Origin of the sequence: Mesorhizobium sp. STM 4661 (assembly GCF_000359125.1) — a bacterium.
Classification (GTDB): Bacteria; Pseudomonadota; Alphaproteobacteria; order Rhizobiales; family Rhizobiaceae; genus Mesorhizobium.
Genome location: NZ_CAAF010000082.1, coordinates 55,390 through 111,599 on the forward strand (window position 1 = coordinate 55,390; position 56,210 = coordinate 111,599).

The window sequence follows — 56,210 nt, forward strand, 5'->3', positions numbered from 1 at the left end:
TCTGCGCTTCCGAATAGCCAAGATCTTCCAGCGTGCGGAACGCCACCAAATTCATCGAATGGCAGGCCGCGCAGACTTCCTTGTAGACCTTCAGCCCACGCTGCAGCTGGGCCTTGTCGTAGGTGCCGAACGGCCCGGCGAAGCTCCAGTCCATCTCCTTCGGGTCCTTGATCGGGAGATGCGTCGGTGCTGCCGCACTGTTTTCTTCCTCGGCGACGGCCGCGGTGCCCGCGACCAACAGGCCGAGCAACGCCAGCGAGGTGAGAATCTTCTTCATGCCAAATCCCCTTAGATTCTCAGCCGCTCAGCCCTTGGTTTCCGGCGCGGCCGTAGCCCCCGCAGGATGGTGACCGGCACCCTTGTTCTTCTCGAGCACCGCCTCGGTAATCGAATTCGGCAAGCGCCGCGGCGTCTCGATCAGGCCGAGCACGGGGAGCGCAATCAGGAAGAAGGCGAAGTAGAACAGGGTTGCCATCTGCGCCATCAGCACGAAGCTGCCTTCCGCCGGCTGCGAACCCAGCCAGCCCAGGAAGATGGCATTTGCGGCGAACAGCCAGAAGAACAGCTTGTACCAGGGCCGGTAGACCGCCGAGCGTACCTTCGAGGTGTCGAGCCACGGCACCAGGAACAGCATGACGATGGCGCCGAACATGCAAAGCACGCCGCCGAGCTTGGCGTCGATCGGCCCGACATTGAAGGTGATGGCGCGCAGGATCGCGTAGAACGGCAGGAAATACCATTCCGGCACGATGTGGGCGGGCGTCTTCAGCGGGTTGGCGACAACGTAGTTGTCGGGGTGTCCGAGATAATTCGGCATGTAGAAGACGAAATAGGCGAAGAAGAACAGGAACACGATCATGCCAAACGCGTCCTTGATGGTCGCGTAAGGAGTGAAGGCGACGGTGTCGGTCTTCGACTTGACCTCGATGCCGGTCGGGTTCGACTGGCCGACCACATGCAGCGCCCAGACATGCAGCACGACGACACCGGCGATCATGAACGGCAGAAGGTAGTGCAGCGCAAAGAAACGGTTCAGCGTCGGGTTGTCGACGGCGAAGCCGCCGAGCAAAAGCTGCTGGATCCAGTCTCCGACCAGCGGAATGGCGGTGAAGAAGTTGGTGATGACGGTGGCGCCCCAGAAGCTCATCTGGCCCCAGGGCAGCACATAGCCCATGAAGCCCGTCGCCATCATCAACAGGTAGATGATGCAGCCGAGAATCCACAGCAACTCGCGCGGCGCCTTGTAGGAGCCGTAATAGAGACCGCGGAAGATGTGGATGTAGACGGCGACGAAGAAGAACGACGCGCCGTTCGAATGCAGGTAGCGCAACAGCCAGCCCGAATTCACGTCGCGCATGATCTTCTCGACCGAACCGAAAGCGAGAGTGCTGTCCGCCGTGTAGTGCATGGCCAGCACGATGCCGGTCAGGATCTGCGCCACCAGCATGATCGACAGGATGCCGCCGAAGGTCCAGGCATAATTGAGGTTGCGCGGCACCGGATAGGCGATGAAGCTGTCATAGACCAGCCGCGGCAGCGGCATGCGGGCGTCGAACCAGCGTTCGATACCGGTCTTGGGCGTATAGGTCGAGTGTCCCTCGCTCATCGAAATGTCCCCTAGCCCTCAGCCGATACGGATCTTGGTGTCGGAAATGAACTGGAATACCGGCACCGCCATGTTCTCCGGCGCCGGCCCCTTCCGGATACGGCCGGCGGTGTCGTATACCGAACCGTGGCAGGGGCAGAACCAGCCGCCGAACTCGCCTTCCTGGCCGAGCGGAATGCAGCCGAGATGGGTGCAGACCTGGACCATCACCATCCAGGCTTCCTTGCCCGGCGTGGTGCGGTTGGCGTCGGTTGCCGGCGCGTCTGACGGCAGGTTGGCGTTGCGGGCGATCGGATCCTTGAGGTCGGCCAGATTGACCGCCTCGCCGTCCTTCATCTCCTGTTCGGTGCGGTTGCGCACGACGACCGGCTTGCCGCGCCATTTGACGACGAGCGACATTCCCGGGGTCAGCGAGGCGACGTCGACCTCGACAGAGGCCAGCGCCAGCGTCGAGGCGTCCGGGCGCATCTGGTCGATGAACGGCCATGCGACGGCGCCCGCGCCGACCACCGCGGCCATGCCGGTGGCAACGTAGAGAAAATCGCGACGATTGGGATCGTGGATGTCGGTTGCGCTCACGGGTGCCTGATCCTTTCGCCTCTTCCGTGCCGGTGGCCGAGCCTTGCTCCCCGCTCGTTTGCGCCAACCCGACAGCGCATGGCGAACAGGCTAGCGAATTCCTCCGGCATTTGGAGTTCGGTTTATGCGTGAAGCCCGTTTTTGTCCAGACGGGTGAAGGCACAAGGGCAGATTGTCGCGGGCGTCCCGCGCAGACATGAATTTGACCCACGAACACGAATGTAGCAATATGTCTACATCTTCTCGACAAAGCTGGCGAATGAACATCAGGGCGAAGACGATCACCACCATATCGAGCCGTGAATTCAATCAGGATACGGCTCGCGCCAAGCGCGCCGCCAGGAATGGCCCGGTCTTCATCACCGATCGCGGCAAACCTTCCCATGTGCTGATGTCGATGGAGGAATATGAGAAATTGAAAAGCCATCGAGGCAGGCCGGAAAAATTCAGAAGCCTTGCGGACCTTCTGGCGGACGATCGGCCTGAAGCGGATTTTGATTTCGACATCCCGGAATTCAAGAGCGTGTCCCTGCGGCCTCCCGAGTTCGACTGATGTATTTACTCGACACGAATGTCATCTCCGAACTCAGGCGAAGAGACCGGTGCGACCCGAAGGTTCGCGTCTGGGCAGAGAGTCGAAATCCTGCTGAGTTTCATGTTTCGGCCATCAGCATTCTCGAGGCTCAGATCGGCGCGCTGAGAGCAGAACGAAAAGACATAAGGAAAGCAGCCGTCCTGCGCGCTTGGATCGACGGAATGGTTGCCGAGATCGCAGAGCGCATACTCCCCGTGGATCTTGCTGCTGCGCTGCGCGCCTCTCCACGTTCCGGATCCCCGGCCTGACCGCGACGCCTATATCGCTGCCACCGCGCTCGTCAACAACATGACGATCGTGACCCGCAATACGAAGGATTTCGAAGGCACAGGAGTAAAACTGTTCAATCCCTGGATACCTGTGACAGGTTAGATGACCATGGCGCATATCATCGAACGCGACATATGGGCCAAAGCGCCCGACCACTGGCAAGGCGAGCTGGAGTGTGGTGCCTACGGCTCCAACAGCTGCCTGATCTTCAACTATCTGCCCGGCATCGGCGGCGGCCCGCGCCTGCACCAGCATCCCTACAGCGAGATCTTCATCATCCGCGCCGGCACCGGCCTGTTCACCGTCGGCGATCAGGAAATCGAGACCACCGCCGGCCAGATCCTGATCGTACCGCCCAACACGCCGCGCAAATTCACCAATCTGGGACCTGGCCCGCTGGAAACCGCCGACATCCACGAGAACGGCAGTTTCGTCACCGAATGGCTTGAGTAGACCATGATCCCGAAAAGTGGAAACCGGTTTTCGGAAAAGATCATGGACAAACAAAAAGATAAGTCTATTTCGCGCCGAGTCTGACCAGGACCGCCCTGGGAATATCGTATTCGCGGATCACCGCGTCGTGCCTGAGCAGGCCGCACAGTTCGCGCTGGATGAAATAGCCGTGGACGGCCTCGGCCGCTTCCTTGAGCAGCCGGGGCCGATGCTCGTCGCCACCGTTTTCGCGCAATCTCGCCAGCGTTTCCTCGACGCGCTGGCCGGCGCGGCCGAGTGCTGCCGCCTTCTCGGCGAGGATTTCATGGCCGAGCGCGTCAAAGGCCGCCTCCGCGAACGACGTGCCGGCAAGATGAGATGGTGGTCGCAGCGACATCTCAGCCTCCTGTTCCAAATGCCACACGATGGGTGACGAATTCTTCGCCCTCCATCCGCTTGAAGCCAAGCCCTTCGTAGAAGCCAAAGGCCTCTTTCGGGGCGCGGGTGTTCAGCACGGCGAAATAGTCACGCGCCCTGTCGATAACGGTCTCGACCAGCATTCTGCCAACGCCCTTGCGGCGATGAGGCGCGCTGACGAACAGATGCCGGACCCGCCCCTGGCCCCTGTCGTCGAAATAGGGATCGATGTTCAGCCCACAGACTCCGACAAGCTCATCGCCGTGCCAGGCTCCGAACAAGACCTCGCCCCGCTTGCGGAAAATGTTGCGACCACTCGCCCAGCCGTCCGCCAGCCGCACCAGCATCCAATAACCTTCCTGCCGGCTCTCTTCCTTCAGCCTATCGAAGCCCTGTGCGGTCGGCCGAAGCCGCTTGAGCACATAGCCGGTCGCCGCCGATCCGCCCATGCCCTACTCCGCTGGTCTCGTCTCTTCCAGCGCGCTCTCCTCGTTGAACAGGAATCCGCCGGACTGCCGCTTCCACAGCCGCGCATAGAGCCCGTCGAGCGCCACCAGCTCGTCATGCGTGCCTTGTTCTATGATGCGGCCGCCATCGAGCACCACAAGCCGATCCAGCGCGGCGATGGTCGACAGCCGGTGCGCGATGGCAATGACAGTCTTGTTTTCCATCAGCCTTGCCAGATTCTCCTGGATGGCCGCCTCGATGTCGGAATCGAGCGCCGACGTCGCCTCATCGAGGATCAGGATCGGCGCGTCCTTGAGGAAGACGCGGGCAATCGCCACGCGCTGGCGCTGGCCGCCCGACAGCTTGACGCCGCGCTCGCCGACGAAGGCCTCGTAGCCCTGGCGATCGCGATTGTCGCGCAAGCCGAGGATGAACTCATGCGCCTCGGCCTTCTTCGCCGCGGCGATCACTTGCGTATTGGTCGCGTCAGGCATGCCGAGCTTGATGTTGTCGCGCAGCGAGCGGTGGAACAGTGCTGTATCCTGGCTGACGACGCCAATGTTGGCGCGCAGCGAGTTCTGCGTGACCTTGGCAACGTCCTGACCGTCTATGGTGATCTTCCCGCCTTCGAGGTCGTAGAGCCGCAGGATCAAATTGGCGAGCGTCGTCTTGCCGGCGCCGGACGGCCCGACCAGCCCGACCTTTTCGCCCGGCCGCACGATGAGATCGATGCCGTTGAGCACGCCGAACCCCTTGCCGTAGTGGAATTCGACGTTTTTCACGTCGATCCGTCCGCCGGCCACGACAAGCTCTTTCGCGTCCGGCGCATCGGTCAGGCCGAGCGGCTGCGAGATCAGCGCCTTGGAGTTCTCCAGCACGCCGAGGTTTCGCAATATGCCATTGAGCTGCATCATCAGCCGTCCGAGCAGCATGTTGAGCCGCAAGACCAGCGACAGCGTGAAGGCAACGGCGCCGACGGTGATCGAGCCTTCGACCCAGAGGTAGACGGCAAAACAGCCGATCGCCGTGATCATGATGCCCGACAGCGTGGTGAGCGCCATGCGCACGCCGGTCAGCCGGCGGGTGAACGGGCGAAGCGCGTCGAGATAGATGTCGAAGCCGTTCCTGATATAGCGGTCGTCGCCATCGGCGGAGAACAGTTTCAGGGTCTGCACGTTCGAATAGGAATCGACGATGCGGCCGTTGATCATCGAGCCGGCTTCGGCGGTCTCCTCGGCATGCTTGCGGATCGCCGGCACATAGAGTTTGGCCAGGAAGCCAAAGGCCATGATCCAGATCACCACCAGGGCCGCCAGCCTCAGATCGAGGCCGGCGACCAGCGCCAGCGTCGTCACCGTATAGACGATCATGAACCAGACGACCTCGATGAAGCTTTCCATCAGGTCGCCGGTCGCCTGCCCCGCCTGCCAGACTTTGGTCGCGATGCGGCCGGCGAAATCGTTCTGGAAGAAGGCGTATGACTGACGCGAGATATGGCGGTGCGCCTGCCAGCGCACCAGATTGTAGAAGCCCGGCGTGATCGTCTGCTCGTCCACCAGCGCCGACAGGCCGACGACGATGGTGCGGATGACCAGAACCACGACGGCCATGAAGACAAGTTCGGGGCCGGCGGCAGTCCACAGAGCGTGCCAGTTGCGCTCGGGGAGCTGGTCGAGGATGTCGACCAGCCGCCCGACGAAGTAGAACAGTCCGGCCTCGACCAGCGGTGCGATGCCGCCGATGACCAGCATGGCGAAGAAGGCGAATTTCGCCTGCCCGACATAGTGCCAGAGGAAGCCGCCGACGCTGAGGGGTGGCCGAAGATTCGCGGGCTCCCGGAACGGATAGACCCAGTTCTCGAACCAGCGATAGACGGCTGTCATCATTCGGCGGCCATCATTCTGCGGCTTGACCCTTGGCAAGTGCGTCATTGGCGGCGTCGGCTGGGCCGTCTTCGAGCAGGAAGCCGCCCGACTGGCGCTGCCAGAGCTGCGCATAGAGCCCGCCGCTGGCGACGAGCTCCTCGTGCGAACCTTCCTCGATGACCCTGCCCTTGTCCATCACCACCAACCTGTCCATCGCCGCGATGGTCGACAGCCGGTGGGCAATGGCGATGACAGTCTTGCCCTGCATAAGCTTGTAGAGATTCTCCTGGATGGCCGCCTCGGCCTCTGAATCGAGTGCCGACGTCGCTTCGTCAAGGATAAGAATCGGCGCGTCCTTCAACATAACGCGAGCAATGGCGATGCGTTGCCGCTGGCCGCCGGACAATTTGACGCCGCGGTCGCCGACATGGGCGTCGAAACCCTTGCGGTCTTCCGCATCCAGGAGCCCGGCGATGAACTCCAGCGCCTCGGCGCGGCGTGCCGCCTCGATCAGCATCTCCTCGCTGGCATCGGGCCGTCCGTAGAGGATGTTCTCGCGCACCGAACGATGCAGCAGCGAGGTGTCCTGCGTGACCATGCCGATCTGGGCACGCAGCGAATCCTGCGTCACCGAGGCGATTTCCTGGCCGTCGATCAGGATCTTTCCGCTTTCCAGGTCGTAGAAGCGCAGGAGAAGATTGACCAGCGTCGACTTGCCGGCGCCCGAACGGCCGACGATGCCGACCTTTTCGCCCGGCTTAACCGTCAGCGACAGGCTCTCGATCACGCCCTTCTGCTTGCCATAGTGGAAGCGGATGTCCTCGAAACGGATCTCGCCCTTGGTGACCGCAATGTCCTTGGCATCAGGCTTGTCTTCGACGAGGCGCGGCAGCGAGATCGAACCGATGCCGTCCTGGACCGTGCCGATGTTCTCGAACAGGCCGGACATCTCCCACATGATCCATTGCGACATGCCCCACAGCCTGAGCACCAGGCCGATGACCACGGCGACGGCGCCGATCGTCACCGCCTGGCCGAGCCACAGCCACAGCGAGATCGCGGTGACCGAGAACAGGAGCAGCGAGTTGAGGATGTAGAGCAGGCCGTAGAGTACCGTCACCAGCCGCATCGACCGGTAGACCGTATCTAGAAAACCGGCCATGCCTTCCCTGGCGAAGGTGGCTTCGCGGCGCGCATGCGAGAACAGCTTGACTGTCTGGATGTTGGAGTAGCTGTCGACGACGCGACCGGTCATGGTCGAACGCGCATTGGCCTGCTCCTCGCCGACTTTGCCCAACCTCGGTATGAAGAAGCGCAGCAGCCCGATATAGCCGATGAGCCAGACGACCAGCGGCGCCGCGAGCCGCCAGTCGGCCGAACCGACGATGAACAGAATGCCGAGGAAATAGACGATGATGTAGTTGAGTACGTCGATCAGCTTGATGACGCATTCGCGCACGGCGAGCGCCGTCTGCATCAGCTTGGTCGCGATGCGCCCGGCAAACTCGTCCTGATAGAAGGCCATTGACTGCTTGAGCAAATAGCGATGGACCTGCCAGCGAATGCGCATCGGGTAGTTGCCCATCAGCGTCTGCTGGTTGATGAGCGAATGGAACCAGACCGTCGCCGGCAGGGCGAAGACCACGATGAAGGCCATGCCGGCGAGCTTCCAGCCCTCAGTCTGCAGAAAGGTTTCGCGGTTCTGCCCCGACAGCCAGTCGACGATCCGGCCGAGGAAGCCGAACATCCACACCTCGGCAAGGGCGATGGCCGTCACCAGCACCGCATCGAGAGCGATGTAGGGCCAGGCGCCACGCGTATAGTGCACGCAAAAGGCGATCAGCGTCTTCGGCGGCTCTACCGGTTCGGCGGCAGGGAACGGATCGAGCCTTTTTTCAAACCAGCTAAACATGGCGATGCTCACAAATCTTTCTTCCGCTCACGCGGCACGGGAACGGGTGAAGTCCCCGGAGCGCGTAGCGTCCCCGGAGCGCGTAGCGTCTCCAGACCGCATGGCGTTAAGGACCGACGGCTCGGAATCACCCGGGCCGTCGGTCCTGCTTCGCGCAATATAGGGTGTCGCGGACTTTTCGCCGACAGGCTCGTTTGACGATCCTGACGGCGCGGTGTCAACGACCCGGATCTTCGCGCCTGGCCGGATCAGCCTGATGATCCGGCGCACCAGCGAAGGACGGCTGCGGTCGGGCACGGCGCGCGAGAAGTCGACATCGGGCAGCATGCCGCGATGCGGACGCCGGCGCGTCTCGGCGTGGACCGCCGACGAATAGGTTTCGCCGATCAGCAGCGCCCAGGTCGCCATCTTGCGCTCGTGCAGGCTTCTTGAACCGGGTATTCTATAGGGATCGAACATTGGTCCGTCCTCCATGTGAAGATGCGATAAAAAGGGTGAAGCAAGCTCGACCGGCGGCATTCGGCCAAAGGCACGGATGGCGTCGGCGCGCATTGCGTCGGTCAGGACACGACGGTCAGCGTCGGTCCGGACACGTTCAGGTGGGGCGTCGAGCCCGTTTTGCAGTTTGAAAAACATCGCAGGATTCCTTCGAAAGCCGAAAACTGGGTTCGGCGGGAATCGGTGCGATCAAATCTTAAAGTGTCAGGAAAATCGTCGTACCGAAACCGCCGTGGGGCGTACAAGGCCCCGAGAGGGGTGCTGGATGTGCATATTCATCATGAATTCCCCCCTCCATCGGTTCAGGTTGACAATGAGCGGCGTATACCTGACTTCGCAGAAAATGGCCACCCGGAGGTCCAGGAATTTCCAAAACGGCGAACCCGCTGTGGCCGATCTGCCACTTATTAGCGCGCCGCGCGTCCAGTGGACGCGCAAAGGACGCTCTGACACTTTAGATTGGTGCATGGTCCTTTCCGAAAACCGAAACCGATTTTCGGGGCCATGCACCAGAAAGACGCGGAAATGAACGACCGTCTCCGCATCGCCCTCTACCAGCCTGACATCGCCGGCAATACCGGAACAATCCTGCGCTTCGCCGCTTGCCTCGGGCTTGGCGTCGATATCATCGAACCGGCGGGCTTCCCACTCTCCGACCGCTCGCTGAAACGGGCCGGCATGGACTATCTCGAAATGGCGCGGCTTTCCCGGCATGTCGACTGGCACGCCTTCGAAGACTGGCGCCGAAGCGAAGCGCGGCGGCTGGTGCTGCTGTCGACCAAAGCCGCGCCCGCCTACACCGATTTCGCCTTCGCCGCCGGCGACATACTGCTGTTCGGCCGCGAATCCGCAGGCGTGCCGGATCCTGTCCACGAGGCGGCTGACGCGCGATTGACGATCCCGATGCAGCCCGGCGCGCGCAGTATCAATGTCGCGCTTTCCGTCGCCATGGTGGCCGGCGAAGCGATCCGGCAGCTCCGATAGGATGCGCACGCCGTCGGCGATGACGGCATCCTTCTCGCTGAGAACTGCGCCCTCTCTTGTCATTTTCACCCAGGCGCACATCGCCTTCTCCCGCGGTTTGCATAGCCAGGGTTTCTTGGTTACAAGCTCAACTTAACTTGAGGTCAAGCGGAAAAATTCGAATGGCTCCGGTGACGGAATTGACGGTCGGTCAGGTGGCGGCGCGCAGCGGGGTGGCAGTATCGGCGCTGCATTTCTACGAAGCGCGCGGGCTGATCCGCAGCCACCGCACATCAGGCAACCAGCGGCGCTACGGCCGCGACGTGCTGCGGCGGGTGGCGATCATCAGGATCGCGCAGGAGGTTGGCATCTCGCTGGCCGAGATTGGTGCCGCGCTTCAATCGCTGCCCGAAGGCCGCACGCCGACGCGCGAGGATTGGAATCTGCTTTCAACGGCTTGGCGCGACGGGCTCGATCAGAAGATTAGCCAGCTGAAGAAGCTGCGCGACGGGCTGACCGACTGCATCGGCTGCGGCTGCATGTCGATCGACAAATGCCCGCTGAGGAACAAGGGGGACCGGTTGGCAAGGGAAGGAACAGGGGCGAGGCGGTTGTTGGTCGAGCGCTAATCCGCAGCCGGCAGCCGCCGGATGGTGAATTCGATGACGTCGCCAGGTCGTTCGAACCAGCTTTCGATCTCGGTCCAATAGGCCTGCTTGGGAAAGCGCTCGAACCACTCCTTCGCCTTGAGGCGCGCATCGGAGCGCGGCAGGACGAAGGTCTCGCGCAGGAAGCCGTCGCGTGGCATGCGCTCGCGCTCGGCGCGCGAACGATCGAGCCTTTTCTTCAAGCCATCCAGCGGCGGTCTTGCCGGGGTGCGCATGAAAGAACTCCTAGGGCCTTAACCAGATGACACTTGACCCTTGCCCCTAAGAGATTAGGGATCGCGCCCGGAAAAGACGAGTCATTTGTCGGCTGCAACTGGAGACAGCATTTGGAACGACCTGAAATACCCGTGGGGCTGCCCGCCGACATCGAACAGAAGAAAATGAAGGCCAGGCTTTGGTTCGAGACGCTGCGCGAACGCATCTGCGCCGCCTTCGAGCAGATCGAGCAGGATCTTCAGGGACCGCTGGCCTCATGGTCGCCTGGCCGCTTCGCGAAGACGCCGTGGGAGCGCGACGAAGGCCGCGGCGGTGGCGGCACCATGTCGATGATGCATGGCCGTGTCTTCGAGAAGGTCGGCGTCCACACCTCGACCGTCCATGGCGAGTTCTCGCCGGAATTCAGGAAGCAGATGCCGGGCGCCGAGGAAGACCCCAGCTTCTGGGCGAGCGGCATTTCACTCATCGCCCATCCCTGGAACCCCAACGTGCCCGCCGTGCACATGAACACGCGCATGGTCGTCACCTCGCGCCAATGGTTCGGCGGCGGCGCCGACCTGACGCCGGTGCTCGACCGCCGCCGCGTCCAGGACGATCCCGACACGCTTGCCTTCCACCGGGCCATGCAATTCGCCTGCGAGAAGAACGCCGGCGTCGCCGACCATGTGAAATTCAAGGCCTGGTGCGACGAGTATTTCTACCTGCCGCACCGCAACGAGCCCCGCGGCACCGGCGGCATCTTCTTCGATTGGCTGCATTCGGACGAGGACAAAGGCGGCTGGAACGCCGATTTTAACTTCGTCCAGGATGTCGGACGATCTTTTCTCGTCGTCTACGGACATCTCGTGCGGGCCAACTTCAACGACAACTGGACCGACGGCGACCGCGACGAGCAGCTCATTCGCCGTGGCCGCTACGTCGAATTCAACTTGCTTCACGATCGTGGCACCATCTTCGGACTGAAGACCGGCGGCAATGTCGCCGCGATCCTGTCCAGCCTGCCGCCGGAAGTAAGATGGCCGTAAAATAATGGTGAGCGGGGCGTGAACCGCATTCACGTCCCAATCGCCTGATTTTGGCGGGGAATGTGGCGTGAAGAATATCTTTTTCGTCTAATACACAATTGAAACAATTGGATTATTTGTCGTTTCCGGGCCGGGAAACGCCGGCGGTTCTCTCCTCCTCTGGAACCGCGACCCGACGCGACCGGACGGCCCATGATTGAGTGGGGCACCTGCCCAAACGGGTGCCCTCATTTTCCAGGAGAGCATGCCATGCGCAAGCTTATTATGACGGCTGCGGCTGCCGCCGTTCTCGCCTCTGGTGGGGCCGCGTTCGCCGCGGTCAAACACACCACGGGCACGGTCAAAACCTATGATGGAACGGCCATGAGCCTTGTTCTGGATGACGGAGCTACCTTTACGCTGCCCAAGACCTTCAAGGATCCTGGCCTGAAGGCCGGCGAAAAGGTCCGCGTTTCCTGGGACATGAGCGGCAAGAACAAAATTGCCGAGGCAGTCAAGATCGTGAAGTGATAGCCTGCCCGCTGGAGCAAGACACAGTCTTGTCTCCGAGGTAGCGTAGGAGGGCGGAGCAGCGATGCTCCGCCTTTTTGGCCTCCCGCGCATGCCCCCGAACCACAGGTTCGGAAAGGATCATGCGCAGATGAGGTCCAACGCAACCAAAACCATTCGATTGTGTTATGTTTGCTCGCCACCCGAGGACCGAAATCGGTCTTCGAAAGGATCATGCACTGCTCAAAGGTGCTGGGGCTTTCCGTGCCCAGAGCGAATGCGCGGTGCTCCAAGGAGGAAGGAAAAATCCAATGAAGGAATTTCAATGCGGGTCGCTCGTTCCCGGCTGCGACTGGCACACGCGCGCCGATGAGGAAGCCGAAGTCATGCGCCGCGCCGTCGAGCATATTCGCGAGACGCATGGCGAAACGGTTATCCGCGAGACGATGATCGAGGCGATCCGTTCGCGCATCCAGAAGGTCCGCGACGCGGCCTAGACCATGATCCCGAACCGAAGGCCAGCGTAGCAAAAAGTGGGAACCGGTTTTCGGATAAGATCATGGTTAGAAGGGATAACTAAATCTCAAGCGCCTCAGCGGCGCGCTTCAGCAGCGCGCCGCGGTCGAGCGCAAAGCCGGATTCGATCCATTCCTTTTCGAGGTTTTTCAAGGTTTCGCCGAGTTTCGGTCCCGGCGACGCGCCAAGCGTCGTCAGATCGGCGCCCTTGAGCGGAAAGTCTGGCTTTTGCCATTTTCCGGCGTAGGCAAGCAGGCGCGAAAAGCCACCGGCTTCGAGCAGCGCGTCATTGTCCTCTACCGCACGCACCCTCGCGGAAGCGAGCGACAGCCGCAGACGGTCGACGAAACCTTGACGGTCACCACGGTAGAGTTTCTTGGCGAGCTCCGCTTCGCTGATCTTCGGCTCGACGGCGCCCGTCAGTGCCCAGTGGCGCATGCGCTCCGCCTCGCTGCCGGAGAATTTCAGCCGCTCGGCGAGCGTCTTCATGCGCTGGGCGTCCGGCGGCACGATCGCTTCCAGCCTGAGCAGCGGGTCCGGCGCCCAGCCCAGATCCTTCTCGGCCCTGGTCAGCCCGTGAATGGCGTCGATGCCCCATTTCTCGCTTTCCGGCACGACGCTGGTGAGCACGCTGGCCTGGCGCATCCACAGCAAGGCGCGCGATGGATCCGGCGCCGACAGGAGCTTCTTCAGTTCGGACCAGACGCGCTCGGCCGACAGTTGGCCGAGCCCGTCCTTCAGCCGGGCGCAGGCCTTCAGCCCTTCGGCATCCGGCCGGCCGTCGCCATACCAAGCGAAGAAGCGGAAGAAGCGCAGGATACGCAGATAGTCCTCGCGGATGCGGGCTTCCGGATCGCCGATGAAGCGCAACCGCCGCGCCTCAATGTCGGCAATGCCGCCGACCAGGTCGATAACCGTGCCGTCGGCTTCGACATAGAGCGCGTTGATGGTGAAATCGCGCCGCTCCGCGTCGGCCTTCCAGTCGCGCCCGAACGAAACCTTGGCGTGCCGCCCGTCGGTCTCGATGTCCGCGCGCAAAGTGGTGACTTCATACGGCTTCCCACCGGCAACGACCGTTATGGTGCCGTACTCGATGCCGGTCGGCACCGCCTTGAAGCCCGCCGCTTCGGCCCGGCGGATGGTATCGGCCGGCAGGCAAGTGGTGGCGATGTCGATGTCGGCGGCCGGCTGGCCGATGAGCGTGTTGCGCACCGCGCCGCCAGCGACACGTGCCTCCTCGCCATGATCCGCAAGTACTGCGAGCAGGCACTGCAGGTGCTTATCGCCGAGCCACTCGGCCCTGCCCGTGAGCGACACGCGGCTGCTCACGTATAGAGCCTCTCATAGAGCGTGCGGATGATGCCGGCGGTGACGCCCCAGATGCGTTGGCCGCCATAGGGCATCTCGTAGAAGAACCATTCGAGATCGTTCCACATGCGGCTGTCCCTGGTGTGGTTGGCCGGCTCCATCAGGAAGCGCAGTGGCACTTCGAAGGCGGCGTCGACCTCGTCGGCATTGAGCATCAGTGAAAAGCCGGGCCGCACTATTCCCAGCACCGGGGCGATGCGATAACCGCTGCCGGCGACATAATCCGGCAAGCGGCCGACGATCTCGATGCGGTCCTGGCCGAGCCCGATCTCCTCGAATGTCTCGCGCAGGGCCGCCGCTTCGGGTGTGGGATCGGTCGCATCGATCGTGCCGCCGGGAAACGCCACCTGCCCCGAATGATTGCGCAGCTTCTCGGCGCGCTTGGTCAAAAGGACCGTGGCGTCGCGACCGTGATCGACCACCGGGATCAGCACGGCGGCATCGCGCAGCGTTTTCACGAGCTTCATCCTGGGATGACCGGGGTTGAAGCAATGGTCGCCGAAATCGTCGCCGGCATGGGCTTGCGGCTGTGCCGCGACGCGGGCGCGAAAATCCTCGGCTGAAAAGGGCGTGGGCGTCACCTGGTCCATCATGTGTTGTCCGTCACACGCTCAGCCGATTGAGTTTTTCCGCCGGCATGATCGGGTAGACCGCGCCTTTCGAGCGTACGGCAAACATCCTTCTGCCGTCGATTTCGATCTCCTCGCCATGCTCGACCAGCTCGTACATCACCGGCCGCGCCACCAGCGCCTCCAGCCGCCCGCGCACCAGCACATAGGGTTTCAGGCCGCCGGTCGCGTCCTCGTCGACGAAGCGCAGCGGGTGACCCGGACCGGCCTCGACCACATCGCCGACATTGGTACGGAAGGTGATGGTCTGACCGTCGCCAGTGCCGGAAACATCCATCTCGACGGCGATGAAGGGCGCATCGACGACGCGGATGCCGACCCTCTCCACCGGCGTCACCAGATAGGTCCTGCCGTCCTCATCCTTGCGCAGCACCGAGGAAAACAGCTGCACCAACGGCATACGGCCGATCGGCGTGCCCAGGTAGAACCAGGTCCCGTCCTGCCTAATCTCCATGTCGAGATCGCCGCAGAAGGCCGGATTCCAGCGCTCCACCGGCGCCGGGCCCTTGCCCGCGCGGGCGGCACGCGAGATCAGCGCTTCCAGCCCCCGCGCCTCGGTGGCGGCCGTCAGAGTGTCCTGGCGAAGGTCGGTGTGTTCCGTCATGGTCACGAAATAGTCACTGTTGTTCCGCTTGTCAGCTTAAGTCTGTGATTTAAGTTCAAAGAGGCGCGCCAGGCGAGGCCGAATCGCGGCATTCTGCGGCACTGTAAGGTGCAAGCCGGTATTTCCAACCAGAAGGATCGATGCTGCATGAGCGTGATGATCAAGGAAAGCCCGATCAGCGAAAAGGACATGATCGCCGATGCCGAGAAGGCGCTGGCCGACATTTCCCGGGTTCGCGATGGCGTTGGCCGCGTCATCTTCGGCCAGGAGAGCGTCGTCGAGCGCACGCTGGTGGCGCTTCTGGCCGGCGGCCACGCGCTGCTGGTCGGCGTGCCGGGCCTCGCCAAGACCAAGCTGGTCGAGACGCTGGGCATCGTGCTCGGCCTCGATTCCCGCCGCATCCAGTTCACGCCCGATCTGATGCCGTCCGACATCCTCGGCTCCGAGGTGATGGAGCAGGACGAATTCGGCAAGCGTTCCTTCCGCTTCATCTCAGGGCCGATCTTCGCGCAGCTGCTGATGGCCGACGAGATCAACCGCGCCTCGCCGCGCACCCAGTCGGCGCTGCTGCAGTCGATGCAGGAATACCACGTCACCATCGCCGGCGCCCGCCATGACCTGCCGGCGCCCTTCCACGTGCTGGCGACGCAGAATCCGCTGGAGCAGGAGGGCACCTACCCCCTGCCCGAGGCGCAGCTCGACCGGTTCCTGATGCAGGTCGACATTCTCTATCCTGATATCGAGGCGGAGCGCCGCATCCTGCTGGAGACCACCGGGGTCGAGGACGCGAAGGCTGAGAATGTGCTGCAGCCGGCACGCCTGAAGGAGATCCAGACCCTGATCCGCCGCATGCCGGTGCCGGAAAGCGTCGTCGAGGCGATCCTCAAGCTGGTGCGCTCGGCGCGCCCCGGCCAGGGCAATGCCGAAACCGACAAGCATGTCGCCTGGGGCCCTGGCCCGCGCGCCAGCCAGGCGCTGACGCTGTGCGCCCGCGCCCGTGCGCTCTACGATGGAAGACTGGCGCCGTCGGTCGACGATATCAGAGCGCTGGCAGAGCCGGTGCTGCAGCACCGCATGGCGCTGACCTTCGCCGCCCGTGCCGAGGGCACCACTGTGCGCGACGTGGTGGCGAAACTGGCAAAAGGTATCTGATGGGGCGCATAGGCGAGGTCCAGGCACCGGCAGCGACGCGCGACGCGCTCGCCCGTGGCCGGTTGCGGGCCTCACTGGTGCCGGACCTGCTGGTCGAGGCGCGCCGCATCGTCAACACGGTGATTGCCGGCTGGCATGGCCGCCGCAAGCGCGGCATTGGCGAGAATTTCTGGCAGTTCCGGCCCTATGTCGAAGGCGATTCCTCGCGCATCGACTGGCGCCGCTCGGCCCGCGACGACCACACCTATGTGCGCGACCGCGAATGGGAGGCTGCCCATACGGTGTGGCTTTGGGCCGACCCCTCGCCGTCCATGCTCTACAAATCGACCGGCGCGACCGTCTCGAAGGAATCCCGCGCTCTGGTGCTGGCGCTGGCCATGGCCGAGCTTCTGTCGCGCAGCGGCGAGCGCATCGCCTGGCCGGGCCTGACCGATCCGTTCACCGCCCGCAACGGCGCCGAGCGCATTGCCGCCCAGCTCGCCCATGCTCCCGACCTGCCGGCAAAGCCAGACCTTTCCGGCATTCGCCGCTTTTGCGATATCGTCCTCGTCAGCGATTTCCTCGATCCGGTCGAGGACACCATGGCCTGGCTGGACGTGCTCGCCCGCCACGGCGTGCGCGCCCATCTGATCGAAGTCGCCGACCCGGCCGAAGAGACCTTCCCCTATGCCGGCCGCACCGAATTCACTGATCCCGAGACCGGCGAGAAGCTGACCGCCGGCCGCGCCGAAACGTTGGGCGTTGAGTATCGTCTGCTCTACACCGCCCGCCGCGGGGAATTGGCCGGCTGGTGCAAGCGGCTTGGCTGGAGCTTCACTGTCAACCACACCGACCGCCTCGCCTCCGAGGCGCTGGTGCGCATCCATATGGCGATGACCGCCGGTGGCGGTCATGCCGGGCTGGCCGCCGGTGGTGGCCATGCCGGGAGGATCAGCGCATGAGCTGGCTGCCGCTCTCCTTCGGCGCGCCCATGGTGCTGTGGGGCCTCCTGGCTTTGCCGGTGATCTGGTGGCTGTTGCGGCTCACGCCGCCGAAGCCGCGGACCGAGACCTTCCCACCGCTGAAGATCCTTGCCCGCGTGCTGAAGCGTGAGGAGACGCCGCATCAAAGCCCGTGGTGGCTGACGCTGCTCCGGCTTTTGATGGCGGCCCTGGTCGTCGCGGCACTTGCCGAACCGGTCTTCAATCCGCGCGAAAAACTGCCGGCCGAGGGCGCGGCGCTCGCATTGGTCATCGACAATGACTGGGCCAGTGCCGCCGACTGGGGCAAGCGCGTCGCCACCGCCGAGCGGCTGATCGCCGATGCCGGATCCAATGGCGTGCCGGTCATCATCGCCTTTACCGCCGAAAAGCCGAATGCCGAGATCGGCCCCTTCGACGCCGCCGCCGCGCTCGACCGGCTGCGCGCGGCAAAGCCGCGGCCGATCCCGACCGACCGGCCGGCCGTCTACGCCCGCGTCGCGGCGACCTTGGAGAGCATGCCGGGCGCCAGCGTCGCCGTGCTGGCCGACGGTCTGGCGGCGAAAGGCGACGAGGCCGCCTTCAACACGCTCTTGTCCAGGAACGCCGCCCGTGTCGTCTGGGCCGTCTCCGATCGGCTGACATTGACCGGGCTGACCGGCGCCGACAACCAGGTCGACGGCTTTGCGCTGACCGCCATCCGCGCGCCGGGCGACCCGGCGCCGGCGCAGGTGACCGCCGGCGCTTTCGACGACAAGGGCCGCCGCATCGCCGACGCGACGCTGACCTTCGCGCCGGGCGAGGCCACCGCCACCGGCACGATGGCCGTGCCGTTCGAACTGCGCAACGACTTCGCTTCGATCGCGCTCGACGGCGAGCGCCAGGCCGGCGCCGTGCGCGTGCTCGACGAGAATTCCAAGCGCCGCCGCGTCGGGCTCCTGTCGCAGGCCGAGGCCGATCAGGCGCAGCCGCTTCTGTCGCCGCTCTATTATATCAGGCGCGCGCTGCAGCCCTTCGCCGATCTGGTCGAACCGTCGAGCGCCGACCTTGCCGACGCAATCCCGCAGCTCCTCGACCAGAAGCCGGCGATGATCGTCATGGCCGATATCGGCACCATTCCCGAGCAGGTGCGGCAAAGGCTGGTCGACTGGGTCGACAATGGCGGCACGCTGGTGCGTTTCGCCGGCTCGCGGCTGGCCGCCGCCGGCAATGACGACGACCTGCTGCCGGTCCGCTTGCGCACCGGCGAACGCTCGCTCGGCGGCGCGCTGTCATGGACGACGCCGCAGCCGGTCACCGAATTTCCGAAAACCGGCCCCTTCGCCGACCTCGCGCCGCCCGCCGAAGTCACCGTCACCAGGCAGGTGCTGGCCGAACCGACGCCCGACATCGTCGAGCGCAGCTGGGCCACGCTGGCCGACGGCACGCCGCTGGTAACCGGATTGAAAAAGGGTAAGGGCACGCTGGTCCTGTTCCATGTCACGCCGGAGGCGACGTGGTCGAGCCTGCCGATCTCCGGCAGCTTCGTCGAAATGCTGCGGCGCATCGTGCAGCTGTCGCGCAACCAGGGTGCAGCGGTCGCCAATGCCGAAGCCGCCGCCACCTCGCTGGCGCCCTACCGCATGGTCGCCGCTGATGGCGCGCTGGTGCCGCCGACGCCCGATGCAAGGCCGCTGGTGCCGGGCGCAGGCTCGCTGCCGGTGACGTTCGAGAACCCGCCCGGCCTCTACGGTTCCGAAACCGGCGTCTTCGCCCACAATCTGCTAAATGCCGAAAGCACCTTCGCGCCGCTGGTCCGTCCCGAGATCACCGTGCCGGTCACCACCATCCAGTACGCCTTCGACGAATCGCACGATTTGAAAGGCCCGCTGGTGGCGGCGGCGCTCGCCCTGATGGTGCTCGACACGCTGGCCGTGTTCTGGATGGGCGGCCTGTTCTCGCTCCGGCCGCGCCGTGCCCGGACTGCCGCAACCGCGTCCGCCCTGCTGATTGCGCTCGGCGCCTTGCTCGGCCATGCCGACGTCGCCCGCGCCGACGATGCCAAACCCGGCGACACCCAGGCGATCGAGGACATTTCGAAGACCAGGATCGCCTATGTGCTGACCGGCGAGCCGGGCGTCGATTCGATCAGCCGTGCCGGGCTCGAAGGCCTGACCCGCTTCCTGATCGAGAAGACCGCGCTCGAACCCGGCGCGCCGGCCGGCGTCGACATCGCCAAGGACGAACTATCCTTCTATCCGCTGATCTACTGGCCGATCGACCCCACCGCCCCCATGCCGAGCGAGGCCGCGATCGCCCGCATCGACGCCTATATGCAGCAGGGCGGCACGGTTCTGTTCGACACGCGCGACCAGTTCGCCAATGGTATCGGCGCCGATTCGACGAGCCCGGCGACGGAGCGGTTGCGCGACATCCTCGGCAATCTCAATGTGCCGCCGCTGGAACCGGTGCCGTCGGACCACGTGCTGACCAAATCCTTCTACATCCTGCCCGAGTTTCCCGGCCGTTTCGCTGGCAGCCCGCTCTGGGTCGAAGCCTCGCTCGAAGCCAGCAACACCGAGAACCGCCCGGTGCGCACCGGCGACGGCGTCTCGCCGATCATGATCACCGCCAATGACTTCGCTGGCGCCTGGGCTGCCGACGAGAATGGCGATCCGCTTCTGCCGACCGTGCCGTCGGACCCGATGCAGCGCATCTATGCGCTGCGCGCCGGCGTCAACATCATGATGTATATGCTGACCGGCAACTACAAATCCGATCAGGTGCATGTGCCGGTGCTGCTCGAACGGCTGGGGCAGTAGGCCATGAACAACTGGTCGCTCTCCTTCGAACCATTGCTCTCCTGGCCACTGCTTGGCCTGGTGCTGGCGCCGCTGTTGCTGCTGGCGCTGGTTGGCTTGTGGTTTCGCCAGCGCGGCGCGGTCTTCCGTTTCGTCGCCCTGCTGGCACTGGGCGCCGCCCTCATCAACCCGGTGTTCCTCGACGAGGAGCGCGAGGCGCTGAAAAGTGTCGTCGCCGTCATCGTCGACCGCAGCCAGAGCCAGGACATTGGCGAGCGCACCAGGCAGACCGACGAGGCGCTGGCCGGTCTTCAGCAGCGCCTCGGCCGCTTCAAGCAGTTCGACGTGCGCGTCGTCGAGGCCGGCAAGTCCGAAGCCGCCGACGAGCGCACCGAAACGAGGCTGTTCGGCGCGCTTGAAGGCGCTTTCCGCGACGTGCCGCCGTCGCGCATCGGCGGCGCCATCATGATCACCGACGGCGAGGTGCATGATGCGCCCGCCGGCACCCCCGACTTCAACGCCCCGCTGCATGCGCTGATCACCGGCAATGACCACGAGAAGGATCGCCGCATCCGCTTCGAGAACGCGCCGCGCTTCGGCCTCGTCGGCAAGCCGCTCGACATGACCTATCGCGTCATCGCCACCGGTAACCAGGCCGGCCCGGTCGATGTCCGCGTCTCGGTCAATGGCGAGCAGGTCGCGGTCGAGCAAGCCACCATCGGCCAGGCCATGCCGTTGCAGGTGACCATCCCCGGCGCCGGCCGCAACATCATCGAACTCGCCATCGACCCCGAGCCGGGCGAACTGACCGACACCAACAACCGCGCCATCGCGCTGGTCGACGGCATCCGCGAGAATTTGCGCGTGCTGCTCGTCTCCGGCGAGCCGCATGCCGGCGAGCGCACCTGGCGCAACCTCTTGAAATCCGACGCCTCGGTCGATCTCGTCCACTTCACCATTCTGCGGCCGCCGGAAAAGCAGGACGGCACGCCGATCAACGAACTGTCGCTGATCGCCTTTCCGACGCGCGAACTCTTCGTCGAGAAGATCAAGGATTTCGACCTGATCATCTTCGACCGCTACCAGCACCGCGACGTGCTGCCGATCCTCTACTACGACTACATCGCCGAATATGTCGAAAAGGGCGGCGCGCTGCTGATCGCGGCCGGCCCCGAATATGCCGGCGAAAGCTCCATTGCCCGCACACCCCTAATGGCGGCATTGCCGGCGATGCCGACCGGCGAGGTCGTCGACAAGGCCTTTTATCCGCGTCTCACCGATCTCGGCCAGCGCCACCCGGTGACGCGCGGGCTCGACGGCTCGGCAACCGACCCGCCGCATTGGAGCCGCTGGTTCCGCACCATCGGCGTCGAGAACCCCAAGGGCCAGGTGGTGATGAAAGGCGCCGACAACCGCCCGCTGCTGCTGCTCGACCGCAAGGGCGAAGGCCGCGTCGGCATGCTGCTGTCCGACCAGGGCTGGCTGTGGGCGCGCGGCTACGAGGGCGGCGGCCCGCATGTCCAGCTCTACCGGCGCATTGCCCACTGGCTGATGAAGGAGCCCGAACTCGAGGAAGAGCGGCTGACCGCCGAAGGCCGCGGCATGATGCTGGAAATCCGCCGCCAGACGATGAGCGACGATCCCGGCCCGGCCCAGGTCATCACTCCCTCCGGCAAGGCGTTGATCGTCAAGCTCGAAAAGTCCGAGCCTGGCGTTTTCCTCGGCAGCATCGAGACCAGCGAGATCGGCCTCTATCAGGTCGGCAATGGCAATTTGACCGCCCTTGCCCATGTCGGCCCGGTCAACGCACCGGAATTCTCCGACGTCATCTCCACCGAGAACCGGCTGAAAGCGCCGGCGGAAGCCACCGGCGGCAGCGTGCGCCGGCTGGCTCAGTCATCCACGCTTGGCGGCGTCACCAGCGGCGTGACGCTGCCTTCGATCGTCCCGGTCCGCTCCTCGGGCGCGGCGGCCGGCAACGACTGGATCGGCTTGCGCACCACCGACGACAGCGTGTTGAAGGCGGTCTCGCGCGTGCCGCTGTTCGGCGGCTTCCTCGGCCTCGGCCTGCTGCTGCTGGCGATGGGCTCGATGTGGTACCGCGAGGGAAGATAGCGCTCCTTACTCTTCCGGCTCCGTCGTGAACATCAGCGGATAGCCCTTGGCCTTGCCGGCATCGGTTGCGCGTGCCGCCTTGGTTTCTGCGACATCCCTGGTGAAGACGGCGACGACGCAGACACCGCGCTGGTGCGCGGTGATCATCACCCGCCGCGCCTGGTCTTCGCTCAGCTTGAACTCGCCCTTCAGCACCGTCACCACGAATTCGCGTGGCGTGAAATCGTCATTGACCAGGATAACCTTGTAGAGCTTCGGCCGTTCGGTCTTCGGCTGCGTCTTGGTGCGGGGCTTTGTCGTGATTTCAGGCATCGGAACCGGCAATCGCACGAGTGTCGCCATTACTTTGGCATGGGCAAAAGCGGTCGTCCATTTTCAACGGCGCGCAAACCGCTTCCCGGCGGGGCGCGGCCGTTCACAAGCCCGTGGTCTATGTGGGAACTGTCGGCCGCGGTTCAACGGCCCTGGCGGCCAAAGGTCCGGCGGGCCGAAAATTGCCGCACGGTCGGGACGGGCGGCCCGCTTTGCCTGCGTCCGGCCGCATCCATCCGCCGTTCCAGCCAGGCAACGACCGGCCACGCGACAAAGCAGATCAGCACCGTGCTGGTGAGCACGATGAGCAGCATGGTCTGCCAGGTGGTGATGTAGTCCCAATCGGTGGAAATCGAAGGCGCGAACAGGGCGGGCTCGATGCGCCCGCTGGCCGGGTCGGGCACCGGGCTGGCGGTCAACTGGATCAGCACCTTGGTCAATGCGGTGACCACCAGGCTGCCAATGACCATCGAACGCAGAATGGACGAAGGCCGCTTCTTCATGCGGATGCCTTACCTGGCCGGCATTGCGATCGGGTTAAGAGTTAGTAGTGACCAATGGGCCAGCACAGCTGGGGAGTTGTCGAGGTTTGCGCTTTTTTGGCCCGGACCTGGCCCACAAAAGACGACCGCTCCAGGCAAATCGCAACCGGAGCGGTCCTCTCAGGCGACAAGAGATGTCGCTGGATCAGGCCTTCGGAGCCGCCTTCGGAGCAACCTTCTTGACCTTCTTGTGCTTCTTGGCGGTCTTCTTGGCGACGACCTTCTTCACGGCCTTGGCGGGCGCAGCCGTCGTGGCCGTGGTCGTCGCAGCCGCGGTCGTAGCAGCAGCGTTGGCGCTGGTCGTGCCGAGGACCGGCATCGAGAAGGCGAGCGCGATGGCGAGACCGAGGGCGGAGAGGAGGGACTTATTCATGGCTTCACTTCCTTTTTCTTGCAGATCGAATTTGAGTGTCACTGAACGGGGTCGATCGGTGTCACTCCAAGCAGCTTCAAAGCGTTCGCGAGCATCCGGATTCCCTGTGCCTGTTTCTTGTTGGCGCAGTACCGGTTTCCCTTTCTTTGAAGTGCCTTCGCCGCGGTGACCTGCGTTGCCGTGGCATGGGTTTCGAGGGCTTCGTCGAATTGACGGCTCAGATCGCTGCAACGCTCGCTGCGGGTGATGGCCGCCTTTGTGTCGGCCACCTTTGCATCGGCCACCTTTGCATCGGATTGTCCGACCGCGGCCGTGACGAGCGAAATGCCGAGCAACGCACCCATCAGGCTGATCGAGAACCTTTGCATTGGTTTGTCCGTAATCCCGTAACGCGTGTCGCAGCCGGTGACCTGACCGCCACGACACCATTTATGCCTTTGATTTTTTTCGGAAGTTTTTCCGAACTGTAGAATTTTGTTTCTGGATTGTTTCTGACGAATCCGCGTCTGGACCTGACATCGCCACTGGCCAACATATGGCCTGAATTCTATCGTGTGGGTGATGAGCGAACGAGCGCTTGGGCGATCCACCATGGCAGGTTTTCCGTGAAATCCGACGCACACATACTGATCGTCGACGACGACAAGGGCATCCGCGACCTGCTTCAGGAGTTTTTCCAGAAGCGAGGCCTGCACACATCCGTCGCCGCCGACGGCACCGAGATGGAAACCATCCTGCGCCGGGCACAGGTGGACCTTATCGTTCTGGACGTCATGCTGCCCGGCAAGAGCGGGCTGGAACTCTGCCGCGAGCTTCGCGCCAATTATTCAACGCCGATCATCATGCTGACCGCGGTCAACGAGACGACCGACCGGGTGGTCGGGCTGGAGATGGGCGCCGACGACTATGTGCCCAAACCCTTCGACCCGCGCGAGCTGCTGGCGCGGATCCGCGCCGTGCTGAGGCGCAACGGCGGCGCCGAGCCGCGCCGGCCCACCTCGAAACAGATCTTTCATTTCGCCGGCTGGACGATGGACTGTTCGCGCCGCCGGCTGATGGCGCCGGGCGACGTCAGGGTCGAGCTGACGATGGCGGAGTTCAACCTGTTGCAGACTTTCGTCAGGAGCGCGCAGCGCGTGCTGAGCCGCGACCAGCTCATCGAACTGTCGGGCGGCGACAGCGGCTACAGCTTCGACCGCAGCGTCGACATTCTGGTCAGCCGACTGCGACGCAAGATGGAGGACGATCCGAAAACGCCGAAACTGATCCTGACCGTGCGCAGCGGCGGTTATCAGTTCCTGCCCGAGACGACGTCCGAATGAGACGCATCCTGCCGCAAACCCTGCCGGTCTGGGTTCTGCTCATCGTCATTGCCGGCCTGCTGATCAGCCAGGTCGCGACCCTCTACATCGTCTCGCGCGACCGCGCCGCCGCCAACGATGTGGTCGATCTCTACCGGCTTAACGATCGTGCCTTCTCGCTGGTGCAGCTGATGCATGCCAGCCCGCCCGAAGAGCGCAAGGCTATCGCCTCCGGCCTGTTCAACGCGACTTATGCGCTCACCGTTTCGGATACGCCCGCTGTCACCTCGTCTATCGCTGGCGATGACGAACTGGCCGAACTGGAAGACATATTGGTCGGGCGGCTGTCCAAATTCGGCGTCACCGACGCAAGGGTCCGGCGCGACCCGGCAACGCGCGAAGCCGACGATGCCGGAGGCCAGGTCGAGCGCCGCGATCTCGGCCAGGTCGAGCGCGACTTGCTTGTGCTGGCGGCCGACTTCGCCCAGAGCGACAAGCTGACCGCCTCGCTCCGCTTCGCCGACGGCCAATGGCTGAATTTCACCGAGCCGAACACGCCGGTCGGCCCCATATTGAGCTTCGACAGCCTGCCGCTCTATGCCCTGATCGCCGGACTGGTGGTGATCTCGTCGATCTGGTCGCTGCGCCGGCTGACCGCGCCCTACCGGATGATGGAAACCGCGGTGAAGCGGATCGGCAACGACCTCAAGAGCCCACCGATCGCCGAGACCGGCAGCCGCGAGGTTCGTACCGCCGCCAGGGCGGTCAATGCCATGCAGGCAAGGCTGCGCGACTATGTCGAGGATCGCGAACATCTTGCCGCGGCCCTGGCGCATGATTTGCGCACGCCGTTGACCAGGATGCGGCTGCGTCTCGAACTGCTCAGGAAATCGACGGTTCGCGAGGCGCTGGCGCATGACCTTGCCGATATCGAGGAGATTGCCAGCTCCGTCATCGACTTCGCCACCTTCGAGGTGACGGAGGAAAAGAGCGAAAGGATCGATTTCTGGTCGCTGGTGGAATCGATCGCCGACGGCTTTCAGGAGGTCTCCTTCGACAATGAGGATACCCGCTCGCGCGGCCTGATCTGCATCGCGCGCCCGGTTGCGCTGCGGCGCTGCGTCACCAATCTCGTCCAGAACGCCGTCACCTACGGCAAGAAGGCGCATCTCAGCCTGCGGCAATCAGGCAAGATCATCACACTGGCCATTCGTGACGAGGGGCCGGGCATACCGCAGGCCGAGCTCGACGCTGTGTTCGGTTCGTTCGTGCGCCTGGAACAGTCGCGCAACCGCCAGACCGGCGGGCTCGGCCTCGGCCTGACCATCGCCCGCAACATCGCCCGCGCCGCCGGCGGCGAGGTCAGCCTGTCCAATCACCCCGGCGGCGGCCTGCTGACGGAATTACGTCTGCCACTGGCGGCGTAGCTGGCGACATTGGGCCAGGCGGGCATTTCTTCGCGCCCCCTCTGTCCTGCCGGACATCTCCCCCAATTGGGGGAGATTGGCAGTTTCGCAGACGGCTCTCACTTTCCAACGTTTGTAATTGGCGAAATCGGCGATGACAGCCAATCTCCCCACCTGTGGGGGAGATGTCCGGCAGGACCGAGGGGGGCGTGAAGGATCGCGACAGTTGGTTTTCTCTCCCTCAAGGAGAAAACAACTACCTTCGCAACACCGCCGACAGCACATCCCTGATGCCGATCGCGCCGACGAAACGCGACTGGTCGTCGAACAGCGCCACCGGTGCGGTCTGCGAGCGATGCATGGCCAGCATCACCGTCTTGAGCGAAGTGCCGGGATTGGCCCAGAACACCTGCGCCAACTCCTCCGGCTGGCCCTCGACATCGGCGCAGGATACCCACACCGCCGGCTTGCCATCGCGTTCGGCCGCCGCCACCAGCCCGTGCTCATCGATCTTGAAGCGCGTCGTCTTGCGGCGGTCGAGCCACACCCAGCCATCCTTGCCGTGTTCGAGGTCGCGGCGGTCGCGCATCACGTTCCAGGCGGTCAGCACCGAGAGCGGATTCACATTGGCGATGAAGTCGCGGACATAGTCGTTGGCCGGGCGCAGCACGATGTCTTCCGGCGCGCCGGTCTGCACGATGCGCCCGCCTTCCATGATGGTGATATGGGTGCCGATCTTCAACGCCTCCTCGAGGTCGTGGCTGACGAAGATGATGGTCTTCTTGAGCTCGGCCTGAAGCTGCAGCAATTCGTCCTGCAACTTGGTCCGGATCAGCGGATCGAGTGCCGAGAACGGCTCGTCCATCAAAAGGATCGGCGCTTCGGTGGCAAAGGCGCGCGCCAACCCGACGCGCTGCTGCATGCCGCCGGAAAGCTCATGGGCGTATTTCTTCGCCCACTGGTCGAGATTGACCAGCTTGAGCTGGCGATGCACGCGCTCCTTGCGCTCGGCTTCGGGCATGCCGGCGAGTTCGAGGCCGAGGCCGACATTCTCCTCCACCGTGCGCCATGGCAGCAGGCCGAACTGCTGGAAAACCATCGCCACCTGCTTCTGCCGCAGCCTTCTCAGCGTCGCCTCGTCGCAGGTGACGACATCGACCGTGCCGTCGCCGTCCTTGACCAGAACCTGGCCGCGCGAAACCACGTTCAGCCGGTTGACGGCTCTGAGCAGCGTCGACTTGCCGGAGCCGGACAGGCCCATGAGCACGGAAATCTCGCCTTCATGCACGGTAAGGCTGGCGCCTGCGCAGCCCAGCACATTGCCGGTCTTTTCGAGGATCTCGGCTCGGGTCGCGCCGCTGTCGATGAGCGCCAGCGACCCCGCCTGGTCGGCGCCGAAGACGATATCGACATTCCTGAAATCGACGGCGACGGTCATTTCTTGCCTCCCACGCCAATGCGGGTCATCCGGTCGAGCACAATGGCGAGCACGACGATGGCCAGCCCCGCCTCGAGCCCGAGGTCGATCCGGCGCGAGCCGAGCGCCCGGTTGATTTCGGTGCCGAGGCCGCCGGCGCCGATCAGGGCCGCGAACACCACCATCGACAGCGACAGCATGATCGACTGGGTGAGCCCCGCCATGATGGTGGGCAGCGCCGAGGGCAGTTCAACCTTCCATAGAAGCTGTCTTTTGGTGGCGCCGAAGGCCTCGCCGGCCTCGACGATCGCTTTTGGCACCGAGGTGACGCCGAGATGGGTGAGACGAACCGAGGTCGGGATCACGAAGATGATGGTGACGATGAGGCCGGGTGCGTTGCCGAGCCCGAACAAGGTCAGCACCGGGATCAGGTAGACGAAGGTCGGCAGTGTCTGCATCAGGTCGAGCACCGGCAGCATGATACGGTAGACCTTCGGCTTGTGCGCGGCCCAGATGCCGAGTGGCACGCCGATGGCCATCGAGGCGGCGGCGGCCGCAACCACCAGCACCAGCGTCTCCACCGTCTGTTTCCAGAGGTTCTGGTTGAGGATGAACAGCAGTCCGAGGAAGACGGCGAGCGCCAGGCCCTTCGAGCGCTGCAGGAAATAGGCGAGCAGGGCGATCAGCGCGATGAGCAGGACAGGCGGCAGCAGCAGCAGTCCGTCGACGATGCCGTCGAGCAGGAAATTGAGGCTGTTCGAAAAGGCCCTGAAGACGGTGTTGAAATTGTCGGTCAAGAAACCGAAGAAGGCCTTTCCCCAGGCGCCTATGGGGATCTTGTAGCTGACCAGGAATTTGGAAATCGGATCCATCTCGCCCCTCTTCTGTCGGCGCCGTCCTTTGCCGGACGGTCATCTTCTCACAGGATATGAAAAAGGGCAGCCTTTTCTAAGATGGCTGCCCTTCTTGGCTTGTTACCCTGAATTCAAAGCCGGCTCAGCTCCCGAGCGCGGTTTTGACGGCTGCCGCCGCGTCGCCGCCGTCGAAAGTGGTCACACCGGCAATCCATGGGGTGACCGCGTCCGGGTTTTTCTTCAGCCAGTCGGTGGCGACCGTGTTGGCGTCGCCGCCCTTGAGGATGGCGTCCATCATCTCGCCTTCCATGTCGAGATTGAACTTCAAATTGGCGATGAACTTGCCGGCGTTCGGGCACTCGGTGGTGTAGCCCTTGCGCACATTGGTGCTGACGGTGGCGGCGCCGAAGCCGCTGTCGCCCATGCCTTCGAGATAGGTGATCTTCATGGCGCCCATCACCGGATGCGGCGTCCAGCCGAGGAAGGCGATCCATTCATTGTTCTTCATCGACTGCTCGGCCTGGGTCAGCATGCCGGCCTCCGAGGATTCGACCAGTTCGAAGCCTTCAAGATTGTCGGCCGGGTTCTTGATCATGTCGAGAATGATCCGGTTGCCGTCGTTGCCGGCCTCGATGCCGTAGATCTTGCCGTCGAACTTGTCCTTGAACTTGCCGAGATCGGTCAGCGTCTTGACGCCTGCGTCCGCCACATAGGTCGGCACGACGATGCCGTAGCCGGCGCCGCTGAGGTTTTCACTGACGGTCTCGACCGAGCCGTCGGCGGTGTAGTCCTTAATGTCGGTGGTCATCGACGGCATCCAGTTGCCGAGGAAGACGTCAAGGTCCTTGTTCTTCAGCGACGCATAAGTCACCGGCACCGAAAGCTGGATCACCTGCGGCTCGTAGCCAAGCGCTGTGAGCAGCACCGAGGCGACGCCGGTCGTCGCCTGGATGTCGGTCCAGCCGACATCGGAAAGACGCACCGCCTTGCAGCTTTCCGGATCGCCGGCGAAAGCTGCGCTGGTGGACAAAAAAGCCGCCAGGCCGAGGCCGGCGACGAAGGAATTCATGCGCGACATAGTTATTCTCCCATTTCGATTCTTTGGCGAAGCGGATTTCTTGCACCCGCCTTTGTTTCGTCAGCCAAACACCATTCTGGTGCAGTTTCAAGCACTAAGACAATCACGATCAACGGCGCGGGCTGGCCGATCAGCGACACGCTTGCCGCTTTTTAGGCAGGGTTTTGCCGATGGAATGCCCTTTTCTGGTGGAATGTAGGGGATGCCCCCTCCCCGCCTCAGGACAAGTCGGCTTAAAAGGGCGGCATGGCCAAGCTGTATTTCCACTATGCGACGATGAATGCCGGCAAGACGACGATGCTCTTGCAGGCATCGTACAATTACCGCGAGCGCGGCATGACGACGATGCTGTTCGTCGCCGGCCACTACCGCAAGGGCGATACCGGGCTGATCTCGTCGCGCATCGGCCTGGAGGCGGAAGCCGAGATGTTCCGCGATGGCGACGATCTGTTCGCCCGGGTTGCCGAGCATAGTGACCATACGACGGTGCATTGCATCTTCGTCGACGAAGCGCAATTCCTCGAGGAGGAGCAGGCGTGGCAGCTCGCCCGCATTACCGACCGGTTGAACATCCCGGTCATGTGCTATGGCCTGCGCACCGATTTCCAGGGCAAGCTGTTTTCCGGCTCGCGCGCTCTTCTGGCGATCGCCGATGAATTGCGCGAGGTGCGCACCATCTGCCGCTGCGGCCGCAAGGCGACGATGGTGGTGCGGCTTGGCCCGGACGGCAAGGCGGCGAGGCAAGGCGAACAGGTGGCGATCGGCAAGGACGTCTATGTCTCGCTCTGCCGCCGCCACTGGGAGGAAGAAATGGGCCGCGCCGCGCCCGACGACTTCATTGGCTTCACCAAGGGCTGAAAGGCCTGACCGCTACCTATTCCGGTTTCATTCGCCTCCGATTACGATGCGCGCGGGGGCGACATGAAAATTCTTCAGTTCACGGTCGATTGTCCGTTTCCGCCGGTGTCCGGCGGCGAGATCAGGAACGCCGCCAATGCGCGGGCGCTCGCAGGGCTGGGCGAGGTTCTGATCGTTAGCTTCACCGGCGCGCCGGTACTGGCGCTGCCGCCGAACATCCGGCACCGGATCGTCGAGGCGGCCCGCGGCCGCGGCCCCTGGCACAGACGCAGCCCACACCCAACCGTGCATGTGATCCCGGCCGATGAATTGGCCGAAGCAGCCTCGATCTGGAAAGCGTTCGCGCCCGACTTAGTCGTCGTCGAGGACATCGCGCTTTCGCAATTGCTGGCGCTGGCGCATGAGCATGGCGGACAGACCGTCATCGACCTGCACAATGTCGATTCACGCACGGTGGCGGACCGCATCGGATCGCTGTCCCTGTTGCAGCGCTGGTGGCGCTTCCGCCAGCACCACCGCAAGATAGCCCAGGCGCGCGAAGCCGATATCCTCGCCGCGAGCACTGCCGACCAGGTCTGGGTCTGTTCCGAAGCCGACCGGGCGATGCTGCTGGCGCTGGGACCGGCCGATGGAATCAAGGCCCACATCAAGGTGATCGCCAATCCCATCCCCGACGAGACCGTGCTTTCCCTGCCGATTGCCGCCCGGCGCTACGAAGAGCTCCGCCTCTGCTTCATCGGTCATCTCGGCTATTTCCCCAACATCGACGCGGTCAAGCAGATCGGCCGCAAGATGGCGCCACGCCTGGCGGCGTCCGGTCAGCCCTGGTCGATCACCGTCGCCGGCAAGAATCCGCGCGACATCGTGCGTGACATCTGTGCAACGCACGGGTTGCAACTCGTCGAAAACCCGCCGCGTCTGCCGGATTTGCTTGGCCGTGCCGGCTATGCGCCGATCCCGCTCAGGTTCGGTGGCGGAACCCGTATCAAGGCGCTCGAAGCGATGGCCGCGGGACTGGTCGTCTGCGCGACGGAAAAGGCCGTCGAGGGGCTCGGCCTCGAAGCCGGCACGCATTTCCTGTCCGGCCGCGAGGCCGGCGAACTGGCCACGAAGATCACGGCACTCGCCGCGGAGCCGCGGCGAGCCGCGGCGATAGCCAACGCCGGCCGGGCCTTCGTGCGCGACAGGCATTCGCTGGCGGCGATCGAACAGACGATCCTGCAGGCCGTCGAAAGTCTGGCAGCGCGCCGTGCGGGTTGAGCCTGTCTTCCGCAATCCCGCCATCATGCGGCGTTTGTTAAGGCCTCGTACCTATTTTGGGGGCTTCAATGCATGTCGCCCAAAATAGAGTGTGCAGCGGTTTTGGGGCAACGACATGCATAAAAACTAAGGACTTTCGCCAGAACTTGTCGAGATCAGCAATGTTTCGAGCCATTTCGTCTGCCGGTGTCTTTCTCCTTGCCGGCATTCTTGCCGCGCATGCCGATGGCGACGCCGTTCTCGGCAAGAAGGTTTTCAATCGATGCCTCGCCTGCCACGAGGCGGCGACCGACCGCGACAAGGTCGGTCCGCATCTGATGGGCGTCGTCGGCCGCGCCGCCGGCACGGCGGAGAGCTTCCTCAGCCGCTACTCGCAAGCGATGAAGGATGCGGGCGCCGCCGGGCTGGTCTGGGACGAGGCGAACCTTGCCGAATATCTGCGCGCGCCCCGGCAAAAGGTCCCCGGCAACAAGATGGGCTTCACCGGCCTGACGAACGACGACGACATCGCCAATATCATCGCCTATCTCAAAGCCGACCCCAAGCCCTGATCCGTCCTGAAATCACGCGATGGTCGCCTTTGGCGATCAAGCAATCGCCGGCCCACTGCTTTGAATTTCCTGACGTCTTGTCTCTTGCGCCTTCCCTTCCCCCCATGCCGCACATATATTCGCGGCGGGTTGCGACACGAAACTGATGCCGAAGCGGGAGGCCTCCATGGCGACATTGCAGAATTTCGATGCCGAAATTGCCAAGACCAAGCAGGTCGTGCAGGACATGCGCACCAAGATCGAGCAATCCGGCACCGTGCTCGACACGCTCGCCAAGACCGATAAAAAGATCGGCGACGCCAATTTCGACATCGAGAACGCCCGCATCGAGGACGTGTTGAAGCAGCAGAAGGTGATGGAAGGCAACATCGCCGACCTGATCATCGGGCTGGAGGACGCCACCAACGTCTTCGGCGCTGAATTCGAAAGCATGAAGAACTACACAGGCTGGGAGAACTTCATCGGCATCTTTTCCAGCCAGCGCAAGCAGCGCATGCGCACCGACCGTGTCCGCAACATGTCACTGGCCGGCAATCTGCAGGAGCTGTTGGCGAAATCCGATACCATCGTCGGCATTCTCAAGGCGCAGAAGGACGTTCTCGACCAGCGCTACAAGACCTCCGAGACCAGCCTCGCGCAGGTGATCGAGCGCCGCAAGACCACCATGTCCAATCTCGAGGCCGTCCAGAAGCGTATCGAGGAGCTCAACCCGATGCTGCTCGACATCGAGAACAGGATCGCCGCCTCGACCAGCCAGAAGGATCGCACGCAGCTTGAAGGCGAGCGCTCGAAACTGGCCACGGAATACAATGAGAAGCAGGCCAAGGAGCAGGAGCTGCTGGCCGAAAGCCAGACGCTGGAACGCTACACTTCGATGTTCCAGACCTTCGTCGATTCGCTCAACAACCAGATCGCGGCGCAGTCGACGCTGATCAACAAGCTGACCATCGATACCGAGCAGCGCATCGTGCTCTACAAGGCGCTGGAAGATTCGCTGAAGACCGCCGCCCAGCAGGATGTCGCCCACAAGATCAACACGCTGGGCAGCCAGGTCGACAACACCGCCGAAGAGACCATGGCAGGCATTGGTGCCGCCTCACAGAAGCACATTGGCGATCTCCTCGAAATGCACGAGAAGAATATGGTGGCCACCGCCGACATCCAGCGCCGCAAGAAGCTGGCCGACGATGCCTTCGCCCGCCGCTTCGACGAGGTGCTGAAGAAGCACAATTCGTCCAACTACGTGCAGACGTAATTGCTGCACGCGCATCGCACTCTAAGGCTGGCTGCATGACCCCGGAAAACGAAGCGGCGGCGCGCTATTTCTCGGCGATCACGGCGGCGCTCAGCGGCCTCGAAGTGTTCATGCGCGACGACCGTTCGCCGCTCTACCGGCACGGCATCGTCGCCAAGATCGTCGCCGAATACATTGCGCGCCTCGACAAATCCTTTTCCTGCTGGCGCAACCGGCTGGGCTTCATGGACACGTTCCGCATTTCGCGCGCTGAAAGCGGCTTTCCGGTCTTTCAGAACCTGCTCGAACTGGAAAACGACCGCCGCCAGGCCGATGCGCGGCTTGCCAACATACCGCTGGCCGGCGAGCTGCGTGAGGAAATGGCCGACTTCATCCTGCGCCACAAGGAATTCCCCGAAGCGCTGCAGAAGTCGATGGCCGAGCGGCTCTATCTGGAGGGCGTCAGGAGCGAGACCACCTTCGGCCCGTTCACACTGGCACAGACGGCAAACGTCTCGGTCAATCCGAAAACCGGCCGGCCCTATTATCTCGTCCATTGGGCCGCCTTCGACGGCAGCGCCAACCTGCCGCTGGTCTACATGGTGACCGTGGAGGATTCCTCCGACGACATGATCCGGCAGCTCGTCGACGGCAACGGCAAGCTCAACGACAAGATCGACATTCCGTTGCCGGTGGACGGCTTGCTCAATCCAGAGCTTGCCCGCCGCTTCGACGATTTCACCGAGAAGAATTCCGCCTATACGCTGTCGCCGGCGACGATCGCGGTGAACCTCGACAAGGATTTCGAGCCGCTCCACCCCAAGCAACTGCGCCGCATCGTGCTCGGCCCCTTCTATTCGGCCGGCATCACCGAAAACAATTCGACGGTGAGCGAAGTGCTGGCCAAGGTGCGCAAGCCGGAAAACGCCTGGTTGCTGACCTGGACCATCCAGGAAGTCTATTCGAAGGCCGAGAAACCCGGCCGCAAGGGGCTGTTTTCGAGCGAGAAGACGACGCAGGAATTCTTCATCAACACCGACGATCTGGAAGCCGCGCGCCAGGGCGTGTCGAGCTATGAGAACCACGCGCTGATCCCGCACGAGGCCTATCAGGCGCTCTACGCCGCCGGCGAGGCACAGAAGATCTTCTCGGGCTACAAGGTCCACATCCTGTCCAATGGACAGGTCATCAGCGACGTCTGACCGTCACACCGCGGAGCATCCTTCATGGACACCGGCCTGACCACGATTTCGGAAGCGGCAATCGAAAAGCATCGCGCCACCGCGCAGAGCTTCATCACCCGCATCGTCGTGCTGGAGGATCCTTCGCGCGAATCCGGCACCGCCCTTGCCGGCACCAACCGCCGCTTCGTCTCGACGGTCTCGGTCGGTTCGGTACGGCGCACGCGCGAGGTCGAGCTTGCCAAGACCGTCGCCGCCGTCCATCCCGACGACCAGTTGCTGAGCATCGCGCAGCATACGCTTTTGTTTCGCGCCCGGCGCGGCACGGCCTTAGCGCTGGCCATATCGGACGCCTTCGCCGAAGGTTCCGACCTCGAAAGCCTGCAAGCGAAAAACGCCCGCGCGCCCCTCGAAGGCGACGAAGCTGCCACCTTCAAGAGACTGCTGTCGGCCTCGGCCTACATTTCCGCCTTCAGCCTCGCCTCCTATCTGTTCCAGCTCATCGACAGCGACGGCGAGGCACCCAACGACACGCCCGAACCGGACTTCCTGTTCGACACTCCGCAGGATGCGGTGAAGTCGATCCTGGCCGGCCTCGACAGAGCGATTGCCGGGTCCAAGGACGATGCAGGCCTGATGACCCGCGCGCGCGCCTTTGCCCGCGTCGCCATCGACGGGCTTTTGGCGCGCAAGGGCCGCTTCGACGGCATCGGCCCGTTCGAGAACGCGCATATCCGCATCGATGTCGATGACTTTACGCTCGATGGCTTCGACGTCGCGCCGGGCAAGCGCTCGAAGCCGCTGGTGATGACCTTCAAGAAGCCGGAAGAGGTCGTCGGCAACCACATCGCCAAATACCAGTCGGTCAAGCTCGCCAAGATGCTGATGGCCTATGATTTCGAGCGCGAGCTGAACCCCTTCGTCGAGCTTGGCGGCTTCCTCTTCACTTTCATCGGCGACGGCGCGCCCGGCACCGGCAAGACGACGCTGATCCAGATGATCGCCGGCCTCGTCAGCGGTTACTGCCAGGTCGCCGGCTATCCCTTCGCCTACGAGAATTTCGGCGTCGACCAGATCTCCTCCTATCAGGGCAAGTCGGGCCAGAATTGCCGCCAGTTCATCAACAATGTCTTGAACCCGCGCGTCATCGGCTTCGGCACCGTCGACGACATCGACCAGGTGGCAGCCAGACGATCCGATGACCGCGCCTCCGCCGGCCAGCAGGAGATCACCGGCGTCCTGATGGACGCCTTTGCCGGTGCGTCGACCGTCGTGCGCGGCAACTGCTCCTTCGGCATGTTTTCCAACTATCCCGAAAACGTCGACGATGCGCTGCGCCAGCGCGCCGGCGCGCGCTGGATGGTCGACGGGCCGCAAAGCCGCGACGACTACATCGACATCTTCGTCCTGCTGGCGGGCAAAAACCACAAGATCCCGCTCGGCGACCACAAGCTCTATGCCGCCCAGGAAATCCAGCGCGCGGTTATGGAAGCCTATGAGGAGCATGAAAAGCCGCAGGAAGACGGCTTGATGAAGGTCTACGAGCGCTACATGAAGGAGAATGGCGCGCCGAAGTCGATGGCCGACATCGGCACCTATCTGCACATGATCAAGGACGCCGAACCGCGCTTCACCGGCCGCGCCATCAAGAACGTCACCGATGCGATCAAGATGCGGGCCATGGACATCGAACTGCCGGACGAGTGGTTCGAAAAGCCGGAAGCCTTCATGCACAAGAGCTATGACGACAAGAAAGCGATGATCGAGGACCTGCGCGGCCCGTTCTCGATGGATATGGTCATGCAGGAGATCAACCGCTACGCCGATAGCGAGTTCCGCTACTCCGACAAATCCGACGACGCGGCGGTGGAAAAGCTTTTGCGGGACGCACGCCTGCGTGAGAGGGCTGCGCGAGAGATGGAGGAGATGAAGAAGAAGGGCAATTGGAATGCGTGAGCTACGCCGACCTTCCCTTCTCCCCGTAAACGGGGAGAAGGAATAATGGCCAAGAAACCTGACCTTTTGCGCGACAACGAGCTGATCTATGGCCGGCTGCTGACGGTCGACGAGCCGCATCTCATCCAGCGCTACAACAAGGCGCTTGCTGCCTTCGGGCTGAAGCCGACGAAGCTCCAAAGCTTCGACATCGACCGCACCGGTTTTTCGCCTGAAGTGGCCGAGGAATGCGGCGACTATGGCTACCTCGACCCCAATGAGGTCAACCGCCGCTTCATCATCCTGACGCCATCGCAGATCGACCTGCCCGTGGTGCACACCGCTTTTTCCAACACCTCGCAACTGATGTTCGAGTTCATGTCGAAGAACCAGCGCGCCATCGACGCGCTGACCATCAAGGATGTCATCTACGGCGAGATCGAGGATTCGGTCCCCAGGGTCAACGACATCGAGGATCTGCTGTCGATCAACCAGGTCGAGTTCAAGGTGCTGTCGGCGGAGGACGTGCTTGGCAAGGCGGCCGAACTCGGCAAGCTCGTCGACCGGCTGAAGCAGGAGCCGGACGCATGGCGCGACAATGCCATACTCACCCGCATGGTCGAGCTGGCCAAGATCTGCGGCGACATCCGCGAGAACGCGTTGGTGCCGGACCAGGTGATCTTCCGCCACAACGCCTACTGGACCAGCCATTTCGGCGGGCTCTACGTGTTCGTCGATCCCGACATGACGACTGTCATCAGCGACCCGGCCGCACCCGGCTTCCGCCGCTCGCGGCCATGGCAGGTGAGCTATCTCTCGATCAACGATGCCGACAAGGTATTCAAATTCCTCACTGCCACCGGCCGCATCGAACTGCCGCGCGCCTCATGGATCGAAACCTCGGGCTATCTCGAACATCGCGCCGAAATGGTGGTGCGCGCGCTGATCCGCGACACCGAGCCCGACCGCAACCTGACCGATGTCGACAAGGTCTGGCTGCAGACCTGGATCCACGGCAATACCGACCTGATCACCAGGGACGGCAATTTTCCCTTCCTCAACGCCGCCAAGCGCGAGATCGCCCAGCTTGGCCACCTCAAGATCGAGGACGTGTTCCCACAGCAGCGTTTCCTGGTGATCCGGGCCAAGCCCGACCATCCCGACGCCTGGCTGACCAACCAGCTGATCTCCGATTTCGTGCCGCAGGACTTCGTCTCGCGCTACGTCTTCAACAAGCCGGGCTTCTACAGGGACTTTGACGGCTACAGCGACGCCTGGCGATCGCATGTTGTGGACGTTCTGAAAACCACATATCTGAAAGACAAGGTGGCGTTTCGCACACGCCTCTACGGCCTGACTGATTGACCGATTTGCTGATTGACGAGGGGGTGACATCGCCATGCTTGATCCGATCGTGAACTTCTTCACCCGGATTTTCCAATGGATCGGCCGCGGCATCGGCTTCGTCATCGGCGTCATCCTGTGGCCGTTCATGTGGGCCGGGCGCTGGTATACGAAGCGCGGCTGGATCCTGAAGGCGGTGGTCGGCCTGGCTCTGCTCGTGCTTGTCGGCCTCTACGCCTATTTCTTCTACGTCACCCAGGTCTGGAACGATTTCAACCCCGACTATCCCCCCAGAATACTGGCGGAGTCCAACAGTCCGCAGACGGCGAACGCCCTGGCCGGCGACCCCGTCGCACCGGCTGCGACGCAAGGCGGCGAGGGTTCCGGCACGACAAGCCAGAACCCGACCACGCCGCAGAGCTGCAAACGCTCCGAGATCGCCGCCGTGACAGCCGACCTCATAGACTTCAACGTCAACCGCAACGCCTGGATTTCCTCGATGCTGGTGTCCAAGCTCGGCTTCTTCGGCGTCCCCTGGCGCAACACGCCCTTCTTCGACAACAAGGCCGCGTTCCAGCTCGGTATTAACCAGGTGCTGCGCCGCACCACCACCGAACTTGTGGACACGCTGGGACGCGCCCGTGGCACCTCGCGCATAGACCAGAACCTACAGGACGCCAGGACGGCGATGTCCTGGGACGAGGACGCCTGGTACATCGGCCTGCGCGGGCCGACGCGCCCGACCCCGAGCGTGTATCGGGAAGCGAACCAGAAGGTCCGCGCCTTCAACACCAGCCTGGAGCAATGCCAAGCAACATTCGACGCGCGTGCCGACAACCTGCTACAGTTTCTGGACCGCATCGCCGGTGATATGGGCTCCACGTCAGACATCCTGCGCGGGCAGATCGAGGCTTCAGACGCCGGCTGGTTCGATCCACGCGCTGACGACAGGTTCTGGTTCGCCTATGGCCAGCTTTACGCCTACTACGGAATCCTGAGCGCAACGCGCTCGGACTTCTCCTCCGTCATCCGCGAACGCAACCTGGCCACGGTTTGGGATACCATGCAGGTGCAGGTGCGCGACGCACTCAACATGCAGCCGTGGATCATCTCCAACGGCAATGAGTCGAGCTTCATCTTTCCGTCGCACCTTGCCACCATGGGCTTCAACCTCTTGCGCGCGCGCTCGCAGATCGTGGAGATCAGAGGAGTGCTCGACCGGTAGTCCCGCGGGGAAGTCGAGCCGCCACCGGCGCGACTTGCTGACGATCGCGCCGGCGAGAGAGCACGAAAGCCTGTCGCATTCCGTGCATTGTGCGGCTGTTTTGAGACGGCGGAACGGCGTCCGCTCTGGCTTCTATACGGCACGGCAAGTGGCGCGAGAGACCTTGGGAAACGGTCGGCCGGCGGCAGGAATTATTTCTTCATAGGAAACATAGTTGCATGCAAGTTTGACGCCACGGCTGCGACAGGGCTAGAACAAGCCCCTACGCGCCCGCGGGGCAGTTTCGAACATGCATCAGTGATCGAACCCGTCCCCTCCACCGTCCAATCCAGAGGAAAGCCGTCATGGCCGAAGTGAAGTCCGACATCGAGATCGCGCGCGCCGCCAAGAAGAAGCAGATCCAGGAGATCGGCGAGAAGATCGGCATTCCGAGCGAGCATCTTTTGCCTTACGGCCACGACAAGGCGAAGATTTCCGCCGATTTCATCCAATCGGTGAAGAAGAACAAGGACGGCAAGCTGATCCTGGTCACCGCCATCAACCCGACCCCGGCCGGCGAAGGCAAGACGACGACGACGGTGGGCCTCGGCGACGGCCTCAACCGCATCGGCAAGAAGGCGATCGTCTGCATCCGCGAGGCCTCGCTCGGCCCCAATTTCGGCGTCAAGGGCGGTGCCGCCGGCGGCGGCTATGCGCAGGTCGTGCCGATGGAGGACATGAACCTCCACTTCACCGGTGATTTCCACGCCATCACCACGGCGCACAATCTGCTTTCGGCGCTGATCGACAACCACATCTACTGGGGCAACGAACTCGGCATCGACACCCGCCGTGTCGTCTGGCGCCGCGTCATGGACATGAACGACCGGTCGCTGCGCGAGATCATCTGCTCGCTCGGCGGCGTCGCCAACGGCTTTCCACGCGAAGGGGGCTTCGACATCACCGTCGCCTCGGAAGTCATGGCGATCCTGTGCCTGTCCACCGACCTGAAGGACCTGGAAAAGCGCCTCGGCGACATCATCGTCGCCTATCGCCGCGACAAGTCGGCCGTCTATGCCCGCGACCTCAAGGCCGACGGCGCCATGGCGGTGCTGTTGAAGGACGCCATGCAGCCCAACCTCGTGCAGACACTGGAGAACAACCCCGCCTTCGTGCATGGCGGTCCGTTCGCCAACATCGCGCATGGCTGCAACTCGGTCGTCGCCACCACGACGGCGCTGAAGCTCGCCGACTATGTCGTCACCGAAGCCGGTTTCGGCGCCGACCTAGGTGCCGAAAAATTCTTCGACATCAAGTGCCGCAAGGCCGGCCTGAAGCCGGCGGCGGCCGTCATCGTCGCCACCGTGCGCGCCATGAAGATGAATGGCGGCGTCAAGAAGGAAGACCTCGGCAAGGAGAATGTCGAGGCGGTGAAGAAGGGCTGCGCCAATCTCGGCCGTCACATCGAGAACATCCGCCAGTTCGGCGTGCCGGCCGTGGTCGCCATCAACCATTTCTATTCCGACACCGATGCCGAAATCCAGGCGATGAAGGACTATGTCGCCTCGATGGGCGAGGACGCGATCCTGTGCAAGCACTGGGCCAAGGGATCGGCCGGCATTGAGGAACTCGCCAACAAGGTGGTGGCGCTGGCCGAATCCGGCGCGTCGCAGTTTGCGCCGCTCTATCCCGACGCGATGCCGCTGTTCGAGAAGATCAACACCATCGTCCAGCGCATCTATCGCGGCTCCGAGGCGATCGCCGACAAGTCGGTGCGCGACCAGCTCCACGCCTGGGAGAAGGCGGGCTACGGCAACCTGCCGGTCTGCATGGCCAAGACCCAGTATTCCTTCTCGACCGACCCGAATTTGCGCGGCGCGCCGACCGGCCACACCGTGCCGGTGCGCGAGGTCAGGCTTTCGGCCGGCGCCGGCTTCGTCGTCATCATCTGCGGCGAGGTGATGACCATGCCCGGCCTACCCAAGGCACCATCCTCGGAAAAGATCTTTCTGAACGAGAAAGGCCAGATCGAAGGCCTGTTCTAAGGACTGTTCTTAGAGCATTTGCGGCCAGGTGGAATCGCCTGGCGTCGCACAAATGCGGCTAAAACAAACAGCTAGAGCGGGATGCCTGATTCAATTCGAACGCATCCCGCTCTAGGCGCGCAGCTTCCAGAACATAAAAAGAACAATCTGCTTGACATTTGACGTCTAGACGTCAAACTGGCCTTACGCATATCGAGGGGATTGGCTATGACAAGCGCGCCTGGGGTTATCCGGGATTCCATTTTTCGCTTTTTGTCCGCCCTCGAACGTGACGCAACAGTCGCCGAAATAAGCGACGCCGTAGCGCTTCAATTGGGATCGGTAACTGCATCTTCGGTTCGTTCGTACCTGAACTCCAATGCACCCGAGGTTTTTGAACGCACGGCACGGGGGCGATATCGCATCAGGTCGGATGCAGAAGCCAATGTGCGGCATGTTCGTCTCAATCCCGCTGTGCAAAGCGGGCTTGCTATCCTGTATCATGCCGACTGCTTTGACTGGCTGGCTTCGTGCGCGCCCAACTCCATCCATGCGGTGGTTACTGATCCACCCTATGGAATAGTCGAATACAGCGAGAAAGAACTTACAAAACTACGTGCCGGCAAAGGCGGTGTTTGGCGTGTTCCTCCATCGTTCGACGGGAACAGACGAGCCCCTCTGCCTCGCTTCACAGTATTGAACGAAGGCGATCGCGATGAACTCTATCGTTTTTTCCGGCGCCTTGGAACATTGCTAGGTCGTGCGGTTGTACCCGGAGGCAATGTTTTGGTGGCCAGCAACCCACTTCTCTCACATCTTGTCGCGTCGGCAATGGCGAATGCTGGACTGGAACTTCGTGGATATCTTGCGCGATTGACCATGACTATGCGCGGCGGTGATCGCCCGAAGAATGCTCATCAGGATTTTCCGGATGTTTCGGTCATGCCACGGTCGCAATGGGAGCCGTGGGTGGTATTGCGCCGTCCACTGGAGGGTCGTGTGCAAGACAATCTTCGAAAGTGGAAAACCGGCGGGTTCCGGCGCTTGTCGGACGAGCAGCCGTTCGGCGACGTCATCCGGTCAAGCCCGACAACAAGAAGCGAACGTCTCATCGCTCCGCATCCCTCGCTCAAACCGCAAAACTTTCTTCGTCAAGTGGTTCGGGCATCCCTACCCCTTGGGGAAGGCGTCATTCTTGATCCATTTGCGGGCTCAGGATCGACATTGGCTGCCGCCACCGCCGTCGGCTATCCAAGCATAGGTGTTGAAGCCGATCCGAAATTTATCCGTCTGGCATCAGATGCCATGCCGAAACTCGCATCACTTCGTCAGATAGATCCAGTTTGACCGCATCTTTTGCCCGCCGGCCTTGTCAACAGTCGCTGTTCGAGTTCCCAGAGGCCCTCGATCATTTTTGCGGAAGTCGGCTTCAACCAGATGAGCGAGGTAAACTTCGGTAAAGCGCGTCGGTGAACGATCTTGTGCTGGCTCGGTTTTATCGTCGATGACATAGACAAACACGCACATCCACTGCTCGCGAGCACCGTGGGTGTCGACGGCGCCTCCTTTCTTGCGAGTGGTTTTGATCTCGACCCCATCCATCCCCGACTTGGTGCTGTCATTCGCGTATCTCCCGCGAACGATGAGGTCGGGATGGCCGTTGTGGAACTGATTTTGGCAGAGAGAACGCGAATGGTTTGCGACGCTTGCAGTCAGCATATCGGATATCATTCCCGACATGTTTGCCGCGCGCAGTACCTCCTCCAGCCGAGGTAAGCCCTTCGATCGAAACAAGGAGTTCACATCAAAGAAAAAGTCGTACACGTCCTGCATCGCAATTTCGAAATCCTTCAAACGAAGTTCGAATGGCAATTCGATGGATCTGTTGAATGCAGCCATGTCGACCGCTTGTCTCTCCAGCACTGGACCCTCCGTGAGCAAGGCCGCAAAATTGGCTTAGACGTCGCCCGACGTCGAGAGGGGTTGCATATTCCAGCAGCGAAAACGAACTGGTGCTTTCACTTGCGTGAACGTCAACCGCGCTTGACAGGCCGCGCCGGGTTGCCGACCACGGTCATGTTCGCGGCCACGTCGCGCGTCACCACGCTGCCGGCGCCGACGATGGCGCCATCTCCGATGCTGACACCGCCGAGGATGATGGCACTGCCGCCAATCCAGGCGCTGGCGCCGATCTCGACCGGCTTCGCGATCTCCAGGCCCGCCTGTCGCCCGGCGGCCTCCTTGTGGTGCTCGGCGCAATAGATCTGCGCATTGGGGCCGAGCAGCGTCCGCTTGCCGATGCGGACCGTTGCCGTATCGAGAATGGTGCAGCCGGCGTTGAGGAAGACGCCGTCGCCGAGGACGATGTTGAAGCCATAGGCGCAATGGAACGGCGCCTCGATGCGAGCGCCGACGCCCGCCGCGCCGAGCAGCGATTTCAGGGCGGGTCCGATATTGCCGCGGCGGCCGGGCGGCAGGCTGTTGTGTTCGAAAACCGCATCGCGCGCGATGACACGCAAAGCCTCCAGTTCGTCATCGAGGCATGTGTACCACTCGCCGACCGCCATTTTTGTGCGTTCACTTCCAGCCATGGCGGCGCCTCCTGTCTCCATCTCGTTCCAAAGCACAGTCGATGCAAACTGGAAAGCGCCAGCGTCGCCACTGGTCAAATGCCAAGCCTATGCTAGCCTGCTCTTGCCGGACTGTCCTGGCCCGGTGATCGAGGGGGTCAATCATGCTGTACATTCTTGCACTTCTGATCGGCGTCATTGCCGGTCTTCGTGCCATGACCGCGCCTGCCGCGGTTGCCTGGGGCGCGTATCTCGGCTGGCTACCGGTCGCCGGCATCTGGGCGAGCTTCATGGGCCACTGGGCCGCTGTCGGCATCTTCACCATCCTCGCCATCGTCGAACTGGTCACCGACCAGTTGCCGTCCACGCCGAGCCGCAAAGTGCCGCAGCAGTTCGGCGCGCGCATCATCATGGGCGCCTTCGCCGGCGCGGTGATCGGTGCCACCGGCGGCGCCACCATCGGCGGCCTGATCGCCGGCGCCATCGGCGCGGTCATAGGCACGTATGGCGGCGCCGAAGTGCGTGGCCGGCTTGCAGCCGCTTTCGGCAAAGACCCGCCCGCCGCCTTCATCGAGGACGCCGTGGCGATCATCGGCGGCCTGCTGATCTTGGCGGCCGTGGCATGACGGCAAAAAGCTTCGACGCCATCGTCATCGGCGCCGGACAGGCCGGCACTCCGCTCGCCGGCAGGCTGAACGCGGCCGGCATGAGCGTGGCGCTGATCGAGCGCAAGCTGGTCGGCGGCACCTGCGTCAACACCGGCTGCATCCCGACCAAGACCATGGTCGCCAGCGCTTATGCCGCGCATCTGGCCCGCCGCGCCGCCGACTATGGTGTGACGCTCGGTGGTCCCGTCGGCGTCGATTACAAAGCGATTCAGGCGCGCAAGGACAAGGTGTCGAGCGCCTCCCGCACCGGGTTGGAAACCTGGATCGCCGGCATGGACAAATGCACACTCTATCGCGGCCATGCGCGTTTCGAATCCACCAACGCAGTGCGTGTCGGCGACGACCTGCTGAGCGCCGAGAAGATCTTCCTCAACACCGGCGGCCGCGCCTCGGTGCCCGACCTGCCCGGCATCCAGGACATCGACTACCTGACCAATTCGTCGATGATGGATCTCAATGTGCTGCCGCGCCATCTGATCGTCGTCGGCGGCAGCTATATCTCGCTCGAATTCGCGCAGATGTTTCGCCGCTTCGGCTCCGATGTCACCGTCATCGAAAAGAGCCCGCGGCTGACCGGCCGCGAGGATGAGGATGTCTCGGCCGCCATTCTGTCGATCCTCGAAAACGAAGGCATCACGGTTCACGTCGGCGCCGACGACATCGGCTTTGCCAGGAAAGGCGACGACATTGCCGTCACCTTCTCCGCCGGCAAGGCGCCGGCGGTCGGTTCGCATGTGCTTTTGGCGCTGGGCCGAACCCCCAACACCGACGATCTCGGCCTCGACAAGGCCGGTGTCGGGGTCGACAAACGCGGCTTCGTTGTCGTCGATGATCAGTTGCGCACCAGCGTGCCCGGCATCTGGGCAATGGGCGATTGCAACGGCAAGGGCGCCTTCACCCACACCTCCTACAATGACTACGAGATCGTCGCCGCCAATCTGCTCGACAACGACCCGCGCAAGGTCAGCGATCGCATCGAGGCCTATGCGCTTTACATCGACCCGCCGCTCGGCCGCTGTGGCATGACCGAGACAGCGGTGAGGAAATCTGGCCGCAAGGCGCTGGTCGGCCAGCGGCCGATGACCCGCGTCGGCCGTGCCGTCGAAAAAGGCGAGACACAAGGCTTCATGAAGATCCTGGTCGATGACGACACCAGGGAGATTCTCGGTTGCTCGGTGCTCGGGCCAGGTGGCGACGAGGCGGTGCACTGCGTGCTCGACCTGATGTATGCCAAGGCGCCGGTCGACACGCTGGCGCGGGCAACCCATATCCACCCCAACGTCTCGGAGCTGCTGCCCACCATTGCCCAGGAGTTGAAGCCGCTGGTCTGAACAGCCGGCTCACCTGTGCCTGGCTCTACGAACTCTCTCATTTTTTCGGCTGGCTCCTGTGCAGCCTCACGCGCTTGGTGAAATTCCGGGCCGGAACGGCTTGCACGTTGCCCGATGCACGAAGTTCCGCGAGCAGCTTGCGTGGCGATCGGCCGAATTCGGCCGTGAAGCAGCGTGAGAACGCGGAAATCGACCGGAAGCCCGAGGCGAAGGCAATTTCGGAGACTGCCATGTCGCTTTGAAACAACAGCTGCTTTGCGTGATTGAGGCGCAGCTTTCGATAATAGGCCATCGGCGCCTCGCCGGTGGCCCGATGAAAGACGCGAGCGAACTGGCGTTCCGAGAACCCCACATGGCGGGCAAGCGCATGAAGCGGAAGCGGCGTCTCCACGCTTCGCCGCATGATTTCCAGGATCTTTTCCAGGCTGGCACCGTGGTCACCGTCCAAAGTGTCTGTCGTCAGACGGCCTAGTGGTGGGAAAGCGGCATTGGACGAAACCATATCGCTGGCGACGTCCCGGGCGATCGCGGCATTGCAGTGCCTTTCGATAAGCATCAGCAGAAGCTCGACGGTCGCCATGCCGCCGGCGCAGGTGATGAGCGAACCATCGACGACGATAGGCCGCTCCTGCACATTCACTTCGGGAAACTGCTCGCGGAACGCCGCTGCCGCCACTGGATGGACGGTGACATTGCGCTCGCGGATCAATCGAGCTTCCGCAAGCAGGAAAACGCCGCTGTCGATGGCGCCGAGCACCGTGCCCTTGCCGCCGGCACGGACCAGCCAGCGGCGCATCTGCGGTGTTGCGGTCCGTGCCTGGTCATCGCCCGCAACGATGAAGCCATAGGCAAGCTCCGGCGCGTCGCGGAGCGCGGCGTCACAGTCCACGGCAATGCCGTTGCTTGCCTCCACGGCATGTCCGTCCTCGCTGAGGATTTGCCAATCGAAGACGCGTCGCCCTGCATATTTGTTGGCGAGCCGAAGCGCCTCTGTCGCCAGGACAACCACATACATTGGAAACAGGCGGACCAGGAGAAAGCCAAAACTGACCGGCATGACTGCACTCACCGTGGAGTTGCCATTTTTCGACACATAGCCAGAAATGTCAAAACACCTGCCATGCGTGTCGAATAACTTGGCCATCTCTAGCGGAGGTGTTCATATGCAAAAGAGCTGGCACGGTGACAGTCATTCTCACGCCGACACGGAATGGCAACTGCGGGTAGACTTGGCCGCGGCATTCAGGTTGGCAGCGCAGTTCGACTGGCACGAGTCGGTCGGCAACCACTTCAGCGTCGCCACTACGCCGGACGGCAAGGGTTTCCTGATGAACCCGCGCTGGCGGCATTTCTCTGGGATCAAGGCCAGCGATCTCCTGGCGCTCGACAGCGATGACCGGGAAACGATGCAGCGGCCCGACGCGCCCGACCGGTCGGCCTGGGCCATCCATGGCCAGTTGCATGCGCGGCTGCCGCAGGCGCGCTGCATCCTGCACCTCCACCCGCCTTACGCGACAGCGGTGGCGGCACTTGCGGATCCGTGGCTAAAGCCCATCGATCAGAACACGGCCCGTTTCTATGAGCGCATTGCCGTCGATCTTGCGTATGGGGGCATCGCCGATGACGATGCCGAGGGCGCGCGGCTCGCCGCTGTGCTCGGCAACCGCCGCATCCTGATGATGGGCAACCACGGCGTTCTGGCCACGGCTCCCACCATCGCGGAAGCCTTTGAAGACCTCTATTTCCTCGAGCGGGCCTGCCGGACCTTGATCCTCGCCTATTCCAGCGGTCAGGCGTTGAACATCATGTCACCGCGGCTGGCAGAGCGCACGGCGCTCGACTGGGAGGATTATTCCGGCATGAGCTTCGCCCATTTCGAAGAGCTGAAGCGCGGCCTCGACAGGCAAGATTCCACCTACGCGGCTTGATGTTGCTTGCACCCGTTGGGTGCGCTCGAATTTGAGGTGACCGATGGTCTTTGAGAACTTTCACACGCAAACCGTGACCCTCGACGAAGTCACGATCCACTACCGCATCGGCGGCAAAGGACCGCCCTTGCTGCTCTTGCACGGCTGCCCGCAAACCCACCTGATGTGGCACAAACTGGTACCGGTCCTGTCGCGCGAATTTACGATTGTGGCGAGCGACCTTCGCGGCTATGGCGACAGTAGCAAACCGCAAGGGCTGCCCAACCACGCGAATTACTCGTTTCGGGCAATGGCGGCGGACCAGAACGAACTGATGGCGCGGCTTGGCTACGCAAGCTTCTCGGCCGTCGGCCATGATCGCGGCGCGCGGGTCCTGCACCGCATGGCGCTGGATTTTCCCGGTCGGCTGCAAAGGCTGGCCTTTCTCGACATCCTGCCGACGACGGTCCTGTACGAACAGACGGACAGGCACTTCGCCAGCTCATACTGGGAATGGTTTTTCTTCACCCAGGGCAAGGGCTTTCCGGAGAGACTGCTGAGCGCCGATCCCGAAAGTTTCCTGCGTTATGAGCTCGGCCATCTCGCCGATGACGGCACGATCGGTCCCGAGGTTTGGAACGAGTATCTGCGCGTCCCACAGGACAAGGCGTCCATGCATGGAATGTGCGAGGACTACCGCGCCGGCGCCACGATCGATCTTGCCCATGATGCCGCCGATGCAGGCCAACGCATCGAAACGCCCTTGCTGCTCCTGTGGGGAGCGCACAATCCGGTATGGAAGCGCTTCGACATGATCGGCGTATGGCAGCGCTTTGCGCATGACGTCGTCGGCTGTGCAATCGAGGCGGGGCACTATCTGGCCGAGGAGGCGCCGGATCGCCTGCTGGCTGAGCTTCTTCCATTCATAAGAGGCGAGCCGGTCGCGCCTAAATCCCGCACTTTCGCCAGGGGCAAGACAGAGCGGTCCAGCGTTTCCGTGAAGCGATGAACCGCCCTATCCTAGGCTTCGGCATGCCGTCGCTCGGCGGACCGGTCACCACGGCTGGCGGCCTCGTCTTCTATGCCGGCACGCAGGACTACTATCTGCGCGCCATCGACGTGGCCACCGGCGAGGAACTCTGGAAGGGCCGCTTGCCGGTCGGCGCGCAGGCGACGCCGATGACCTCCCGAAAGCGGTCGCCAGTTCGTCGTCGTCTCGGCTGGCGGCGCACGCCAGTCGCTGGATCGCGGCGACTACATCATCGCCTACGCCTTGCCGAAAAAAGGCTGAGACGGGTGTAAAAACGGGGCGCTACAACGCCCCGTTCTGTCGTCCGGTTCCCCGCTTTCTGCATTGCTGCATTGCAGCGATCGCGCTTGTGCGGCCGGCCCATCTCCGGACAGTCTGACTTTTGAACCGATTCATTCTGGACGCCCCATGCCCTTGCCGATCCTAGCGCTTGCCATTGCGTCCTTCTGCATCGGCACCACCGAATTCGTCATTATGGGCCTGCTGCCCGAGGTCGCCGCCGATCTCGGCGTTTCCATTCCCTCGGCCGGCCTTCTGGTCACCGGCTATGCGCTCGGCGTCGTCTTCGGCGCGCCGGTGATCGCGGTCGCCACCGCGCATCTGCCGCGCAAGCCGGTGCTGGTCGGGCTGGCGATGCTGTTCGTCATCGGCAATCTGTTCTGCGCCATCGCGCCCAATTATTGGACGCTGATGGCCGCGCGTGTCTTCACCGCCTTCGGCCATGGCGCCTTCTTCGGCATCGGCTCGGTCGTTGCCGCGAGCCTGGTGCCGCGCAACAAGCGGGCCAGCGCCATTGCGCTGATGTTCGCCGGGCTGACGCTCTCCAACATCCTCGGCGTTCCCGGCGGCACGGCCCTTGGCGAAGCCTTCGGCTGGCGCGCCACTTTCGTGGCCGTCGTGGGCATCGGCCTCATCTCTGTCGCGGCCATCGCCTGGCTGGTACCGTCAGACGTAACTGAACCGAGCGGCGGCGGCCTGCTCGGCGAAGTGCGCGTGCTCGGCAAGCTGCAGGTGTGGCTCTCGATGCTGATCTCGGCGCTGGCTTCCGCCAGCCTGTTTGCCGTCTTCACCTACATCAAGCCTTATCTCACCGACGTATCCGGCCTTTCAACCGGAGCGGTCACCTGGGTGCTGCTGCTGTTCGGCGGCGGCATGACCATCGGCAACATCATCGGCGGCAGGCTGGCCGACTGGAAACTGATGCCGACGGTGATCGGCACGCTGTTGATGCTGGCGTTGCTGCTGGCCTGTTTCACCGGATTTGGCGCCATCGCCACTGTTGCGGTGGCGATGGTTTTCCTGTGGGGTCTGCTCGTCTTCGTCGTCGTGCCGCCGCTGCAGATCCGCGTCGTCGAGGCAGCGTCCGAGGCGCCGAACCTTGCCGCCACGCTGAACCAGGGCGCCTTCAACGTCGGCAATGCCAGTGGCGCCTGGATCGGCGGGCTGGCGCTGTCCTTCGGCGTATCCTACGCCAATCTTCCGCTGGTCGGAGCGGCACTCGCCCTGCTGGCGGTCGCCGTCGCGGTGATGTCGCAGGCGCTGGACCGGCCTGCGCCTGTCGTCTCTCTTGGGGCACCCGCGGAATAGCCCTTGCGCCCATGGCGCGACAGGCTGGACCAATCGACATCGACACCTCCAATGGGCATGTCTTCTCGCTCTTGATGGAGGAAGCCATGCAGAAATCGATCGAGCGCATCGCCGGCGACAGCGAGGGGATTTCCTACGAATTCCCGGTCTTCCGCTTCAAAGGGCAGGACGAGGCCGCACCTTCGGCCTATCTGCAGGCCGCCCTCCATGCCGGCGAGCTGCCGGGCGTGATCGCCATCGATGTGCTGATGCCGATGCTGGTCAAGGCCGAGGCTGAAGGCCGCATCAAGGGCGACATCACCCTCGTGCCCCAAGCCAATCCGATCGGCCGCGCCCAGTATCATTTCGGCGAGCATCAGGGTCGCTTTCACATGGGCACCCGCAACAACTTCAACCGCGGCTTTCCACTGCTGGCCGCGCCTGACACCAAATTGCTGCCGGAGACAGCGCTCGACACGGCAGACCAGCGGCTGAAAGTGCGACTGCTGCAACTTTCGCTCGGCCACGACATCGTGCTCGACTTGCACTGCGACGACGAGGGTCTCGCCTATCTCTACGTCCACACCAGCCTGTGGCCGGCCATGGCCGATTGCGCGGCGGCGATGGGCGTCGATGCGGTGGTGCTGTGGAGCGAAGATACCGACGGCACTTTCGAGGGCGCCTCGATCATGCCGTACCAGAACGTTCCCGCCGATGTGGCGCGCTTCGGCCGGCGCGTCGTCACCACGGTCGAATATCGCGGCATACTCGATGTCGATGGCGCCCTGGCCGGCTCCGATGCCGAAGGGCTCTATCGGCTGCTGGCGGCGCGCGGCGTGGTCGCCGATACGGCCCTGCCCGCGCCCGGTCCTTTCACCGGCACTGTCGCGCCGCTCGAAAACATCGACATGATGCCGGCGCCCCGGGCCGGCGCAGTGCTCTACGACGTGAAGCCCGGCGACCGCGTCGCCAAGGGCGCGCGGCTCGCCACCATCGTCCACGCACCGGGTGAAGTCGGCGGCCGCACCGAAGTGTTCGCGCCGCAAGCGGGTCTCATCCTGACGCGGCGTTCACGGCGCATCATCCGCGCCGGCGAAGACCTGCTGAAGCTGGTCGGCGACAGGAAGAGCGCCGACGCCAGGTCGGGGACGCTGGAGGATTGAGGGCTCACGCCCCTCATTGAATCCAGTTGCACGGCCGTTCATTCGCCGCTATGGGACTCTCATGAACATGCGCTCGATCAAGACCGTTTGGTGGTGGGCTCGCTGACAGCGGCCTGTTCGAACGCGTGCGCGTGAAAATAGAGGGTGGCCGCAACGGAATGTCCGGGCGGCCATTTGTTTTTTACGCCATTCCCGGGTCCGTTGCCCCAAGAAGCTGAAATAGCAAGACGCTGATGGAGACGGCAATGACGACGAAAATTCTGGAAAACGGGGCCGAGCGCTTTGACACCGCGGGTGGCGTGACCATCACCCGCGAGCGCCACGACCGGCCTTATGAAGGCGCGATCGACGCCTATGTCGATGGGCTGAATGCGCGCCGGGGCGTCGTGTTCTCCTCGAATTACGAATATCCCGGCCGCTACACGCGCTGGGACACCGCCATCATCGACCCGCCGCTGGTGATCACGGCACGTGGCCGCGCCATGCGCATCGAGGCGCTGAACAGCCGTGGCGAGGTGCTTTTGCCTGTCATCGGCCAGGCGCTTGCCGCCCTTGCCGAGGTGACGATCGCCGAGGCATCAAAAAGGCTGATCCGCCTCGATGTGGCCAAGCCCGGCCGCGTGTTCACCGAAGAAGAACGCAGCCGCGTCCCCTCCGTCTTCACCGTGCTGCGCGCCATCACCGCTCTGTTCAGGACCGATGAAGACGCCAATCTCGGTCTCTACGGCGCCTTCGGCTACGATCTCGCCTTCCAGTTCGATCCGGTCGACTACAAGCTCGAGCGCAAGTCAGGCCAGCGCGACCTGGTGCTGTTCCTGCCCGACGAGATCCTGGTCGTCGACCATTATTCGACCAAGGCCTGGACTGACCGCTACGACTATTCCGGCGACGGATTTTCGACGCAAGGCCTGCCGCGCGACGCCGCCGTCGAGCCGTTCCAGACCGCCGACCGCATCCCGCCGCGCGGCGACCATGAGCCCGGCGAATATGCCGATCTGGTGCGCAAGGCGATGGAGAGCTTCAAGCGCGGCGACCTGTTCGAAGTGGTGCCCGGCCAGATGTTCTACGAGCGCTGCGAAACGCCGCCCTCCGATATCTCCCGCAAGCTGAAGGCCATAAACCCTTCGCCCTATTCCTTCTTCATCAATCTCGGCGAGGGCGAGTACCTGATCGGCGCCTCGCCCGAAATGTTCGTGCGGGTCAACGGCCGCCGGGTCGAGACCTGCCCGATCTCGGGCACGATCAAGCGCGGCGACGACGCCATTTCCGACTCAGAGCAGATCCTGAAACTGCTCAATTCGAAGAAGGACGAATCCGAGCTGACCATGTGCTCGGACGTCGACCGCAACGACAAGTCCAGGGTCTGCGAGCCCGGCTCGGTGCGCGTCATCGGCCGCCGCCAGATCGAGATGTATTCGCGCCTGATCCACACCGTCGATCACATCGAGGGCCGGCTGCGCGAAGGCATGGACGCCTTCGACGCCTTCCTGTCGCATGCCTGGGCGGTCACCGTCACCGGCGCGCCGAAATTGTGGGCCATGCGCTTCATCGAGCAGAACGAGAAGAGCCCGCGCGCCTGGTATGGCGGGGCGATCGGAATGGTCAATTTCAACGGCGACATGAACACCGGCCTGACGCTGCGCACCATCCGCATCAAGGACGGCATCGCCGAGGTGCGCGCCGGCGCCACGCTGCTCTTCGACAGCATCCCCGAGGAAGAAGAAGCTGAAACCGAATTGAAGGCATCCGCCATGCTCTCCGCCATCCGCGACGCCAAATCAGGCAATGCCGCCAGCACCGAGCGCAGCACCGCGCGCGTCGGCGACGGCGTCAACATCCTGCTCGTCGACCACGAGGACAGCTTCGTCCACACGCTCGCCAACTATTTCCGCCAGACCGGCGCCAATGTCTCGACCGTGCGCACGCCGGTGCCGGACGAGGTCTTCGACCGGCTCAAGCCCAATCTGGTCGTGCTGTCGCCTGGCCCCGGCACGCCAAAGGACTTCGACTGCGCCGCCACCATCAAACGGGCCCGGGCGCGCGAGCTGCCGATCTTCGGCGTCTGCCTTGGCCTGCAGGCGCTGGCCGAGGCCTATGGCGGCGAGTTGCGGCAATTGCATGTGCCGATGCATGGCAAGCCGTCGCGCATCCGCGTGTCGAAGCCGGGTATCATCTTCTCCGGCCTGCCCAAGGAAGTGACGGTTGGCCGCTACCATTCGATATTCGCCGATCCGGTGCGCCTGCCCGACGACTTCATCGTCACGGCCGAAACCGAGGACGGCGTCATCATGGCCTTCGAACATCGCAAGGAGCCGATCGCCGCGGTGCAATTCCACCCCGAGTCGATCATGACGCTCGGCCACAATGCCGGCATGCGCATCATCGAGAACATCGTTGCGCATCTGCCGCGCAAGGCCCGGGAAAAGGCCGCTTAGGACAACGGATGAACGCGGCTTCCCCAGCGACCACGGCAGACGCAAAAGCCGCCGCCAGGCGCAAGGTCGCCAGCCTTGCCTTCTGGTCGATCGTCGCCGCTTACGTCGTGCTCGGCCTGAAGCTGGCGGCCTGGTATGTCACCGGTTCCGTCGCGCTGTATTCGGACGCGCTGGAATCGATCGTCAACGTCATTGCCTCGGCCGCTGCCTACTGGGCGATCCGGGTCAGCTACAAGCCGGCCGACCAGGATCATCCCTTCGGCCATCACAAGGCCGAGTATTTCTCGGCCGTTCTGGAAGGCGTGCTGATCGTGCTGGCAGCACTGCTGATCCTGAACGAGGTCTGGTCGTCCTGGCGCCATCCCGCCCCGCTCGAACAACCCTGGACCGGCCTTGCCATCAACGGCGTCGCGACGATCATCAACGCCTTCTGGGCATGGACCCTGATCCGTGCCGGTCGCGCCGAGAAATCGCCCGCGCTAGTCGCCGACGGCAGGCATATCATGACCGACGTGGTGACGTCGGTCGGCGTCTTCGCCGGCCTAGTCGGCGTTGTGCTGACCGGCTGGCAGATTCTTGATCCCGCGCTTGCCGTCATCGTCGCGCTCAACATCCTGTGGCAAGGCTGGCACGTCATCGGCTCATCGATGAACGGGCTGATGGACCGCGCCGTCGACACGCAAGAGCACATGCATATCCGCGACCTCATCTCGGCCAATTGCAAGGGCGCGCTGGAAGTCCATGATTTGAAGACGCGCATTGCCGGCCGCGCCACCTTCATCGAGTTCCACCTGGTCGTCGATGCCGACATGTCGGTGGGCGCCAGCCACGTTATCTGCGACCGCATCGAAGACGCGCTGAAGGCGGAAATCCCTTCGGTGCGCGTCACCATCCATGTCGAGCCGGACGACGAGGCAAAACTGCCCAAGGGCACGACGGCCGTGCCGTTCGCGTAAAGCTGCTCACCACGTCTCGACGGCGAGATCTTTGATCCGCTCGAACTCCCGCACATTGCGGGTCACCAGCGTGAGGTTCCGGGCACGAGCCTGCCCGCCGATCAGCGCATCGTAGGGACCGATCGGAGTTCCCAACGTCGCAAGCGTCGCCCGAATGTCGCCGGCATGCCTTGCGTCATCCCGATCGAATTCGAGCACCGGAAACTGCAACGCTTCGATGCGCGCAAGATTGTCGGCCTTTTGTTGGCTCTTCTGCGCACCAAAGTAGAGTTCATGCACGACGATGGCAGAAAGCGCGAAATCCTGCGGCCGGAGGGGCTTGAGCCGCGCCAGCAGATTTGCATCGCCTTTCATGATTGCGATGACGGCGTTGGTGTCGAGCAGATAGATCACTTGAAGAGGTCGTCCAATGCCGGTCGGTCCTGCTCAGCCGGACGTTCCAGCGTCGCCTTAACGAAATCGTCGTCAAGGGTTCCGATCACCCGGTCGAGCCAAGCCCAATCCTGGGCAAGAGGTTCGAGAATTATGCTGTGGCCGTGGCGGCGGATCGAAACCTCATCGGTTTCGAAACGGAATTCCTTGGGTAGGCGCACCGCCTGCGAGCGGCCTGACCAGAACACCTTTGCCTTTTCCATCATCCATCTCCTCGGTGATATATGGCAAAGATATATACCATCTTGCTGCATATACAAGATAGGCCTGCCACAGATCTCAAGGCGAGCAGGCTGATTGCAGCATCAGGTTCAGCCGATAGACCTTGTCGTCGGACGCGGTCTTGCCGTCGTCCGCGATTTCCGGCATGCCTGCGCCAACGCCATGCACGGCATGGATATTGCGCTCTCCGACCTGCTCGACGGCTTCCACGCCGCCGAGCCCGGCGGCGGCGTCAAGCTCGCCGAGTTGCAGCGCCAGGGCCACGCCTATCTCAGGCCCTGATCCGAAGGGCTTGAACACAGAGGCGGCAAGGGCCTACGAAGGACGGCCAAAGATCCGGAGGACAGACGTGCCAGCCACCGCGACCGCCCCAATCATTCCCGGCCTGACCATCCCCGACCTCGCCGGCAAGGCGGTGCTGGTCACCGGCGCGTCCACCGGCATCGGGGCAGCACTTGCGCTGGCCTATGCCGCGCAGAAATGCCGTGTCGCGCTGCACTACAATTCGAGCCAGGAGGCGGCTGAAAAGCTTGGCCGGACGATCCAGGACGGCGGCGGGAAGGTGTTCCTCGTCCAGGGCGATTTCTCGATCCCCGCCGATGTCGAACGCGTGGTCGAGGACAGCGCGCAACATTTCGGCCGGCTCGATGGCCTGGTCAACAATGCCGGCGGCATGCTCGGCCGCGTGCCCTATGCCGAACTGACAGAAGCGCATTACGACGCGGTGATGGACCTCAACGCACGTTCCGTGCTCACCGCCTCGCGCAAGGCGATCCCATGGCTGAAGCGCCAGGGCGGCTTCATCGTCAACACCTCCTCGATTGCCGCGCGCAATGGCGCCGGTGGCGGCGCCGGGCTCTACGGCTCATCCAAGGCCTTCGTCTCCAATGTCACGCGCGGCATGGCCAAGGAACTGATCGGCTTTGGCATTCGCGTCAACGCGGTGGCGCC

At 63.1% G+C, this 56,210-nt stretch carries 57 protein-coding genes and 2 pseudogenes (2 of these 59 only partly in view); 34 read left to right on the top strand and 25 right to left on the bottom strand.

Annotation, left to right across the window (positions count from 1 at the left end; genetic code table 11):
• The 3 genes in view from MESS4_RS27635 to petA are tightly spaced (at most 27 nt apart) and all read right to left on the bottom strand, a layout consistent with a single transcriptional unit that may run on beyond the window.
• Positions 1-277: the 5' portion of a cytochrome c1 gene (locus MESS4_RS27635; protein WP_036242322.1), read on the bottom strand. The gene continues 578 nt to the left of window position 1, outside the view; only the first 277 of its 855 coding nucleotides appear in the window; the start codon lies at positions 275-277; its stop codon lies beyond the left edge, outside the window.
• A gap of 27 nt (positions 278-304) precedes the next feature.
• Positions 305-1,606 (bottom strand): cytochrome b N-terminal domain-containing protein, encoded by a 1,302-nt coding sequence (locus MESS4_RS27640; RefSeq protein ID WP_036242324.1) that lies wholly within the window; start codon positions 1,604-1,606, stop codon positions 305-307.
• 18 nt (positions 1,607-1,624) lie between these two features.
• Positions 1,625-2,185 carry a ubiquinol-cytochrome c reductase iron-sulfur subunit gene (gene petA, locus MESS4_RS27645; RefSeq protein ID WP_006338541.1) on the bottom strand — a complete coding sequence of 187 codons (561 nt, stop codon included), beginning with the start codon at positions 2,183-2,185 and terminating at the stop codon, positions 1,625-1,627.
• Between the two features lie 259 nt (positions 2,186-2,444).
• On the opposite strand from petA, the gene MESS4_RS27650 reads away from it, so the two are divergent.
• The 3 genes and pseudogenes from MESS4_RS27650 (at position 2,445) to MESS4_RS27660 (ending at position 3,503) form a co-directional block, all read left to right on the top strand.
• Positions 2,445-2,738: a type II toxin-antitoxin system Phd/YefM family antitoxin gene (locus MESS4_RS27650; protein WP_006338542.1), complete on the top strand. Its 294-nt coding sequence runs from the start codon at positions 2,445-2,447 to the stop codon at positions 2,736-2,738.
• Positions 2,738-3,152 (top strand): annotated as a pseudogene (locus MESS4_RS27655) (type II toxin-antitoxin system VapC family toxin). Before MESS4_RS27650 ends, MESS4_RS27655 begins: the two are co-directional and overlap by 1 nt.
• A gap of 6 nt (positions 3,153-3,158) precedes the next feature.
• Positions 3,159-3,503, top strand: a complete 345-nt coding sequence (locus MESS4_RS27660) for a cupin domain-containing protein (RefSeq protein ID WP_036242434.1) — start codon at positions 3,159-3,161, stop codon at positions 3,501-3,503.
• Between the two features lie 64 nt (positions 3,504-3,567).
• On the opposite strand, the gene MESS4_RS27665 is transcribed toward MESS4_RS27660, so the two are convergent.
• Genes MESS4_RS27665 through MESS4_RS27685 form a run of 5 tightly spaced genes read right to left on the bottom strand, consistent with a single transcriptional unit; the run spans position 3,568 to position 8,759 of the window.
• Entirely contained in the window at positions 3,568-3,879 is a 312-nt protein-coding gene (locus MESS4_RS27665; protein WP_006338546.1) for a DUF6665 family protein, read from the bottom strand.
• A 1-nt stretch (position 3,880) separates the two neighbouring features.
• Entirely contained in the window at positions 3,881-4,348 is a 468-nt protein-coding gene (locus MESS4_RS27670; protein WP_006338547.1) for a GNAT family N-acetyltransferase, read from the bottom strand.
• A gap of 3 nt (positions 4,349-4,351) precedes the next feature.
• Positions 4,352-6,232, bottom strand: a complete 1,881-nt coding sequence (locus MESS4_RS27675) for an ABC transporter ATP-binding protein (protein ID WP_006338549.1) — start codon at positions 6,230-6,232, stop codon at positions 4,352-4,354.
• 10 nt (positions 6,233-6,242) lie between these two features.
• On the bottom strand, positions 6,243-8,123 hold the full coding sequence (locus tag MESS4_RS27680; protein WP_198292809.1) for an ABC transporter ATP-binding protein: 1,881 nt from the start codon (positions 8,121-8,123) through the stop codon (positions 6,243-6,245).
• A gap of 27 nt (positions 8,124-8,150) precedes the next feature.
• Positions 8,151-8,759, bottom strand: coding sequence for a hypothetical protein (locus MESS4_RS27685; RefSeq protein ID WP_006338553.1), 609 nt, complete (start codon positions 8,757-8,759; stop codon positions 8,151-8,153).
• 387 nt (positions 8,760-9,146) lie between these two features.
• Between MESS4_RS27685 and MESS4_RS27690 the strand changes: the two genes are divergently transcribed.
• Together MESS4_RS27690 and soxR are read left to right on the top strand one after the other, a co-directional pair.
• A complete protein-coding gene (locus MESS4_RS27690) occupies positions 9,147-9,605 on the top strand; it encodes a tRNA (cytidine(34)-2'-O)-methyltransferase (RefSeq protein WP_006338555.1) in 459 nt (152 codons plus the stop codon).
• A gap of 161 nt (positions 9,606-9,766) precedes the next feature.
• Positions 9,767-10,213 carry a redox-sensitive transcriptional activator SoxR gene (gene soxR / locus MESS4_RS27695; RefSeq protein ID WP_006338556.1) on the top strand — a complete coding sequence of 149 codons (447 nt, stop codon included), beginning with the start codon at positions 9,767-9,769 and terminating at the stop codon, positions 10,211-10,213.
• Here soxR and MESS4_RS27700 read toward each other — a convergent pair.
• On the bottom strand, positions 10,210-10,467 hold the full coding sequence (locus MESS4_RS27700) for a hypothetical protein (protein ID WP_006202578.1): 258 nt from the start codon (positions 10,465-10,467) through the stop codon (positions 10,210-10,212). The two genes, soxR and MESS4_RS27700, sit on opposite strands and share 4 nt — an antisense overlap.
• Positions 10,468-10,578: 111 nt before the next feature.
• Between MESS4_RS27700 and hemF the strand changes: the two genes are divergently transcribed.
• The 3 genes from hemF (at position 10,579) to MESS4_RS27715 (ending at position 12,479) form a co-directional block, all read left to right on the top strand.
• Positions 10,579-11,493: an oxygen-dependent coproporphyrinogen oxidase gene (gene hemF, locus MESS4_RS27705; RefSeq protein WP_006338557.1), complete on the top strand. Its 915-nt coding sequence runs from the start codon at positions 10,579-10,581 to the stop codon at positions 11,491-11,493.
• A 249-nt stretch (positions 11,494-11,742) separates the two neighbouring features.
• A complete protein-coding gene (locus tag MESS4_RS27710) occupies positions 11,743-12,003 on the top strand; it encodes a DUF1344 domain-containing protein (protein WP_006338558.1) in 261 nt (86 codons plus the stop codon).
• Positions 12,004-12,293: 290 nt separating this feature from the next.
• A complete protein-coding gene (locus tag MESS4_RS27715; protein WP_006338559.1) occupies positions 12,294-12,479 on the top strand; it encodes a DUF1059 domain-containing protein in 186 nt (61 codons plus the stop codon).
• A 79-nt stretch (positions 12,480-12,558) separates the two neighbouring features.
• On the opposite strand, the gene MESS4_RS27720 is transcribed toward MESS4_RS27715, so the two are convergent.
• From MESS4_RS27720 to MESS4_RS27730, 3 genes are read right to left on the bottom strand one after another with little or no spacing between them, the layout of a single operon-like run.
• A complete protein-coding gene (locus MESS4_RS27720) occupies positions 12,559-13,827 on the bottom strand; it encodes a CCA tRNA nucleotidyltransferase (protein WP_006338560.1) in 1,269 nt (422 codons plus the stop codon).
• Positions 13,824-14,456, bottom strand: a complete 633-nt coding sequence (locus tag MESS4_RS27725) for a CoA pyrophosphatase (protein WP_036242441.1) — start codon at positions 14,454-14,456, stop codon at positions 13,824-13,826. Before MESS4_RS27725 ends, MESS4_RS27720 begins: the two co-directional genes overlap by 4 nt.
• 13 nt (positions 14,457-14,469) lie before the next feature.
• Complete coding sequence (locus MESS4_RS27730; RefSeq protein WP_036242327.1) at positions 14,470-15,099, bottom strand: DUF1285 domain-containing protein; 630 nt, start codon at positions 15,097-15,099, stop codon at positions 14,470-14,472.
• Between the two features lie 147 nt (positions 15,100-15,246).
• Here MESS4_RS27730 and MESS4_RS27735 point away from each other — a divergent pair, with 147 nt between their 5' ends.
• From MESS4_RS27735 to MESS4_RS27750, 4 genes are read left to right on the top strand one after another with little or no spacing between them, the layout of a single operon-like run.
• Complete coding sequence (locus tag MESS4_RS27735) at positions 15,247-16,251, top strand: MoxR family ATPase (RefSeq protein WP_006338565.1); 1,005 nt, start codon at positions 15,247-15,249, stop codon at positions 16,249-16,251.
• Positions 16,251-17,192 (top strand): DUF58 domain-containing protein, encoded by a 942-nt coding sequence (locus MESS4_RS27740; RefSeq protein ID WP_006338567.1) that lies wholly within the window; start codon positions 16,251-16,253, stop codon positions 17,190-17,192. Before MESS4_RS27735 ends, MESS4_RS27740 begins: the two co-directional genes overlap by 1 nt.
• Positions 17,189-20,011 (top strand): DUF4159 domain-containing protein, encoded by a 2,823-nt coding sequence (locus tag MESS4_RS27745; protein WP_006338569.1) that lies wholly within the window; start codon positions 17,189-17,191, stop codon positions 20,009-20,011. The genes MESS4_RS27740 and MESS4_RS27745 overlap by 4 nt, the downstream gene beginning before the upstream one ends.
• Positions 20,012-20,014: 3 nt before the next feature.
• Complete coding sequence (locus MESS4_RS27750) at positions 20,015-22,105, top strand: hypothetical protein (protein WP_006338570.1); 2,091 nt, start codon at positions 20,015-20,017, stop codon at positions 22,103-22,105.
• Between the two features lie 6 nt (positions 22,106-22,111).
• Here MESS4_RS27750 and clpS read toward each other — a convergent pair whose 3' ends face one another.
• The 4 genes from clpS to MESS4_RS27770 all read right to left on the bottom strand — a co-directional run bounded on the left by clpS (position 22,112) and on the right by MESS4_RS27770 (position 23,700).
• Complete coding sequence (gene clpS, locus MESS4_RS27755) at positions 22,112-22,417, bottom strand: ATP-dependent Clp protease adapter ClpS (RefSeq protein WP_008877717.1); 306 nt, start codon at positions 22,415-22,417, stop codon at positions 22,112-22,114.
• Positions 22,418-22,560: 143 nt separating this feature from the next.
• A complete protein-coding gene (locus tag MESS4_RS27760; protein ID WP_006338572.1) occupies positions 22,561-22,920 on the bottom strand; it encodes a hypothetical protein in 360 nt (119 codons plus the stop codon).
• 184 nt (positions 22,921-23,104) lie between these two features.
• Positions 23,105-23,332, bottom strand: coding sequence for a hypothetical protein (locus MESS4_RS27765; RefSeq protein ID WP_006338573.1), 228 nt, complete (start codon positions 23,330-23,332; stop codon positions 23,105-23,107).
• Between the two features lie 38 nt (positions 23,333-23,370).
• Positions 23,371-23,700, bottom strand: coding sequence for a hypothetical protein (locus MESS4_RS27770; protein ID WP_006338574.1), 330 nt, complete (start codon positions 23,698-23,700; stop codon positions 23,371-23,373).
• Between the two features lie 237 nt (positions 23,701-23,937).
• On the opposite strand from MESS4_RS27770, the gene MESS4_RS27775 reads away from it, so the two are divergent.
• Positions 23,938-24,654, top strand: a complete 717-nt coding sequence (locus MESS4_RS27775) for a response regulator transcription factor (RefSeq protein ID WP_036242443.1) — start codon at positions 23,938-23,940, stop codon at positions 24,652-24,654.
• Entirely contained in the window at positions 24,651-26,060 is a 1,410-nt protein-coding gene (locus MESS4_RS27780; protein ID WP_006338579.1) for an ATP-binding protein, read from the top strand. Before MESS4_RS27775 ends, MESS4_RS27780 begins: the two co-directional genes overlap by 4 nt.
• A 235-nt stretch (positions 26,061-26,295) precedes the next feature.
• On the opposite strand, the gene choV is transcribed toward MESS4_RS27780, so the two are convergent.
• The 3 genes from choV to choX form a co-directional block, all read right to left on the bottom strand.
• The gene (gene choV / locus MESS4_RS27785; RefSeq protein ID WP_006338583.1) at positions 26,296-27,477 is read right to left on the bottom strand and encodes a choline ABC transporter ATP-binding protein; all 1,182 of its coding nucleotides are present in this window, start codon (positions 27,475-27,477) and stop codon (positions 26,296-26,298) included.
• Positions 27,474-28,328, bottom strand: a complete 855-nt coding sequence (choW, locus tag MESS4_RS27790) for a choline ABC transporter permease subunit (protein WP_006338585.1) — start codon at positions 28,326-28,328, stop codon at positions 27,474-27,476. Before choW ends, choV begins: the two co-directional genes overlap by 4 nt.
• A gap of 124 nt (positions 28,329-28,452) precedes the next feature.
• Complete coding sequence (gene choX / locus MESS4_RS27795) at positions 28,453-29,388, bottom strand: choline ABC transporter substrate-binding protein (protein WP_006338588.1); 936 nt, start codon at positions 29,386-29,388, stop codon at positions 28,453-28,455.
• 246 nt (positions 29,389-29,634) lie between these two features.
• On the opposite strand from choX, the gene MESS4_RS27800 reads away from it, so the two are divergent.
• The 10 genes from MESS4_RS27800 (at position 29,635) to MESS4_RS32860 (ending at position 42,326) form a co-directional block, all read left to right on the top strand.
• A complete protein-coding gene (locus MESS4_RS27800; RefSeq protein ID WP_006338590.1) occupies positions 29,635-30,246 on the top strand; it encodes a thymidine kinase in 612 nt (203 codons plus the stop codon).
• Between the two features lie 63 nt (positions 30,247-30,309).
• Entirely contained in the window at positions 30,310-31,506 is a 1,197-nt protein-coding gene (locus MESS4_RS27805) for a glycosyltransferase (protein ID WP_006338592.1), read from the top strand.
• Positions 31,507-31,667: 161 nt separating this feature from the next.
• Positions 31,668-32,057, top strand: coding sequence for a cytochrome c family protein (locus tag MESS4_RS27810; protein WP_006338593.1), 390 nt, complete (start codon positions 31,668-31,670; stop codon positions 32,055-32,057).
• A 166-nt stretch (positions 32,058-32,223) separates the two neighbouring features.
• A complete protein-coding gene (locus MESS4_RS27815) occupies positions 32,224-33,312 on the top strand; it encodes a hypothetical protein (protein WP_006338594.1) in 1,089 nt (362 codons plus the stop codon).
• A 35-nt stretch (positions 33,313-33,347) separates the two neighbouring features.
• Entirely contained in the window at positions 33,348-34,493 is a 1,146-nt protein-coding gene (locus MESS4_RS27820) for a hypothetical protein (RefSeq protein ID WP_006338595.1), read from the top strand.
• A gap of 24 nt (positions 34,494-34,517) precedes the next feature.
• Positions 34,518-36,428: an ATP-binding protein gene (locus tag MESS4_RS27825; protein ID WP_006338596.1), complete on the top strand. Its 1,911-nt coding sequence runs from the start codon at positions 34,518-34,520 to the stop codon at positions 36,426-36,428.
• Between the two features lie 45 nt (positions 36,429-36,473).
• Positions 36,474-37,772 (top strand): DUF6638 family protein, encoded by a 1,299-nt coding sequence (locus tag MESS4_RS27830; protein ID WP_006338597.1) that lies wholly within the window; start codon positions 36,474-36,476, stop codon positions 37,770-37,772.
• A gap of 34 nt (positions 37,773-37,806) precedes the next feature.
• Positions 37,807-38,976, top strand: a complete 1,170-nt coding sequence (locus MESS4_RS27835) for a DUF2333 family protein (protein WP_006338598.1) — start codon at positions 37,807-37,809, stop codon at positions 38,974-38,976.
• Between the two features lie 344 nt (positions 38,977-39,320).
• A complete protein-coding gene (locus MESS4_RS27840) occupies positions 39,321-41,000 on the top strand; it encodes a formate--tetrahydrofolate ligase (protein WP_006338599.1) in 1,680 nt (559 codons plus the stop codon).
• Between the two features lie 207 nt (positions 41,001-41,207).
• A complete protein-coding gene (locus MESS4_RS32860) occupies positions 41,208-42,326 on the top strand; it encodes a DNA methyltransferase (protein ID WP_081609881.1) in 1,119 nt (372 codons plus the stop codon).
• On the opposite strand, the gene MESS4_RS27845 is transcribed toward MESS4_RS32860, so the two are convergent.
• Together MESS4_RS27845 and MESS4_RS27850 are read right to left on the bottom strand one after the other, a co-directional pair.
• Entirely contained in the window at positions 42,300-42,902 is a 603-nt protein-coding gene (locus MESS4_RS27845; protein ID WP_006338602.1) for a hypothetical protein, read from the bottom strand. The two genes, MESS4_RS32860 and MESS4_RS27845, sit on opposite strands and share 27 nt — an antisense overlap.
• Positions 42,903-43,012: 110 nt before the next feature.
• Positions 43,013-43,570 carry a sugar O-acetyltransferase gene (locus MESS4_RS27850; protein ID WP_006338604.1) on the bottom strand — a complete coding sequence of 186 codons (558 nt, stop codon included), beginning with the start codon at positions 43,568-43,570 and terminating at the stop codon, positions 43,013-43,015.
• A gap of 143 nt (positions 43,571-43,713) precedes the next feature.
• Between MESS4_RS27850 and MESS4_RS27855 the strand changes: the two genes are divergently transcribed.
• Together MESS4_RS27855 and MESS4_RS27860 are read left to right on the top strand one after the other, a co-directional pair.
• Positions 43,714-44,175: a hypothetical protein gene (locus MESS4_RS27855; RefSeq protein ID WP_006338606.1), complete on the top strand. Its 462-nt coding sequence runs from the start codon at positions 43,714-43,716 to the stop codon at positions 44,173-44,175.
• Entirely contained in the window at positions 44,172-45,548 is a 1,377-nt protein-coding gene (locus tag MESS4_RS27860; protein ID WP_006338608.1) for an FAD-containing oxidoreductase, read from the top strand. Before MESS4_RS27855 ends, MESS4_RS27860 begins: the two co-directional genes overlap by 4 nt.
• A 37-nt stretch (positions 45,549-45,585) precedes the next feature.
• Here MESS4_RS27860 and MESS4_RS27865 read toward each other — a convergent pair whose 3' ends face one another.
• Positions 45,586-46,605 (bottom strand): GlxA family transcriptional regulator, encoded by a 1,020-nt coding sequence (locus MESS4_RS27865; RefSeq protein ID WP_006338610.1) that lies wholly within the window; start codon positions 46,603-46,605, stop codon positions 45,586-45,588.
• 106 nt (positions 46,606-46,711) lie between these two features.
• Here MESS4_RS27865 and MESS4_RS27870 point away from each other — a divergent pair, with 106 nt between their 5' ends.
• The 7 genes and pseudogenes from MESS4_RS27870 to MESS4_RS27900 all read left to right on the top strand — a co-directional run bounded on the left by MESS4_RS27870 (position 46,712) and on the right by MESS4_RS27900 (position 54,605).
• Complete coding sequence (locus MESS4_RS27870; protein ID WP_006338612.1) at positions 46,712-47,476, top strand: class II aldolase/adducin family protein; 765 nt, start codon at positions 46,712-46,714, stop codon at positions 47,474-47,476.
• A gap of 43 nt (positions 47,477-47,519) precedes the next feature.
• Positions 47,520-48,464 carry an alpha/beta hydrolase gene (locus MESS4_RS27875; protein WP_006338614.1) on the top strand — a complete coding sequence of 315 codons (945 nt, stop codon included), beginning with the start codon at positions 47,520-47,522 and terminating at the stop codon, positions 48,462-48,464.
• 20 nt (positions 48,465-48,484) lie between these two features.
• Positions 48,485-48,746 (top strand): annotated as a pseudogene (locus MESS4_RS27880) (membrane-bound PQQ-dependent dehydrogenase, glucose/quinate/shikimate family); the annotation flags it as partial.
• A gap of 147 nt (positions 48,747-48,893) precedes the next feature.
• Positions 48,894-50,072, top strand: a complete 1,179-nt coding sequence (locus MESS4_RS27885) for an MFS transporter (RefSeq protein ID WP_006338616.1) — start codon at positions 48,894-48,896, stop codon at positions 50,070-50,072.
• An 86-nt stretch (positions 50,073-50,158) separates the two neighbouring features.
• Positions 50,159-51,214, top strand: a complete 1,056-nt coding sequence (locus MESS4_RS27890; RefSeq protein WP_036242446.1) for a succinylglutamate desuccinylase/aspartoacylase family protein — start codon at positions 50,159-50,161, stop codon at positions 51,212-51,214.
• A 245-nt stretch (positions 51,215-51,459) separates the two neighbouring features.
• The gene (locus MESS4_RS27895; RefSeq protein WP_006338618.1) at positions 51,460-53,649 is read left to right on the top strand and encodes an anthranilate synthase; all 2,190 of its coding nucleotides are present in this window, start codon (positions 51,460-51,462) and stop codon (positions 53,647-53,649) included.
• Between the two features lie 8 nt (positions 53,650-53,657).
• Positions 53,658-54,605: a cation diffusion facilitator family transporter gene (locus MESS4_RS27900; protein ID WP_006338619.1), complete on the top strand. Its 948-nt coding sequence runs from the start codon at positions 53,658-53,660 to the stop codon at positions 54,603-54,605.
• 6 nt (positions 54,606-54,611) lie between these two features.
• On the opposite strand, the gene MESS4_RS27905 is transcribed toward MESS4_RS27900, so the two are convergent.
• From MESS4_RS27905 to MESS4_RS33820, 3 genes are all read right to left on the bottom strand, one after another.
• Complete coding sequence (locus tag MESS4_RS27905; protein ID WP_006338620.1) at positions 54,612-54,998, bottom strand: type II toxin-antitoxin system VapC family toxin; 387 nt, start codon at positions 54,996-54,998, stop codon at positions 54,612-54,614.
• Positions 54,995-55,240 carry a type II toxin-antitoxin system VapB family antitoxin gene (vapB, locus tag MESS4_RS27910; RefSeq protein ID WP_006338621.1) on the bottom strand — a complete coding sequence of 82 codons (246 nt, stop codon included), beginning with the start codon at positions 55,238-55,240 and terminating at the stop codon, positions 54,995-54,997. Before vapB ends, MESS4_RS27905 begins: the two co-directional genes overlap by 4 nt.
• A gap of 76 nt (positions 55,241-55,316) precedes the next feature.
• On the bottom strand, positions 55,317-55,523 hold the full coding sequence (locus tag MESS4_RS33820) for a hypothetical protein (protein WP_006338622.1): 207 nt from the start codon (positions 55,521-55,523) through the stop codon (positions 55,317-55,319).
• 85 nt (positions 55,524-55,608) lie between these two features.
• Here MESS4_RS33820 and MESS4_RS27920 point away from each other — a divergent pair, with 85 nt between their 5' ends.
• Positions 55,609-56,210, top strand: partial view of an SDR family oxidoreductase gene (locus MESS4_RS27920; RefSeq protein ID WP_006338623.1) — the 5' portion only. 199 nt of this gene lie beyond the right edge of the window; the window shows 602 of its 801 coding nt (coding positions 1-602); the start codon lies at positions 55,609-55,611; the stop codon falls past the right edge of the window.

Coding starts and splice junctions, on each gene's coding strand:
- MESS4_RS27640 (WP_036242324.1), bottom strand. CDS start 1,606: ATGAGCGAGGGACACTCGACCTATACGCCCAAGACCGGTATCGAACGC.
- MESS4_RS27650 (WP_006338542.1), top strand. CDS start 2,445: ATGAACATCAGGGCGAAGACGATCACCACCATATCGAGCCGTGAATTC.
- MESS4_RS27660 (WP_036242434.1), top strand. CDS start 3,159: ATGGCGCATATCATCGAACGCGACATATGGGCCAAAGCGCCCGACCAC.
- MESS4_RS27665 (WP_006338546.1), bottom strand. CDS start 3,879: ATGTCGCTGCGACCACCATCTCATCTTGCCGGCACGTCGTTCGCGGAG.
- MESS4_RS27670 (WP_006338547.1), bottom strand. CDS start 4,348: ATGGGCGGATCGGCGGCGACCGGCTATGTGCTCAAGCGGCTTCGGCCG.
- MESS4_RS27675 (WP_006338549.1), bottom strand. CDS start 6,232: ATGATGACAGCCGTCTATCGCTGGTTCGAGAACTGGGTCTATCCGTTC.
- MESS4_RS27680 (WP_198292809.1), bottom strand. CDS start 8,123: ATGTTTAGCTGGTTTGAAAAAAGGCTCGATCCGTTCCCTGCCGCCGAA.
- MESS4_RS27685 (WP_006338553.1), bottom strand. CDS start 8,759: ATGTTTTTCAAACTGCAAAACGGGCTCGACGCCCCACCTGAACGTGTC.
- MESS4_RS27690 (WP_006338555.1), top strand. CDS start 9,147: ATGAACGACCGTCTCCGCATCGCCCTCTACCAGCCTGACATCGCCGGC.
- soxR (WP_006338556.1), top strand. CDS start 9,767: ATGGCTCCGGTGACGGAATTGACGGTCGGTCAGGTGGCGGCGCGCAGC.
- MESS4_RS27700 (WP_006202578.1), bottom strand. CDS start 10,467: ATGCGCACCCCGGCAAGACCGCCGCTGGATGGCTTGAAGAAAAGGCTC.
- MESS4_RS27710 (WP_006338558.1), top strand. CDS start 11,743: ATGCGCAAGCTTATTATGACGGCTGCGGCTGCCGCCGTTCTCGCCTCT.
- MESS4_RS27715 (WP_006338559.1), top strand. CDS start 12,294: ATGAAGGAATTTCAATGCGGGTCGCTCGTTCCCGGCTGCGACTGGCAC.
- MESS4_RS27725 (WP_036242441.1), bottom strand. CDS start 14,456: ATGGACCAGGTGACGCCCACGCCCTTTTCAGCCGAGGATTTTCGCGCC.
- MESS4_RS27730 (WP_036242327.1), bottom strand. CDS start 15,099: ATGACGGAACACACCGACCTTCGCCAGGACACTCTGACGGCCGCCACC.
- MESS4_RS27735 (WP_006338565.1), top strand. CDS start 15,247: ATGAGCGTGATGATCAAGGAAAGCCCGATCAGCGAAAAGGACATGATC.
- MESS4_RS27740 (WP_006338567.1), top strand. CDS start 16,251: ATGGGGCGCATAGGCGAGGTCCAGGCACCGGCAGCGACGCGCGACGCG.
- MESS4_RS27745 (WP_006338569.1), top strand. CDS start 17,189: ATGAGCTGGCTGCCGCTCTCCTTCGGCGCGCCCATGGTGCTGTGGGGC.
- MESS4_RS27750 (WP_006338570.1), top strand. CDS start 20,015: ATGAACAACTGGTCGCTCTCCTTCGAACCATTGCTCTCCTGGCCACTG.
- clpS (WP_008877717.1), bottom strand. CDS start 22,417: ATGCCTGAAATCACGACAAAGCCCCGCACCAAGACGCAGCCGAAGACC.
- MESS4_RS27760 (WP_006338572.1), bottom strand. CDS start 22,920: ATGAAGAAGCGGCCTTCGTCCATTCTGCGTTCGATGGTCATTGGCAGC.
- MESS4_RS27765 (WP_006338573.1), bottom strand. CDS start 23,332: ATGAATAAGTCCCTCCTCTCCGCCCTCGGTCTCGCCATCGCGCTCGCC.
- MESS4_RS27770 (WP_006338574.1), bottom strand. CDS start 23,700: ATGCAAAGGTTCTCGATCAGCCTGATGGGTGCGTTGCTCGGCATTTCG.
- MESS4_RS27780 (WP_006338579.1), top strand. CDS start 24,651: ATGAGACGCATCCTGCCGCAAACCCTGCCGGTCTGGGTTCTGCTCATC.
- choV (WP_006338583.1), bottom strand. CDS start 27,477: ATGACCGTCGCCGTCGATTTCAGGAATGTCGATATCGTCTTCGGCGCC.
- choW (WP_006338585.1), bottom strand. CDS start 28,328: ATGGATCCGATTTCCAAATTCCTGGTCAGCTACAAGATCCCCATAGGC.
- choX (WP_006338588.1), bottom strand. CDS start 29,388: ATGTCGCGCATGAATTCCTTCGTCGCCGGCCTCGGCCTGGCGGCTTTT.
- MESS4_RS27800 (WP_006338590.1), top strand. CDS start 29,635: ATGGCCAAGCTGTATTTCCACTATGCGACGATGAATGCCGGCAAGACG.
- MESS4_RS27805 (WP_006338592.1), top strand. CDS start 30,310: ATGAAAATTCTTCAGTTCACGGTCGATTGTCCGTTTCCGCCGGTGTCC.
- MESS4_RS27810 (WP_006338593.1), top strand. CDS start 31,668: ATGTTTCGAGCCATTTCGTCTGCCGGTGTCTTTCTCCTTGCCGGCATT.
- MESS4_RS27815 (WP_006338594.1), top strand. CDS start 32,224: ATGGCGACATTGCAGAATTTCGATGCCGAAATTGCCAAGACCAAGCAG.
- MESS4_RS27820 (WP_006338595.1), top strand. CDS start 33,348: ATGACCCCGGAAAACGAAGCGGCGGCGCGCTATTTCTCGGCGATCACG.
- MESS4_RS27825 (WP_006338596.1), top strand. CDS start 34,518: ATGGACACCGGCCTGACCACGATTTCGGAAGCGGCAATCGAAAAGCAT.
- MESS4_RS27830 (WP_006338597.1), top strand. CDS start 36,474: ATGGCCAAGAAACCTGACCTTTTGCGCGACAACGAGCTGATCTATGGC.
- MESS4_RS27835 (WP_006338598.1), top strand. CDS start 37,807: ATGCTTGATCCGATCGTGAACTTCTTCACCCGGATTTTCCAATGGATC.
- MESS4_RS27840 (WP_006338599.1), top strand. CDS start 39,321: ATGGCCGAAGTGAAGTCCGACATCGAGATCGCGCGCGCCGCCAAGAAG.
- MESS4_RS32860 (WP_081609881.1), top strand. CDS start 41,208: ATGACAAGCGCGCCTGGGGTTATCCGGGATTCCATTTTTCGCTTTTTG.
- MESS4_RS27850 (WP_006338604.1), bottom strand. CDS start 43,570: ATGGCTGGAAGTGAACGCACAAAAATGGCGGTCGGCGAGTGGTACACA.
- MESS4_RS27855 (WP_006338606.1), top strand. CDS start 43,714: ATGCTGTACATTCTTGCACTTCTGATCGGCGTCATTGCCGGTCTTCGT.
- MESS4_RS27860 (WP_006338608.1), top strand. CDS start 44,172: ATGACGGCAAAAAGCTTCGACGCCATCGTCATCGGCGCCGGACAGGCC.
- MESS4_RS27865 (WP_006338610.1), bottom strand. CDS start 46,605: ATGCCGGTCAGTTTTGGCTTTCTCCTGGTCCGCCTGTTTCCAATGTAT.
- MESS4_RS27870 (WP_006338612.1), top strand. CDS start 46,712: ATGCAAAAGAGCTGGCACGGTGACAGTCATTCTCACGCCGACACGGAA.
- MESS4_RS27875 (WP_006338614.1), top strand. CDS start 47,520: ATGGTCTTTGAGAACTTTCACACGCAAACCGTGACCCTCGACGAAGTC.
- MESS4_RS27885 (WP_006338616.1), top strand. CDS start 48,894: ATGCCCTTGCCGATCCTAGCGCTTGCCATTGCGTCCTTCTGCATCGGC.
- MESS4_RS27890 (WP_036242446.1), top strand. CDS start 50,159: ATGCAGAAATCGATCGAGCGCATCGCCGGCGACAGCGAGGGGATTTCC.
- MESS4_RS27895 (WP_006338618.1), top strand. CDS start 51,460: ATGACGACGAAAATTCTGGAAAACGGGGCCGAGCGCTTTGACACCGCG.
- MESS4_RS27900 (WP_006338619.1), top strand. CDS start 53,658: ATGAACGCGGCTTCCCCAGCGACCACGGCAGACGCAAAAGCCGCCGCC.
- vapB (WP_006338621.1), bottom strand. CDS start 55,240: ATGGAAAAGGCAAAGGTGTTCTGGTCAGGCCGCTCGCAGGCGGTGCGC.